60 protein-coding genes, 1 tRNA gene and 1 pseudogene (1 of these 62 running past the window's edge) are annotated in these 57,671 nt (G+C 41.2%); 28 read left to right on the top strand and 34 right to left on the bottom strand.

Features of this window, described 5'->3' with window-relative positions; all coding sequences use genetic code 11:
• Nucleotides 1–4, bottom strand: the beginning of a protein-coding gene (gene mutM / locus L1264_RS07630; protein ID WP_199527349.1) for a bifunctional DNA-formamidopyrimidine glycosylase/DNA-(apurinic or apyrimidinic site) lyase. 806 nt of this gene lie to the left of the window's left edge; only the first 4 of its 810 coding nucleotides appear in the window; it begins with the start codon at nt 2–4; its stop codon lies beyond the left edge, outside the window.
• Nucleotides 5–15: 11 nt separating this feature from the next.
• Nucleotides 16–507 (bottom strand): hypothetical protein, encoded by a 492-nt coding sequence (locus L1264_RS07625; protein WP_199527348.1) that lies wholly within the window; start codon nt 505–507, stop codon nt 16–18.
• Between the two features lie 151 nt (nt 508–658).
• On the opposite strand from L1264_RS07625, the gene L1264_RS07620 reads away from it, so the two are divergent.
• The 6 genes from L1264_RS07620 (at nt 659) to L1264_RS07595 (ending at nt 7,400) form a co-directional block, all read left to right on the top strand.
• A complete protein-coding gene (locus L1264_RS07620) occupies nt 659–1,585 on the top strand; it encodes a manganese-dependent inorganic pyrophosphatase (protein WP_138557034.1) in 927 nt (308 codons plus the stop codon).
• A gap of 162 nt (nt 1,586–1,747) precedes the next feature.
• Entirely contained in the window at nt 1,748–2,368 is a 621-nt protein-coding gene (gene gmk, locus L1264_RS07615) for a guanylate kinase (RefSeq protein ID WP_135926153.1), read from the top strand.
• Nucleotides 2,369–2,471: 103 nt separating this feature from the next.
• Nucleotides 2,472–2,747, top strand: a complete 276-nt coding sequence (rpoZ, locus tag L1264_RS07610; protein WP_036973056.1) for a DNA-directed RNA polymerase subunit omega — start codon at nt 2,472–2,474, stop codon at nt 2,745–2,747.
• A gap of 130 nt (nt 2,748–2,877) precedes the next feature.
• On the top strand, nt 2,878–4,983 hold the full coding sequence (spoT, locus tag L1264_RS07605; protein ID WP_135926154.1) for a bifunctional GTP diphosphokinase/guanosine-3',5'-bis pyrophosphate 3'-pyrophosphohydrolase: 2,106 nt from the start codon (nt 2,878–2,880) through the stop codon (nt 4,981–4,983).
• An 11-nt stretch (nt 4,984–4,994) separates the two neighbouring features.
• Nucleotides 4,995–5,387 (top strand): RidA family protein, encoded by a 393-nt coding sequence (locus L1264_RS07600; RefSeq protein ID WP_135926155.1) that lies wholly within the window; start codon nt 4,995–4,997, stop codon nt 5,385–5,387.
• Nucleotides 5,388–5,795: 408 nt separating this feature from the next.
• Nucleotides 5,796–7,400 carry a DUF342 domain-containing protein gene (locus L1264_RS07595; protein WP_138557035.1) on the top strand — a complete coding sequence of 535 codons (1,605 nt, stop codon included), beginning with the start codon at nt 5,796–5,798 and terminating at the stop codon, nt 7,398–7,400.
• Nucleotides 7,401–7,448: 48 nt separating this feature from the next.
• Here L1264_RS07595 and asnA read toward each other — a convergent pair whose 3' ends face one another.
• A complete protein-coding gene (asnA, locus tag L1264_RS07590) occupies nt 7,449–8,444 on the bottom strand; it encodes an aspartate--ammonia ligase (RefSeq protein ID WP_135926157.1) in 996 nt (331 codons plus the stop codon).
• Nucleotides 8,445–8,641: 197 nt separating this feature from the next.
• On the opposite strand from asnA, the gene asnC reads away from it, so the two are divergent.
• From asnC to recG, 3 genes are read left to right on the top strand one after another with little or no spacing between them, the layout of a single operon-like run.
• On the top strand, nt 8,642–9,100 hold the full coding sequence (asnC, locus tag L1264_RS07585; protein ID WP_062567385.1) for a transcriptional regulator AsnC: 459 nt from the start codon (nt 8,642–8,644) through the stop codon (nt 9,098–9,100).
• Between the two features lie 44 nt (nt 9,101–9,144).
• Nucleotides 9,145–9,861 carry a tRNA (guanosine(18)-2'-O)-methyltransferase TrmH gene (gene trmH, locus L1264_RS07580; RefSeq protein ID WP_199527347.1) on the top strand — a complete coding sequence of 239 codons (717 nt, stop codon included), beginning with the start codon at nt 9,145–9,147 and terminating at the stop codon, nt 9,859–9,861.
• A 40-nt stretch (nt 9,862–9,901) separates the two neighbouring features.
• The gene (gene recG, locus L1264_RS07575) at nt 9,902–11,983 is read left to right on the top strand and encodes an ATP-dependent DNA helicase RecG (RefSeq protein ID WP_199527346.1); all 2,082 of its coding nucleotides are present in this window, start codon (nt 9,902–9,904) and stop codon (nt 11,981–11,983) included.
• 149 nt (nt 11,984–12,132) lie between these two features.
• Here recG and L1264_RS07570 read toward each other — a convergent pair whose 3' ends face one another.
• A complete protein-coding gene (locus tag L1264_RS07570; RefSeq protein WP_135926160.1) occupies nt 12,133–13,065 on the bottom strand; it encodes a porin in 933 nt (310 codons plus the stop codon).
• A 196-nt stretch (nt 13,066–13,261) separates the two neighbouring features.
• Nucleotides 13,262–14,116, bottom strand: coding sequence for a LysR family transcriptional regulator (locus tag L1264_RS07565; protein WP_135926161.1), 855 nt, complete (start codon nt 14,114–14,116; stop codon nt 13,262–13,264).
• Nucleotides 14,117–14,206: 90 nt separating this feature from the next.
• On the opposite strand from L1264_RS07565, the gene L1264_RS07560 reads away from it, so the two are divergent.
• Together L1264_RS07560 and L1264_RS07555 are read left to right on the top strand one after the other, a co-directional pair.
• Entirely contained in the window at nt 14,207–14,581 is a 375-nt protein-coding gene (locus L1264_RS07560) for a DUF413 domain-containing protein (RefSeq protein ID WP_135926162.1), read from the top strand.
• A gap of 78 nt (nt 14,582–14,659) precedes the next feature.
• A complete protein-coding gene (locus L1264_RS07555) occupies nt 14,660–15,895 on the top strand; it encodes a diguanylate cyclase (protein ID WP_235403853.1) in 1,236 nt (411 codons plus the stop codon).
• Nucleotides 15,896–15,898: 3 nt separating this feature from the next.
• Here the strand turns inward: L1264_RS07555 and rarD are convergent, their stop codons facing one another.
• Nucleotides 15,899–16,822 carry an EamA family transporter RarD gene (gene rarD, locus L1264_RS07550; RefSeq protein WP_135926164.1) on the bottom strand — a complete coding sequence of 308 codons (924 nt, stop codon included), beginning with the start codon at nt 16,820–16,822 and terminating at the stop codon, nt 15,899–15,901.
• A gap of 224 nt (nt 16,823–17,046) precedes the next feature.
• Between rarD and recQ the strand changes: the two genes are divergently transcribed.
• The 4 genes from recQ (at nt 17,047) to L1264_RS07530 (ending at nt 21,578) form a co-directional block, all read left to right on the top strand.
• Nucleotides 17,047–18,870: a DNA helicase RecQ gene (gene recQ / locus L1264_RS07545; RefSeq protein WP_138557039.1), complete on the top strand. Its 1,824-nt coding sequence runs from the start codon at nt 17,047–17,049 to the stop codon at nt 18,868–18,870.
• Between the two features lie 7 nt (nt 18,871–18,877).
• On the top strand, nt 18,878–19,174 hold the full coding sequence (locus tag L1264_RS07540) for a DUF3630 family protein (RefSeq protein WP_135926166.1): 297 nt from the start codon (nt 18,878–18,880) through the stop codon (nt 19,172–19,174).
• Between the two features lie 67 nt (nt 19,175–19,241).
• On the top strand, nt 19,242–20,954 hold the full coding sequence (locus L1264_RS07535; protein ID WP_199527344.1) for a POTRA domain-containing protein: 1,713 nt from the start codon (nt 19,242–19,244) through the stop codon (nt 20,952–20,954).
• Nucleotides 20,955–21,017: 63 nt separating this feature from the next.
• Nucleotides 21,018–21,578: a mechanosensitive ion channel domain-containing protein gene (locus L1264_RS07530; RefSeq protein ID WP_135926168.1), complete on the top strand. Its 561-nt coding sequence runs from the start codon at nt 21,018–21,020 to the stop codon at nt 21,576–21,578.
• Nucleotides 21,579–21,618: 40 nt separating this feature from the next.
• Here L1264_RS07530 and L1264_RS07525 read toward each other — a convergent pair whose 3' ends face one another.
• The 3 genes from L1264_RS07525 to L1264_RS07515 are packed head-to-tail and all read right to left on the bottom strand — an operon-like array spanning nt 21,619 to nt 24,100.
• Nucleotides 21,619–22,677 carry a succinylglutamate desuccinylase/aspartoacylase family protein gene (locus tag L1264_RS07525; RefSeq protein WP_135926172.1) on the bottom strand — a complete coding sequence of 353 codons (1,059 nt, stop codon included), beginning with the start codon at nt 22,675–22,677 and terminating at the stop codon, nt 21,619–21,621.
• Nucleotides 22,678–22,715: 38 nt separating this feature from the next.
• The gene (rimK, locus tag L1264_RS07520; protein ID WP_135926173.1) at nt 22,716–23,621 is read right to left on the bottom strand and encodes a 30S ribosomal protein S6--L-glutamate ligase; all 906 of its coding nucleotides are present in this window, start codon (nt 23,619–23,621) and stop codon (nt 22,716–22,718) included.
• A gap of 56 nt (nt 23,622–23,677) precedes the next feature.
• Nucleotides 23,678–24,100, bottom strand: coding sequence for an ATP-dependent zinc protease family protein (locus L1264_RS07515; protein ID WP_135926174.1), 423 nt, complete (start codon nt 24,098–24,100; stop codon nt 23,678–23,680).
• A gap of 160 nt (nt 24,101–24,260) precedes the next feature.
• Between L1264_RS07515 and zntB the strand changes: the two genes are divergently transcribed.
• Entirely contained in the window at nt 24,261–25,232 is a 972-nt protein-coding gene (gene zntB / locus L1264_RS07510; RefSeq protein WP_135926175.1) for a zinc transporter ZntB, read from the top strand.
• On the opposite strand, the gene L1264_RS07505 is transcribed toward zntB, so the two are convergent.
• Nucleotides 25,227–25,448 (bottom strand): Rho-binding antiterminator, encoded by a 222-nt coding sequence (locus L1264_RS07505; protein WP_199527343.1) that lies wholly within the window; start codon nt 25,446–25,448, stop codon nt 25,227–25,229. The two genes, zntB and L1264_RS07505, sit on opposite strands and share 6 nt — an antisense overlap.
• 62 nt (nt 25,449–25,510) lie before the next feature.
• Nucleotides 25,511–25,585, bottom strand: a tRNA-Arg gene (locus L1264_RS07500).
• A gap of 220 nt (nt 25,586–25,805) precedes the next feature.
• Here L1264_RS07500 and L1264_RS07495 point away from each other — a divergent pair.
• A complete protein-coding gene (locus L1264_RS07495; protein WP_054563404.1) occupies nt 25,806–25,988 on the top strand; it encodes a helix-turn-helix domain-containing protein in 183 nt (60 codons plus the stop codon).
• Here L1264_RS07495 and L1264_RS07490 read toward each other — a convergent pair.
• From L1264_RS07490 to L1264_RS07480, 3 genes are read right to left on the bottom strand one after another with little or no spacing between them, the layout of a single operon-like run.
• Nucleotides 25,985–26,791: a phosphotransferase family protein gene (locus L1264_RS07490; RefSeq protein WP_235403852.1), complete on the bottom strand. Its 807-nt coding sequence runs from the start codon at nt 26,789–26,791 to the stop codon at nt 25,985–25,987. The two genes, L1264_RS07495 and L1264_RS07490, sit on opposite strands and share 4 nt — an antisense overlap.
• Nucleotides 26,792–27,415, bottom strand: coding sequence for a nicotinamide riboside transporter PnuC (gene pnuC / locus L1264_RS07485; RefSeq protein WP_135926178.1), 624 nt, complete (start codon nt 27,413–27,415; stop codon nt 26,792–26,794).
• A gap of 20 nt (nt 27,416–27,435) precedes the next feature.
• Entirely contained in the window at nt 27,436–27,693 is a 258-nt protein-coding gene (locus L1264_RS07480; RefSeq protein ID WP_054563401.1) for a YkoF family thiamine/hydroxymethylpyrimidine-binding protein, read from the bottom strand.
• A 114-nt stretch (nt 27,694–27,807) separates the two neighbouring features.
• Between L1264_RS07480 and L1264_RS07475 the strand changes: the two genes are divergently transcribed.
• A complete protein-coding gene (locus tag L1264_RS07475) occupies nt 27,808–28,047 on the top strand; it encodes a DUF2960 domain-containing protein (RefSeq protein ID WP_054554201.1) in 240 nt (79 codons plus the stop codon).
• Here the strand turns inward: L1264_RS07475 and alr are convergent, their stop codons facing one another.
• The 17 genes from alr to radC all read right to left on the bottom strand — a co-directional run bounded on the left by alr (nt 28,048) and on the right by radC (nt 39,810).
• Nucleotides 28,048–29,127 (bottom strand): alanine racemase, encoded by a 1,080-nt coding sequence (gene alr / locus L1264_RS07470; protein ID WP_138557043.1) that lies wholly within the window; start codon nt 29,125–29,127, stop codon nt 28,048–28,050.
• The gene (gene dnaB / locus L1264_RS07465; protein WP_135926180.1) at nt 29,127–30,506 is read right to left on the bottom strand and encodes a replicative DNA helicase; all 1,380 of its coding nucleotides are present in this window, start codon (nt 30,504–30,506) and stop codon (nt 29,127–29,129) included. Before dnaB ends, alr begins: the two co-directional genes overlap by 1 nt.
• Nucleotides 30,507–30,780: 274 nt before the next feature.
• A complete protein-coding gene (locus L1264_RS07460; RefSeq protein WP_138557044.1) occupies nt 30,781–31,722 on the bottom strand; it encodes a DUF4097 family beta strand repeat-containing protein in 942 nt (313 codons plus the stop codon).
• 11 nt (nt 31,723–31,733) lie between these two features.
• On the bottom strand, nt 31,734–32,219 hold the full coding sequence (locus L1264_RS07455) for a hypothetical protein (protein WP_138557045.1): 486 nt from the start codon (nt 32,217–32,219) through the stop codon (nt 31,734–31,736).
• Nucleotides 32,206–32,757, bottom strand: coding sequence for an RNA polymerase sigma factor (locus L1264_RS07450; protein ID WP_135926183.1), 552 nt, complete (start codon nt 32,755–32,757; stop codon nt 32,206–32,208). Before L1264_RS07450 ends, L1264_RS07455 begins: the two co-directional genes overlap by 14 nt.
• 143 nt (nt 32,758–32,900) lie before the next feature.
• Entirely contained in the window at nt 32,901–34,649 is a 1,749-nt protein-coding gene (locus L1264_RS07445) for a DUF7305 domain-containing protein (protein WP_235403851.1), read from the bottom strand.
• Nucleotides 34,642–35,166 carry a PilW family protein gene (locus L1264_RS07440; protein WP_199527341.1) on the bottom strand — a complete coding sequence of 175 codons (525 nt, stop codon included), beginning with the start codon at nt 35,164–35,166 and terminating at the stop codon, nt 34,642–34,644. The genes L1264_RS07445 and L1264_RS07440 overlap by 8 nt, the downstream gene beginning before the upstream one ends.
• On the bottom strand, nt 35,166–35,564 hold the full coding sequence (locus tag L1264_RS07435; RefSeq protein WP_199527340.1) for a type IV pilus modification PilV family protein: 399 nt from the start codon (nt 35,562–35,564) through the stop codon (nt 35,166–35,168). Before L1264_RS07435 ends, L1264_RS07440 begins: the two co-directional genes overlap by 1 nt.
• Nucleotides 35,561–36,013, bottom strand: coding sequence for a GspH/FimT family pseudopilin (locus L1264_RS07430; RefSeq protein ID WP_135926187.1), 453 nt, complete (start codon nt 36,011–36,013; stop codon nt 35,561–35,563). The genes L1264_RS07435 and L1264_RS07430 overlap by 4 nt, the downstream gene beginning before the upstream one ends.
• Nucleotides 36,014–36,018: 5 nt before the next feature.
• A complete protein-coding gene (locus L1264_RS07425) occupies nt 36,019–36,450 on the bottom strand; it encodes a type IV pilin protein (RefSeq protein WP_206769175.1) in 432 nt (143 codons plus the stop codon).
• A gap of 340 nt (nt 36,451–36,790) precedes the next feature.
• Nucleotides 36,791–37,243 (bottom strand): 50S ribosomal protein L9, encoded by a 453-nt coding sequence (gene rplI / locus L1264_RS07420; RefSeq protein ID WP_135926188.1) that lies wholly within the window; start codon nt 37,241–37,243, stop codon nt 36,791–36,793.
• Between the two features lie 35 nt (nt 37,244–37,278).
• Nucleotides 37,279–37,506 carry a 30S ribosomal protein S18 gene (gene rpsR, locus L1264_RS07415; protein WP_002962753.1) on the bottom strand — a complete coding sequence of 76 codons (228 nt, stop codon included), beginning with the start codon at nt 37,504–37,506 and terminating at the stop codon, nt 37,279–37,281.
• A gap of 12 nt (nt 37,507–37,518) precedes the next feature.
• Nucleotides 37,519–37,821 (bottom strand): primosomal replication protein N, encoded by a 303-nt coding sequence (gene priB, locus L1264_RS07410; RefSeq protein WP_135926322.1) that lies wholly within the window; start codon nt 37,819–37,821, stop codon nt 37,519–37,521.
• Between the two features lie 67 nt (nt 37,822–37,888).
• A complete protein-coding gene (gene rpsF, locus L1264_RS07405) occupies nt 37,889–38,230 on the bottom strand; it encodes a 30S ribosomal protein S6 (protein ID WP_135926189.1) in 342 nt (113 codons plus the stop codon).
• 228 nt (nt 38,231–38,458) lie between these two features.
• On the bottom strand, nt 38,459–38,614 hold the full coding sequence (gene rpmG, locus L1264_RS07400; protein WP_022946036.1) for a 50S ribosomal protein L33: 156 nt from the start codon (nt 38,612–38,614) through the stop codon (nt 38,459–38,461).
• Between the two features lie 11 nt (nt 38,615–38,625).
• Nucleotides 38,626–38,862: a 50S ribosomal protein L28 gene (gene rpmB, locus L1264_RS07395; protein ID WP_036973115.1), complete on the bottom strand. Its 237-nt coding sequence runs from the start codon at nt 38,860–38,862 to the stop codon at nt 38,626–38,628.
• Nucleotides 38,863–39,135: 273 nt separating this feature from the next.
• Nucleotides 39,136–39,810: a RadC family protein gene (gene radC, locus L1264_RS07390; RefSeq protein ID WP_135926190.1), complete on the bottom strand. Its 675-nt coding sequence runs from the start codon at nt 39,808–39,810 to the stop codon at nt 39,136–39,138.
• A gap of 152 nt (nt 39,811–39,962) precedes the next feature.
• Between radC and coaBC the strand changes: the two genes are divergently transcribed.
• The 5 genes from coaBC to L1264_RS07365 all read left to right on the top strand — a co-directional run bounded on the left by coaBC (nt 39,963) and on the right by L1264_RS07365 (nt 49,056).
• Nucleotides 39,963–41,156, top strand: a complete 1,194-nt coding sequence (gene coaBC / locus L1264_RS07385; protein WP_199527339.1) for a bifunctional phosphopantothenoylcysteine decarboxylase/phosphopantothenate--cysteine ligase CoaBC — start codon at nt 39,963–39,965, stop codon at nt 41,154–41,156.
• 112 nt (nt 41,157–41,268) lie between these two features.
• A complete protein-coding gene (gene slmA, locus L1264_RS07380; protein WP_063699831.1) occupies nt 41,269–41,856 on the top strand; it encodes a nucleoid occlusion factor SlmA in 588 nt (195 codons plus the stop codon).
• Nucleotides 41,857–42,061: 205 nt separating this feature from the next.
• On the top strand, nt 42,062–44,824 hold the full coding sequence (locus L1264_RS07375; RefSeq protein WP_199527338.1) for a S9 family peptidase: 2,763 nt from the start codon (nt 42,062–42,064) through the stop codon (nt 44,822–44,824).
• Nucleotides 44,825–45,013: 189 nt separating this feature from the next.
• Complete coding sequence (gene katG / locus L1264_RS07370) at nt 45,014–47,227, top strand: catalase/peroxidase HPI (protein WP_199527337.1); 2,214 nt, start codon at nt 45,014–45,016, stop codon at nt 47,225–47,227.
• A gap of 128 nt (nt 47,228–47,355) precedes the next feature.
• Complete coding sequence (locus L1264_RS07365) at nt 47,356–49,056, top strand: sensor domain-containing diguanylate cyclase (RefSeq protein WP_199527336.1); 1,701 nt, start codon at nt 47,356–47,358, stop codon at nt 49,054–49,056.
• A gap of 196 nt (nt 49,057–49,252) precedes the next feature.
• Here L1264_RS07365 and L1264_RS07360 read toward each other — a convergent pair whose 3' ends face one another.
• The 3 genes from L1264_RS07360 to L1264_RS21435 all read right to left on the bottom strand — a co-directional run bounded on the left by L1264_RS07360 (nt 49,253) and on the right by L1264_RS21435 (nt 52,456).
• Nucleotides 49,253–50,878: a methyl-accepting chemotaxis protein gene (locus L1264_RS07360; RefSeq protein ID WP_199527335.1), complete on the bottom strand. Its 1,626-nt coding sequence runs from the start codon at nt 50,876–50,878 to the stop codon at nt 49,253–49,255.
• A gap of 734 nt (nt 50,879–51,612) precedes the next feature.
• Entirely contained in the window at nt 51,613–51,975 is a 363-nt protein-coding gene (locus L1264_RS07355) for a hypothetical protein (protein WP_235403850.1), read from the bottom strand.
• 346 nt (nt 51,976–52,321) lie between these two features.
• Nucleotides 52,322–52,456, bottom strand: a complete 135-nt coding sequence (locus L1264_RS21435) for a hypothetical protein (protein ID WP_268833811.1) — start codon at nt 52,454–52,456, stop codon at nt 52,322–52,324.
• 185 nt (nt 52,457–52,641) lie between these two features.
• Here L1264_RS21435 and mads1 point away from each other — a divergent pair, with 185 nt between their 5' ends.
• The 5 genes and pseudogenes from mads1 to L1264_RS07330 form a co-directional block, all read left to right on the top strand.
• Entirely contained in the window at nt 52,642–52,812 is a 171-nt protein-coding gene (gene mads1 / locus L1264_RS07350; RefSeq protein WP_138582674.1) for a methylation-associated defense system helix-turn-helix domain-containing protein MAD1, read from the top strand.
• Between the two features lie 9 nt (nt 52,813–52,821).
• Nucleotides 52,822–53,745, top strand: a complete 924-nt coding sequence (locus tag L1264_RS07345) for a restriction endonuclease (RefSeq protein ID WP_199527333.1) — start codon at nt 52,822–52,824, stop codon at nt 53,743–53,745.
• 8 nt (nt 53,746–53,753) lie between these two features.
• Nucleotides 53,754–56,561 carry a type I restriction endonuclease subunit R gene (locus L1264_RS07340; RefSeq protein WP_199527332.1) on the top strand — a complete coding sequence of 936 codons (2,808 nt, stop codon included), beginning with the start codon at nt 53,754–53,756 and terminating at the stop codon, nt 56,559–56,561.
• Nucleotides 56,558–57,517 (top strand): restriction endonuclease subunit S, encoded by a 960-nt coding sequence (locus tag L1264_RS07335; protein WP_235403848.1) that lies wholly within the window; start codon nt 56,558–56,560, stop codon nt 57,515–57,517. The genes L1264_RS07340 and L1264_RS07335 overlap by 4 nt, the downstream gene beginning before the upstream one ends.
• Nucleotides 57,475–57,671 (top strand): annotated as a pseudogene (locus L1264_RS07330) (restriction endonuclease subunit S); the annotation flags it as partial. The gene L1264_RS07335 and the pseudogene L1264_RS07330, both read left to right, overlap by 43 nt.

The raw sequence follows: 57,671 nt of genomic DNA, 5'->3' as shown, positions 1-57,671 counted from the left end.
GCATCTGAGACTCTCTTAAAACGGGTATAACGGAAATAACTTAGCGGCATCAGCTTGCTCAAGCACAAACACCCGCTGTAACCGCTTATCTAATAAATAATATTTACTATCTATATGGTACAACTGATAAACAGCAGGCAATTGCTCCCCGGCTAACCACACAGAAGCAACATAATCTGCTGACGACTGAGAAATTTGACTAACAGGAAGACTGGCAATAGTGAGTTTTTGATGTTGCCAAAGCTCAACGAGTTGTTCGAGCTGTTGTTCATCGCCTTGCCAAGAGGCTTCTTGCAATGACTGGCTACGCCAAGAGGTGCCGATACGCTCAATTTTTAATTCTGGAAATGCCATCGCCAAAATGAAGCTTTGCTCTGGGAGTAACGCTTGCACTCCTTCTTCAACGGGCTGAGTATTGAGCTTTTTATGGAGGCCATTGAAGAAAAAAATCATCAGTAGCATCGAAATAATCACCACATTATTCCATGCTTTTCGGCTCAAACGCATCAGTATCTTCCTCAGTTTTCAATATCTTAAAGTGTAACCAAAAAGGACATTAATTGGCAGTTGTAATTGATCAACAAAATTTCATGTCTGTTATGTATCAATCTGTCGATACTTTGCTAAAATATCCGCCAAATTTAAAGGAGTTCCGTCAATGTCAATGTATGTAGTGGGTCATAAGATCCCTGATTCAGATTCAATTTGCGGTGCAATTGCGCTTGCTTACTTAAAAAACCAGATCAATGAACCTGCGATCCCAACGCGTTTAGGTGAAGTATCACCTGAAACACAATTTATCCTAGATAAATTCGGTTTCGAAGCACCTGAGCTAAAACTTAGCTACGCAGGCGAAGACGTTTATATCGTTGACCACACAGAAAAAACACAAGCACCTGATGACATCGATGAAGCACGTGTTGTGGGTGTTGTTGATCACCACAAACTAGGCGACTTAACATCGTCAACACCACTTGAATGTTGGATCCGCCCAGTTGGTTGTTCAAACACCATCATCAAAATGATGTATGACTTCTACAATGTAGAAATTCCAAAAGATATCGCAGGCATCATGTTATGCGCTATCCTAAGCGACACTGTGATCTTTAAATCACCAACTTGCACAACGGCTGATATCAAGTGTGTTGAAGCACTTGCTGAAATCGCTGGTATTGAAGATTTCAAAGAACTTGGCATGGAAATGTTCAAGGTTAAATCAGCAGTTGAAGGCACGCCAGCACGCGATTTAGTAATGCGTGATTTCAAAGACTTCAATATGAACGGTAAGCTAGTAGGTATTGGCCAGCTAGAAGTTATCGACCTTGCTGTATTTGATGAAATCAAAGCAGATCTTGAAGCAGACATCGCAAAGCTTAAAGAAGAAGGCGGCCGCCACTCAGTATTACTCCTGTTAACTGATATCATGAAAGAAGGCTCAGAAATGCTAATTGCGTCTGATGACGTAGCTGTAATCGAAGCTGCTTATGATGTTAAATCAGAAGACGGTCGCGTTTGGTTAGATGGTGTATTAAGCCGTAAGAAGCAAGTAGTACCACCACTACAAGACGCTTTCGCAAAAATCTAATTTGCAAAAGACTGTTTAGATTATCTATACAGCTTATTCCTTAATGTCAAAGGTTCGCTTGTGTGAACTTGAGCGCATTTAGCGAAATAAAGTACAATGGATAAATTAAAGGCTTGGGTTAGCAATAGTCCAAGCCTATTTATTTTTTATTAGAGACAGATCATGGCGCAAACTCGCGGAAATTTATTTATCTTATCGGCTCCTTCTGGTGCTGGAAAATCAAGCCTTATAAGTGCTTTACTCAAAAAACACAACGATATGAAAGTGTCAGTATCACACACGACTCGTTCACCTCGACCAGGTGAAGAAAACGGTGTTCATTATCATTTTGTTTCAGTTGAAGCGTTTAAAGCATTGATCGAGAAAAATGACTTTTTTGAATGGGCGCAAGTTTTTGATAATTACTACGGTACTTCTAAACAAGCAATCGAGAGTCAGTTAGACGCTGGAATCGACGTATTTTTAGATATTGACTGGCAAGGTGCTCAGCAAATTCGTAAATTAGTTGATGATGTTGAGACTATCTTTATTCTTCCGCCGTCAAAAGAAGAACTTGAATCACGTTTAAATAATCGTGGTCAAGATTCACAAGAAGTAATAGCCGGACGGATGGCAAAAGCACAATCTGAAACTTCCCACTACAATGAATATGATTACGTTGTTGTAAACGATGACTTTGAAACTGCACTTTCAGAAATCGAAACGATCGTGATGGCTAAACGTTTATCGTTAAAAAGCCAAACTGTGCGCCATCAGGCGCTATTAGAGAACTTACTTAAATAATACTTTTTTAAGAATAAGATAAAAATTAACCACAAGCTATTGGCGAATTTAACTTGGTACAGTAAACTACGCCTTTGCTTAAGAATTTATTTGGAGTGCTAAGATGGCTCGCGTAACTGTTGAAGATGCAGTAGATGCAATTGGTAATCGTTTTGACTTAATTTTAGTTGCGGCTCGTCGTGCCCGCCAAATCGCGGTTGGTGGTAAAGATCCACTCGTTGATGCTGAAAATGATAAACCTACTGTAATTGCTCTACGTGAAATTGAGAAAGGGTTAGTAAATAGCTCGTCTATGGACCTGATCGACCGTGAAGAGCAACAACATCAAGAAGCAGCAGAAATGGCTGCTGTTGCTGCTATCGTTGGTGGCAACCAATAATCAAGCGCCCTGCTTTGATTTAGCTTAACGGCTAGTATTTCAACACTAGCCGTTGGCAAGCCCTTCTTTTCATCGTATATTCTATTCATACCGTTACCGATTTACTTCATTTGCGCATTGGAGTGTGACTTTGTATCTATTCGAAGGCCTAAAAAAGAAAATAACCGAATATTTGCCACCTGCTGAAATAGAGCTGGTTCAAAAAGCATACGTGGTCGCCCGTGAAGCTCACGAAGGCCAAACTCGCTCAAGCGGCGAGCCTTACATCACTCATCCAGTTGAAGTTACACAAATACTTGCCGGCATGCACTTAGACCATGAAACACTCATGGCAGCTTTGATGCATGATGTGATTGAAGATACCGATTTTAGCCAGCAAGACTTAGCAGAAATTTTTGGCGAGACCGTTGCTGAGCTTGTTGAAGGAGTGAGTAAGCTAGATAAACTCAGCTTTAAAGATAAAAAAGAATTTCAGGCTGAAAATTATCGAAAAATGATCATGGCGATGACCCAAGATATTCGCGTGATCTTAATTAAACTTGCTGACCGAACTCACAACATGCGCACCTTAGGCGCACTTCGCCCAGACAAACGCCGTCGTATTGCCCGTGAAACTCTCGAAATTTATGCCCCGATAGCCAATCGCTTAGGTATCCATGATATTAAAAACGAATTGGAAGATTTAGGTTTTCAAGCGTTATACCCAATGCGTCATCGCGCTTTGAAATCAGAGGTTATCAAAGCCCGTGGAAACCGAAAAGAAGTCATTAGCAATATTAAAACAGAAATAGAAGCACGCTTAGAAGAATCAGGTATCGACGCCACCATTTCTGGCCGAGAAAAGCATCTATATAGCATTTACAAGAAGATGCTAAATAAAGAGCTGTCATTTAACGAAGTGATGGATATTTACGCGTTTCGGATCAATGTCGATAACATGGATACCTGTTACCGCGTACTAGGTGTGGCACATAACCTTTATAAGCCAATTGAAACCCGCTTTAAAGATTATATAGCGGTTCCTAAAACCAACGGTTACCAATCTTTACATACCTCTTTGGTTGGCCCGCATGGTATTCCTGTTGAGATTCAAATTCGCACTCACGATATGGATCATATGGCAGACAAAGGGGTAGCTGCACATTGGATGTATAAAAAAGCCGGTGATAACGCAGGACATACTGCGCAACAACGCGCTCGCCAATGGATGCAAAGCTTACTTGAACTGCAACAAAGTGCTGGTTCATCATTTGAATTTGTAGAAAACGTTAAAACTGAACTCTTCCCAGAGGAAATTTATGTTTTCACGCCAGATGGCCGTATCGTTGAGCTCCCAATGGGAGCAACCGCTGTTGACTTTGCATATGCAGTACATACAGACGTAGGTAATACCTGTGTGGGTGCAAGAGTAAACCGTAAGCCTCACCCTTTGAGCAAACCTCTCGATACAGGGCAAACTGTTGAGGTAATCACCAGCTCTGGCGCGCACCCAAATGCGACGTGGCTAAACTTTGTTGTAACAGGTAAAGCACGTTTAGGTATACGTAACTATCTGAAAAGCCAACAACATGAAGAAGCGATGTTGCTTGGTCGCCGTTTATTAGATTCTGCACTTGGTGAGTCAAAATTAGATGACATCCCAGATGAAAATATCCGTCGAGTATTACAAGAACATAATCTAAATACTTTACTTGAATTACTCGTAGAGATTGGTTCAGGTAATCTTATGAGCGTATTAATTGCTAAACGCTTGATGCAAGACGATGTTGAAGATATAAATGACATCGCCAAAAAAGCCAAAGCAACAATCATAGGCACAGAAGGCATGTTAGTTAACTATTCTAAGTGCTGCCGCCCTGTACCAGGTGATGCCATCACAGCTCATATCAGCCAAGGTAAGGGTCTGACTGTCCACCGCCAAGAATGTAAGAACATTCGAGGCTGGGAAAAAGAACGCTCAAAATACTTAGTTGTAAAATGGGACGATAACCCAGAAAAAGAATATATAGCCGCTCTGCGTATTGAGATCATCAATCATCAGGGTGCGCTGGCTAAATTAACCAATGTTGTAGCCTCAACCCAAGCTAACATAGTTGAGATAGCCACCGATGAAAAAGAAAGCAATTTATACATGATAGACCTAGGTATCACGGTTAAAAACCGTGTTCACGTTGCCAACATTATGCGCCGCATTCGCGTGATGCCTGATGTACAAAGAGTCTATCGTAAAAAGTAACAAGGATAATTATGAACAAATCATTTATTTCTACTGATAATGCGCCTGCAGCAATCGGTACTTACAGCCAAGCAGTTAAAGTAGGCACGGCTGTTTATTTATCAGGTCAAATTCCATTAGTGCCAGAAACAATGGAAGTGATCTCAGAAGACTTTACTGAACAAACGCACCAAGTATTCAAAAATTTATCTGCTGTTTGCCAAGCTGCTGGCGGTCAAATTCAAGATATGGTGAAAGTAAATATCTTCTTAACTGACTTATCAAACTTTGCGATTGTTAACGAAGTTATGAGTCAATACTTCAAGCAGCCTTACCCTGCACGCGCTGCAATTGGTATTAGCGCTTTACCAAAAGGTGTGCAAATTGAGATTGACGGTATCATGGAGCTGCCTTCAACAAACTAATCAGCTATGCCAGCAGCTATTTGTTGCTGGCACTTTTATTGACAAATTTCTATTTTACCTCATCCGAAATTCTTGACTCACCAACGATTCTCTAGCAATCTGTATAGTAAAGGTATTCAGATCACCTCAAAATGTCATAGTTTGCATTTTAAATAGGCTTAATATCAACGTATTACTTTGCCTTTGTTGGCAATTTATTTGAAGAAGTACCACCGATAAACATTAGGCTCAAAGAAATGTTCAAACGATTGGTTTAAAAAGCGATTTATATTGCGTTATTGATTTTTACCATTATGTGAATCAAAACCTTATTTGAAGCGCTTGAATACCAATTAGAAGCTAATTTTTTGAGATGGTTTGGGTTTACTAAGTAACCCTTTCACTATTGTTGTATAAAAGGATCTCCACGTGTTTAAGCTCGCTCACAATGGCAACGTTTTATTAGATGTTCATGAACATTCGCCACCAAGTGCTGCATTTATCATCGAAGCACTTGAGAAATCACCTTATAGTGAGTGCCGAGTTGATCACGACTCTATTAATAACTTTTTTAAAAGTGAATCGAATGAGCGTACGCTCGTTGTTGCCTCTAAACATGATGCAACCCTAGAAGTAAAAATAAGTGATGACAAAATGCAGGCGATAGGCGAATTAACAGTCGCTGAAGGCGGCAAAGTTATGAGCTTAGAAGACGCCAAAAAAGAGCTAATAAAAGCAGGTGTAGCACGAGGTTACAAACAGGCATTTTTAGAAAAGTTATTACAACAGCAATTTGAATTACCAGCAGGCACCAAAACAGAAGGTGTTTTAGCAAAAGGCCGTCTTCCAATTGATGGTCAGCCATCCAAGTTTGTGCCACAAGTCGAAACACTAAAAGATCGCCTAAAAAAACCAAAACTTCGCGAAGATGGCACTGTTGACATGCGTGATTTTGGTAAATTAGCTAGCGTTGAGCCCGGCGTGCTGTTGATTAAGCAAATTCCAGCGACTCCAGGAAAAGAAGGCTTTACAGTGACAGGCGATGTACTTCCCGCCAAACCGGGAGAGAGCCTTACTTTGGTCGCAGGTGAAGGCACCGAAATCTCTAAAAACAACCCACTAGAACTTATTTCTGTCATTGCAGGTGTGCCGGTTGAGATCGCCAACGGAATGCGCGTAGATGATATTTTTACTATCGCCGATGTAAACGTAAAAAGTGGTCACGTAGACTTTGAAGGTAGCGTCATTGTTACTCACAACGTTGAACCGGGCATGCGTATTAACGCCAAAGGCGACATTACCGTAATGGGCACCGTTGAGTCAGGTAACTTATCCGCCGCTGGCAACATCACAATAAAGCAAGGCGTCATTGGTCATCAGCTAGAAGATAAAAGTCTTTCCTGTAATATTATTTGCCAAGGTGATATTCACTTATCTCATGGCCAATACTGCTACTTAGAAGCGAATAATATCCTTATTGAACGTCAATCTAGCCACTGTGTCATGAAGGCCACTAAGCTGTTACAAGTTGGTCAAGAGGATAACCCACAGGGCAAACTGTTTGGCGGTGAGATTTTAGATGCACAAATGGTTATTGCTGGTGAAATTGGCAATGAATCTGGCGCAAAAATGTTAATAAACTTAGCAGCATCAGGTGCCGACGTCACCGCACAAACAGATCAATGCCTAAAGGATCTTGCGCAGACAGACTCACAACTCGACACTCTTCAAGAAGCAATAGAAAAAGCGGATCAAGTAAAAGATGTTGAGAAGAAAAAACTATTACTCGCTAAAATAGGTGCGACACAAATGCATTACTGTGAGCAAGCTGAAATGTTAGAAAAAAAACTATCAACGCTTGAGAACCACCTACATGACTTACTTGAAGACGCAAAGCTCATTGTTAATAAAACACTGCACTCTGGTGTAGAAATTCATATTTTCGATAAAGTATTGCGTACTAACCGCCAATACCCACCGTGTAAAGTCAAGCTTGAAGAAAACAAGGTTGAGGTAGAGTTCAAAACCAGTTAATAAAAAAGAGGCTTAAAGCCTCTTTTTACCAGGGTCATTAATCTTAATTTAAAGAATTCCTTCCACTTGCTGTTTTAGTTGTTCAGGCCAAACACCTACTTGTACTTGTCCAATGTGCTGCTTTTGTAACAGCAACATAGCCAGTCGAGATTGACCAATACCACCACCTATTGTTTGCGGAAACTTTTTCGCAAGTAGCTGTTTATGCCAATCAAACTCTAAGCGAGCCTGATCGCCAGTAATCGCTAACTGAGTAGCTAAAGCATCAGGGCTTACGCGAATGCCCATTGAAGATATTTCAAAAGCATCTTCAAGCACAGGATTCCAAACTAAAATATCACCATTTAAGCCTGCAAATTTGCTGCATGTTTGCGTTGACCAATCGTCATAATCCGGTGCTCGTACGTCATGAATTTTACCATCGGCGAGTGTGCCGCCAATACCAATTAAGAATACCGCACCGTATTCTTGCGCCACTGCTTTTTCACGTTGTTTTGCAGTAAAGTCAGGATACATCTGGCGCAACTGCTCACTATGTATAAAGGTGATTTGCTCAGGCAAAAACGGCGTTAAATCAAATTCACTCGCTACAAAGCGCTCGGTTGCTTTAATCGCCTGATAAAGTGATGTCACAGTTTCTTTAAGCTTATCAAGAGTACGCTCCGTGCTCTCGCAAATTACTTTTTCCCAATCCCATTGATCAACATACACTGAATGAATTGGGCTAAGTGACTCTTCATCAGGGCGAAGTGCTTTCATATGCGTATAGAGCCCCTCACCTACTGAAAAACCGTAATCAGCCAAGGTTTTGCGCTTCCACTTAGCTAAAGAATGAACCACTTCAAATTGACTACCAGGAATTGTTTTTACTGCGACCGAGACAGCATTTTCAGTACCACTTAGATTATCTTGAATACCATCGCCCACCTTTGCCAAGATTGGTGCTTGTACTTCAACTAACCCTAATTGTTGTTCTAATTGGCTTGAAAAGAACTGTTTTACTTTACTAATTTGCTGCTGTTGCTGCAGATAGTGTGAACTCATAATAATTGGCCTCATTCCCAGTTATTGTTACTTGCTTTATGAGAAAAGCCCGCTGCCTGGCTTTCTCCGATAAAGCAATCTTCAACTAAACCAAGTTTTTTTTCAATAACCATCAACAAAAAGAACTTAACATTGAAATTTTCATAAAAATAATGCTATAAAAATTACTGATTCAACAATTAGCAACAAGAAATACTATGGAAAATTATCAAATCGATAATCTCGATAAAAACATCCTTAACGCATTAATGGAAAATGCCCGAACAGCGTATGCAGAACTTGCTAAACGCTTTGCTGTGAGCGCGGGTACTATTCATGTACGAGTCGAAAAAATGAAACAAGCAGGTATTATTACAGGCACCCAAGTAAGTATTAATGCTAAACAACTTGGTTATGATGTCTGTTGCTTTATTGGTATTAACCTCAATAACGCCCGTGATTATCCGCAAACCTTGCTGCACCTAAAAGAGCTAGAAGAAGTGGTTGAAGCCTATTACACCACGGGAAATTACAGTATTTTTATCAAAGTAATGGCTCGCTCAATTGATCACTTACAAGATGTACTGATCAATAAAATCCAAGCGATTGAAGCCATTCAATCAACAGAAACGCTGATCTCACTTCAAAACCCAATTAGCCGTGCTGTTGTTCCCTAGGGTATAATCAGCGCCAATTAGAATCTGTCAACGAGCACACAACTATGGATACAACTCGCTTTGAGCGTGTAAAGCGCGTGTTAGATCGCCGCCAAACGGACCTAACGGTTTGTTTAGAAGAAGTACATAAACATCATAATTTATCAGCCATTGCCCGCACAGCAGATGCCACGGGGTGTCATCATGTACATGCAGTGTGGCCCGATAACCAAAAGTGGTTAACTAACAATACCTCAGGCGGTAGTAAGAATTGGCTTGAAACTCATTTACACCGCAATATTGATGAGGCTGTAGCCACAATGCGTGCCCATAATCCTGAGGTACAAATTTTAGCAACTAATCTCAGTGATGATGCCGTTGATTTTCGTGACATTGATTACACCAAACCGACAGCTGTTATTGTTGGCCAAGAGCGAGATGGAATTTCACCTCGGGCACTTGAACATGCCGATAAGCACATCATTATTCCAATGCAAGGCATGGTGCAGTCTCTTAATGTGTCTGTTGCTGCTGCACTTATTCTATTTGAAGCACAGCGCCAAAGAGAAGTAGCCGGGCTCTACGACCGCAATATGCTTGATGCTAAAGTTAAGCATCGTATTTTATTTGAAGGCTGCCACCCTATTATTGCTGAGCAATGCCGAGAAAAGGAACTGCCTTATCCTGAGCTTGATGAAAACGGCGACATTATTGCTGATGAAGCGTTTTGGCATACCTTAAAACATACGCAATCGCTTGATGCCTCTAACGAGTGCAAGTAAACTGAAAAAATAGTCTACTAATTAACAATTTGAGTCACCTTTGAGTCACCCTAGCTTAGCGTTATACCCAATCACAGAATTAAAAGGCGTCGGCCCAAAAATGGCCGAGCGCCTCGCTAAGCTAAATATTCATACGGTGCAAGACATGCTGTTTCATTTGCCTCACCGCTATGAAGACCGCACCCGCATTCACCCAATTTGCGAACTACAACCGCATAGCCATGTTAGTGTTGAAGCCACCATTGAAACCAGCCAAATCACCTTTGGTAAAAGACGCATGCTGGTTTGCCAAATTAACGATGGCACGGGCCGTTTAACGCTGCGATTTTTTAACTTTAGCGCAGCTCAAAAAAATGCTTTAAGTGCAGGTAAGATCATTCGCTGCTTTGGTGAAATACGCCGTGGTCGTGTTGGTTTTGAAATGACACACCCTGAATACAGCCTATCGGATACCCCTTCAGAGCAACCTACAAATACCACGCTCACGCCGGTTTATCCTGTTACTGAAGGACTAAAACAATTATCTATTCGCGCGCTTAGCGATCAAGCGCTTGCGCTATTGTCTAAATACCCGGTAGAAGAATTACTGCCAGAACAGTTTCAACCAACCGGAATGAGCTTAGCCGATGCGTTAATGACCTTACATCGCCCACAAAACGATGTTGATTTAACCGCCCTTGAACAAGGTATGCACCCTGCCCAGCAACGGTTAGTGTTTGAAGAGTTACTTGCGCAAAATTTAAGCCTTTTAAAGTTACGCCAAAAAGGGCAAGCCGTAAAAGCCGTCCCTTTAAAGCCCCATAACCAACTTGAGCAACAGTTTTTAGCAAATTTAGCCTTCAGCCCAACCAACGCGCAAAGTCGTGTCGTGGCAGAAATCAAAGGTGACTTACAACACCCGTTTCCGATGATGCGCTTAGTACAGGGCGATGTAGGTTCAGGTAAAACCTTAGTTGCAGCACTTAGTGCACTCACCGCTATAAGCGAAGGCTACCAAGTAGCTTTAATGGCACCTACTGAGATTTTATCCGAGCAGCATGGCATCAACTTTAGCCAATGGTTTAATCAATTAGGCATTGAAGTCGCTTGGTTAGGTGGTAAAAGCAAAGGTAAAGAGCGCGCAACCACTCTTGAAAAAATAGCCTCAGGGGAAGCACAAATGATTGTTGGCACCCATGCGTTATTCCAAGAGCAGGTCGAGTTTAATAATCTGGTGCTAATCATCATCGATGAACAACACCGCTTTGGTGTTCATCAGCGCTTATCACTGCGTGAAAAAGGCCGTTTTGGTGACTGTTACCCACACCAATTAGTGATGACTGCAACGCCTATTCCGCGTACTTTAGCCATGACAGCCTACGCAGACTTAGAAACCTCAGTAATTGATGAATTACCACCGGGTAGAACGCCCATTACAACGGTGGCTATTCCTGATGCCCGTCGAGACGAAATCATTCAACGCGTTAAAACCGCATGTACAGATCAAGGCCGGCAAGTGTATTGGGTTTGCACCCTGATTGATGAATCTGAAGTGCTACAATGCCAAGCCGCAGAAGATAGCGCAGAGCAATTAAAAGCAGCACTACCCGAACTAAACGTCGGCTTAGTACATGGCCGAATGAAAGCCACTGAAAAACAAGCCATTATGAGCGAGTTTAAAGCAGGTAATATTCATGTACTCGTTGCCACAACGGTGATTGAAGTGGGTGTTGATGTGCCTAATGCTAGCCTTATTATTATTGAAAACCCTGAACGGCTGGGGCTTGCACAACTCCACCAGCTGCGTGGTCGTGTTGGTCGCGGGGCAACTGCATCACACTGTGTTTTACTTTATCATGCACCATTGTCAGCCACAGCGCAAAAACGCTTAGGGGTACTTCGTGAAAGTAATGATGGTTTTGTGATTGCTGAACGAGATCTTGAAATTCGTGGCCCAGGCGAAGTACTTGGAACCAAACAAACAGGCCTAGCTGAATTTAAAATTGCTGACCTAAACCGCGATAAACAAACACTCGACCATGTAAGACCCATTGCCTTCAAAATTTTGAAAGACTATCCAGAACTTACCGATAAATTGATTCAACGCTGGCTTGCTGGCAAATCCGACTACGCACAAGCTTAATCGCAAGTCTAATACCAATCCGCAATAATACTTAATCATTTTGAGGGATTAAACCTGTCGCTAACTGCGTTAAAAATTTCCTACTAAACAATAAAAAAGCCCAGCTAATAAGCTGGGCTGACAAGTTAGGGAGTTAGCCAAGGGTTGGATTAGAACTTGTATTCAATACCAACACCTAAGTAATCTTGGTCAACTTGATTATCTGTATCAAACGTTGAGTAGAAACCAAATACTTTCGTGTTTTTGCTAAGCTTGTGATCAACACCTGCAGAAATAGCTGTTTTCTTGTCGCCTTCATCAAAGTCAATTACTTGGTATTGTACTTTGAAAGTGTTGCTATTCATTTGGTAAGCAGCATTTACTAAGTAACCATCAGCTTCTGCACTACCATCCACTTTCTCTTGTGTTTGGTACATAGCACCTAGTTTGAAGTCACCAACTTTACCTTGCACTGTTGCACGAACAATGTCGTAACCTTTTACTTCGCTGTCAGCTGCAATTGATGCATAAAGTTTGCTTTCTTTAAGTTTTGCATCGCCGTAAGTTAGCGCTACTGAGTAACCGTTATCAGCATCTACATCATCTTCTGCCACATACGTTGCTAATACTTTGAAGCCACTGAAATCTTTAGAAGCATAAGAAATTGTGTCACCTAAACGGTTTTCGCCTTTGAAACCATTTTTGATATCTGCTTCAAGGTCATTGAATAAATCAATTTTACCTTGAGATTGCTTCATAGCTGTATCGTTACGACCGATAACAACCTGACCAAAGCTGCCTTTAAGACCTACATATTGGTTACGTGCAGTGATGTTGTCATCATTGTCGCCTTTTGAATCAGCGTCAGATACGTCAACACCAAACTCAAATTTATAAACCGCTTCTAAGCCTTCAGAGATTTTCTCTGAGCCTTTTAAGCCAAAACGTGAGTTATTGCTTTTAATTTCTGTGAAAGACCCTTCGCCATCATCTGATGATTGAACAGTCACGTTTGCTTTACCATATACATCTACATCAGCTAATGCAGAAAAAGATAAGCCACCAAATAAAGCTAGGAATAAGCTAGACTTTGCAAATTTCATGTCGTTTCCTCAATAATCGCAACAAAAAACACATGTTGTGTTTCAATGCGCGCAGTGTGACAGCGAAAAATGACAGAAAGATGACAATTGAAATAAAATCGTCAATTTAGCTTCACGAAATATAATTATTTCTGAAATAAAAACGTAACTTACTGTTTCACGGTTAAGTTTTTATAAAAGCTAATTTAAATAAATTTTAAGTTTTTATTTGCAGCTCAGTTAGTAAGGTTACCAACTTTTCTAAAAGAGGTGTTTGTTCATTATCTCTGTGGTAAGCAACAAACACATCTCGCGAGGTATGAGCAACATCTTCAACATGGTATAAATCACCCGCTTTTAACTGCTCTTCTACTAATAACTTAGGAATAAACGCACTACCACCGCACTTCAAAATTAAATCAAGAGCAATACGCCCTGTGCTGGTTCTAAAGTAAGGAGGCGCGTGGCCGTTAAACTCACGAGCATGCCACAAAGAAAAGGTAGTACCCCAATCAACATAAACATATTGATTGTCGAAAAAGTTTTCGCTGTTAGCTGTTTCAAAAGCACTCACAGGAATGATTGGCAGCTCACAAATTCGTTCAACAACTAGCTCATCCACTTTAGGAGGATCAAACAGTACCGCTAAATCTAATGTACGCTCTAATAGTAAGCGAGTGCTTTCTTGTTGTGCTTTTACTTCAGCGACTAACGATACACCCGGCATGGCAGAAACAATATTTGTGATCCCAAACTGTAAAAAAGCATCCCAAATATTAGGTGTACCTGCTAAACTAATTTGCTTATGCATATTATCAGCAAGCGCCACATCAACTTTTGCACGTTGCATGCCGGTAATGATCATTTGCGCATGTGGCAGTAATCGCTCACCCGGTGCTGTTAACTGAATATTGTTACGTTGACGAATAAATAAGTTAACGCCTAAACCTTGCTCTAACTGCCTGATCCGAAAACTCACTGCAGACTGCGTAATATATAAATTTTCAGCTGCTTTGCCGAAATGGCGAGTACGAACCACTTCGACAAAAGTCTTCAATAAATCGATATCCATTTTTTACCCTTACGATAAAAATAACTTGTTTAATAAAATCGACAACTTGATCCATACTCCTGCAAGAAATTAGGGCATGAGGATAAAGCCATGAGCAATGACATTTCATCACTTCGTCAGGCATTTGCAAGCCAACGTCAATTTTATGATGATCAAAACTTCCCACGCGGTTTTGGTCGTAGTGGTCACTTCACTTTGCTAGAAGCCGACATTCTCGAACAGCATGGTGTTGTATTAAAGGGTTTATACAACAAAACCCTAGAACCACAAAATGAATTTCAAACTCAATTTGTGCAAGTTGTTACCGGTAACCTTGAAGCAACAAACCCAGTTGAACGCGCTTGGATGAAATACCTAAAACAAACAACCTGTAAAACGAAGTTTCACACTTTGTTTGGTCGTTCACGTATTGCCAGTCCTACACCGCAAAGTGTTGAGTATTATTCTGAGTCAGATAGCTTATAACGATTTGCTTTTTTACCCTTTTAGGGTTAAAACTTGTAATAACTTTTGTTTCGCCAATAAGTTATTACAAGGCAAGCTGTGACTCGAAGAATACTAATAGTTGAAGATACGCCAACCATTGCGCGAGTGCAAAAACATATCGCGCAAAAAGTTGGCTATGAAGCTGACATTGCAGGTAATCTAGCCGAAGCAAAAAAGCTTATAAGTAAGCACAATTATTTTTGTGCTGTGGTTGATTTTATTCTCCCAGACGCACCTTTAGGTGAAGCCGTCCCCTGCACCATCGCTGCCGATATACCGACTATTGTTATGACCGGTAACCTTGATGAAACCACGCGTAATATCGTCGAAAAGCACCCAATCATTGATTACATTACCAAAGAAAATAAACAAGCTTATCAATACCTAGAAAAACAACTGGCGCGTTTACCTCGCAATGAGCAAATACTGGTGTTAGTGGTCGATGATTCAAAAGCAACTCGTCAGCTAATTTGTCATTTATTAGCTCGCCACAAATACCAGACAATTGAAGCCGTTGATGGCGTCGATGCTCTCAGAGTATTAGCTGAAAACCCAACAATTTCAGTGATAATAACTGATAACGAAATGCCGAACATGAGCGGTGCTGAGCTCTGTGTTGAAATACGCCGTTTATATTCCAACGATGAAAAAGCAATTATCGGTATTTCTGCTTATGATACTTTGCATCTATCAACGCATTTTTTAAAATCAGGCGCAGACGATTACCTACGAAAGCCATTTAATAATGAAGAATTCTACTGTCGACTAAGCCAAAACGTCGACATGCTTGAAAACATCAAAACGATTCGTTTACAAGCAAATACCGATTACCTAACTAAACTACCAAACCGACGTTACTTTTTCGGTGAAGCAAATAGACATTTAAAAGCCGCTAAACAAGCTGGCTCGGCGGTATCCCTTGGCATGATCGACATTGATCATTTTAAATCTATTAATGATAATTATGGCCATGATGCAGGTGATGAAGTGCTCAAAGCGTTATCACATCACATGACCCAATATTTTGCAGATAATTTAGTAGGCCGCTTTGGTGGTGAAGAGTTTGCCGTGTATTTTGCAGATCAAGATCCAGAAGAAGCATTACAACGCCTAGAAAAATTTCGCGCTTTTATTGAAAAGCACAGCCCAGAGTTTAGTAAAGAACAAATTCATTTCACTTTATCCATAGGCTTTCATCATCAGCCTATTTACAGTCTAGATGAACTGATTAAACAGGCTGATTTAAAGCTTTATCAAGCAAAAGAGTCTGGACGCAATAAGTTAGTTGGCTAAAGCCTAAACAGGCTTTGTCACCGCTTCTAATTGCGCCTTTCGTTGTTTACGGCTTTGTCGATACGAGTCCCAACTAAATAGTGCCAGCGCACTCCAAATGCACGCAAAGGTCACTACACGCTCAGCATCAAATACTTCACCGTAAAAAGCCACTGCAAGTATAAACATTAAACTTGGACCTATGTATTGGAAAAAGCCCAGCGTGCTGTACTGCAGGCGCTTTGCGGCACCTGTAAAACATAACAGCGGCAAGGTTGTTACCACTCCGGCACTGATGAGTAACAGGTTAATGTGCCAATCATTCGCTGTTAAATCAGAGCTTGCTGAAGGCGCCATCAACCACCAGTAAATAAGCGCCACAGGCAATAAAATAAGCGCTTCTAGCAATAAACCTGGTAATGATTCAATTGGCAGCTTTTTGCGTAATAATCCATAAATGGCAAACGAACCGGCTAGTGAGAAAGCAACCACGGGGAATGAACCAAAGCTCACAAGTTGAAGTAACACACCACAAAGTGCTAAACCTACCGCAACGCCTTGCCATTTACGCAGTCGCTCACCTAAAAACAACATACCAAGTAACACATTGAGCAATGGATTGATGTAATATCCTAAACTTGCATCAAGCATATGATTATTGTTCACAGCCCAAATAAATAAGCCCCAGTTAAAGCCCAGTAAACTGGCTGTTATCACCAACATCAGTAGTAATTTAGGTTGCCCAAGCACAATACGAATACGCTGCCATTGATGACGAGCTGCGATAATAAGAAGTAAAAATAACACCGACCAAATAACGCGGTGCATCAAGATTTCAAATGCAGATATTTGCTGCAAAAACTTAAAGTAAATGGGTGCAAGACCCCACATAAAAAAAGCTAAACATGCGAAAATAACCCCTTTTCGCTGTTCAATATTGGTAGGCATAAGCTTGGCTTTGTAGGTTAAAAACATTATTTTACGCCCCCTCTGCAGTGACGCAACCAAAACGCGTTAAATAAACCCATGTATTTACCTCTAAAAAGGGACTGCCATTGTTGCAAAGTAACGCCTTGATATTAAGCACCTGTGAAACGCTGAATTCTGCATCTTGAGGTCATTTGGTATATTGCTAAAGACATCGCCTTAAAAAACCACTAAAATGCTCGGCGATGAATACCAATACCGCAATGTCCAACACACCCGTTCGATCACCACACGCCGTACTCAAACAAGTGTTTGGTTACAAAGATTTTCGTGATGGCCAAGAAGCGATTATAGCCGCAGCGCTAGACGGACAAGACTCGCTTGTACTTCTGCCAACAGGTGGAGGCAAATCCTTATGCTATCAAGTCCCGGCATTAATCCTCGATGGTGTGACTGTGGTCATCTCGCCGCTTATTTCTCTGATGCAAGACCAAGTTGCCCAACTAAGAGCGCTTGGCGTACAGGCTGCATACATTAATAACAGCCTTCCCTTTGAAGAGCAGCAAGCGGTGTATCAGCAATTGCACTACGGGCAAATTAAGCTGTTGTATGTGGCGCCAGAAAAAGTGTTGCAACATGAATTTTTAGAACGTTTAAGTCATCTGAATTTAGCACTTTTTGCCATCGATGAAGCACACTGTGTGTCTCATTGGGGTCATGACTTTAGGCCACATTATTGTCGACTCAACGAGTTAAAACATCGCTTTATGCATGTACCTATGATGGCACTTACAGCGACAGCAGATAAGGCAACTCGTTACGATATAATCGAACAGCTCCAGCTTAACCAGCCGTATGTGCACACAGGCAGCTTTGATAGACCTAATATTCGATACACCATTGAAGAAAAATTCAAACCTATGGTGCAACTGCTTCGCTATTTAAAAGAGCAGCAGAATCAAAGCGGCATTATTTACTGCACCAGCCGTAAACGGGTTGACGATGTTGCTGAAAAACTTGCTGATGCAGGTTTTAATGCCGCAGCCTATCATGCAGGCATGAGTAACGAGCAACGCCAATTTGTGCAATCAGGCTTTGCCCGAGACGATATTCAAATTGTGGTTGCAACGGTTGCATTTGGTATGGGTATCAACAAACCAAACGTGCGCTTTGTGGTGCATTACGATATTCCAAAAAGCATTGAGGCCTATTACCAAGAAACAGGCCGAGCTGGTCGTGATGGCCTTGCAGCAGAAGCGATTATGTATTTTGATCCAGCTGACATAGGCCGCGTGCGGCGCTTTTTTGAAGATATTGAAGACGAGCAACGACGCCGCGTTGAAGAACAGCGCTTTAATGCGATGGCCAGCTTTGCCGAAGCACAAACATGCCGCAGACAAATCTTACTCAATTATTTTAGTGAATATAAGCGCGAAACCTGTGGCAACTGTGATATTTGCTTAAACCCACCAACCAGCTTTGATGGCACACTCGTTGCGCAGCAAGCGCTATCTTGTGTGTATCGTGCCGAGCAACGATTTGGTATTGGCTATATTGTTGAACTACTACGTGGTGCAAATACTAGCCGCATTCGTGATAATAATCACCACCAGCTAAGTACTTATGGTATTGGTAAAGATCACAGCGTGGAATTTTGGCTAAGTATTTTAAGGCAACTTATTCACCAAGGGTTATTAAGCCAAGACATCACGCAAGGCTCATCGTTACGTTTAACCGAAGCCGCCCGTGCAGTGCTTAAAAGTGAATATGCATTACAACTTGCCGAGCCTCGCTTACAAGCCAAGCACGTATACCAAGATAAACTCGCCCAGTTTAATTACGACAAAAAACTGTTTGCTAAATTACGTGCCTTACGTAAAGAACTGGCTGATGCGGATGATGTGCCACCTTATGTAGTATTCAACGATAAAACGCTTGCTGAGATGGCGCAACTTATGCCAACTAATGATAGCGAGTTCTTAAAAGTGTCGGGTGTTGGTTTTACTAAACTAAATAAATACGGCGCACCATTTTTAAATACTATCCGCGACTACTTAGCCGCAAACTAGGACTACCATGACTGAACTTACTTTTGATGCAGAACATGCAGTCATCATTGTGCAAGCAAGCGAGCCTCCTCATGACGAAGATTTTGAATTATGGGCTACCTTGTTTTTACATACACCCGCAATAAAAATTGCCGACTTTGATGCTGGAGCCGATCGACATCAGTTAAGATTTCACTTTACAGATCATAGTTTTAATCTAAACTTTGAACATTACAGTGAAAGTATTTGGATAAATGCTGAGGGCGTAGAAGCTACAGAGATATTAGGCGAGCTTTATCAGCATTTAGTCACACAGTTACAATAATAAGCTAGACTTTTTTCCACGCTTAGTATGTAGTGACTGTATAGGAAACAATCAACTAAGGGTGTAAATGGGTTTTAAGCAGTCGCACTTCGTTGCTCTACTAATTTTGTTGCCAGTGAGCTTGGTAACGAACGTGTATGCAGAACAGCAAGACATAGACGATAGCAACTATTGTCAAAATCAGCGCACACTAAAATCCCAAGATAACAATTTGCGCCGCCAACTTGATACCGATAACCCACTTCCGCAGGCTGCTGAAGGCAGCAAAATAACTTCTATAAAACTTGAGCAGCTCAATGTATTTAATACCGAGCTTGAAGAAGAAAATAACTTTTTATTTCGCTTTGCTAATCGTGCTCACATGACCACTGAGCCGGATGTAATACATAGCGTTTTACTGTTCAAAGAAGGTGATGTTTACAATCCACGTAAATTACTAGAGTCTGAGCGACTGCTGCGTAAACAAGGTTATTTGTATGACGCCCGTATTAACGCCAAACTTGACTGTGACGGAAATGTACACGTTAATGTTGTCACCCGTGATTTATGGACCTTACTGCCAGAAATAAGTTTCAGCCGCAGCGGTGGCGAAAATGAGTCAAGCCTTGGATTTCGCGAGTCAAACTTTTTAGGTTGGGGTAAACGCGTGTCGTTCTCGCGTACGCATGATGCTGACCGCACCGGTTACCTATTTGTTTATGATGATCCTAATATCTTTTCAAGCCGCTATCGTGGGCGGCTAGAATATTCCGATAACGACGATGGTAAGCGTCATTACATCGATGTAAGTTACCCGTTTTTTTCTATCGATACACCTTATAGTTATGGCGCAACAAGCTACTCTGATGAGCGCCGCGAATCACTTTATTATCGGGGAGATGTGGTCAGTGAGTTTGAACAAAAAACTGTATTAAGCCGCGCTTACTTTGGTCACTCATCACAACTTGCCAATAATTGGACCCAGCGCATAAAACTCGGCATTGAAAACCGCGAAGAGACCTTTAAAGCCATTTCACAAACGCGCTACCCTATTGCAGATGATCGTAGCCTTAGTTACCCCTATGTGAGTGCGCAATGGTTTGAAGATCATTACATCAAAGTAAGAAACTTCGACAGCATTTATCGTACCGAAGACCTCAATCTTGGATGGAATATCCAAGCTCTTCTTGGTTATTCAAGCAAAGACTTTAGCGATGATTCAAGTCGTGCCATTTACTCACTATCATTATCAAAAGCGCACTACAGCGGAGATAATCAACTTTGGCGCTTTAAAGCCGACATAGACGGCTATTGGAACGAAGCCCTTGATGATGTTGAAAATCTTTTTACAAGCACGCAAGTTCAGTATTACCTTAATACGACTCTTAGGCAAAGCTGGTATGCTAAAGCACGCCTGCAGTACGCAAAAAACCTGACCGCCGACAAACAACTTACTCTAGGTGGAGAAAACGGCCTCAGAGGCTACCCGCTCGATTACCAAGTAGGCGATCGTAGCTTTTTAGTGACTTTAGAAAAACGCTATTATTGGGAATACGATTTATTGCAGTTATTTAAAGTCGGTGGCGCGGCATTTTATGATATTGGCAGAGCTTGGTATAACGACAAAAACAATGGTGAAAATGGCAATGTACTACAAAATGTCGGTGTGGGTCTTCGTTTAGCCCCTAGTCGTGCCAATGCAGGAACAGTAATCCACCTAGATGTTGCCGCACCGATAAATAATCACGATGATGAGATAGATTCAGTACAATGGCTTGTGACTGTTAAAAATACCTTTTAAGCTAGTGTTATTCAGCAACTAACGCGCTAAAATCGGACGTAAATTATTAGCTTGGGAACCCCTTTGGACTTCGTCGAATTTTTTAATGAGCAATATCATTTAATCGTGACAATCATCGCGGTTTTGCTCTATCCGCTACTACGTAAAACCACCAAAAAACTGCTTTTAAAAGCCATTAAAGGTAAAGCTGATCCGCACCGAGAGTACCGTGCAGAGCTACTCCTTAACATTATTTTGGCGATCGTAATGCTATGCTTAGTATTAGTTTTTTGGGGTATAGAACTGCGCGGCTTGTTAGTACTAGGCTCATCCATTTTTGCCATGTTGGGTGTAGCCCTTTTTGCTGCTTGGTCGTTACTAAGCAACCTAACAGCCTTCTTGCTGATGTTTATTCAAAACGATTGTCGGGTTGGTTTTTGGGTGAGAGTAATTGACGGTGCAAACTTCTTAGAAGGGCGTATTATCGAAATGGGGTTAATGAACGTGGTGCTTGAGCATGTTGATGGCCACAAAGTCATTTACCCAAACAACATCTTTGTTACCCGCCCTGTAATGGTGTTAAAGACCCCACCTACAGCGACTAAAGCGCCAACCATAAAGCGCATTTTAGGGCCAAAAAAATAAAAGCCGCAATTGCGGCTTTTTTTATAAAATACTTTAACGGCTAATTATTCAAATCTGCCGTTTTCAACTCGTCTTCAATATCGCTTATTTCATCAATAAAGTTTTCAAGTTGTTGCTCTACAATACTATTTGCATGAGCAAAGTAAGCAAGATGGAATACAGCATCCCCTTCGTTCACAAGCGGCATGGTTTGTTGACCAATCACAATACCACTGCGCGGAGCGAGTAGCTCAAGCTCAGCATCACCAAGTGGGCTGCTGATATAAGCTAACACTTGCCCTTTCATTACTCGCTCACCAAGTGATACTTGTGCACGCACAATACCGTCAACTTCGGCGCGCACCCAGCTTGTTGAGCTTGCAATAACCGGCTCTGGTAGCTTCTTAGCTCGCTTACCTCGTACCATTTTTAAATGGCGCATTACATAATCAACACCTTGCACACCTGCAGCAATGGCAATAGGGTCAAAGCGAAGCGCTTCACCCGCTTCATAAGTAATTACTGGAATACCTAAATTTGCCGCCTCACTACGTAATGAACCATTACGAAGTGACGCATCAATCACCGCTGGAGTACCAAAGGCTTTCGCCATAGCTGCTGTTGCAGGATCACTTAAATTAGCACGAATTTGCGGCAAGTTTGTCCGGTGTATCGCGCCCGTATGTAAGTCAATAATATGCGTACAATGCATAGCTACTTGCGAGAAAAATGCATTAGCCATGCGCCCAGCTAATGAACCGCGGGTTGAGCCCGGAAAGCTACGGTTCATATCTCGGCGATCAGGTAAATAGCGTGATTTGTGAATGAATCCAAATACATTCACAATCGGTACTGCAATAATTGTCCCTCGCAGTTGCTCAGGCTCAATCTTAGCCAGTAATTGCCTAACAACCTCAACACCATTGAGCTCGTCACCATGAATGGCCGCACATACCATTAATACCGGTCCTTGCTGCACACCATTGACGACTTCAATCGGAATATTTAACGGCGAATGGGTATAAAGCTTAGCAGCTTCAATAGAAAATGTTTTACGTTCGCCAACCCCCACCGTATCACCTAAAATTGAAAACGGTGTATTTTTCTTAACCTTAGCCACGCACTGTTCCTTTTAATAGAGCGCTTATACCAAAAGGCCTAGCCTTTACCACGAGTTGCAGTTCTTTTTGTAGCGGCTGTTTTCTCAATAAAATTGATGATCATGCCAGCAATGTCCTTGCCTGTTGCTACTTCAATGCCTTCAAGGCCTGGTGATGAATTTACTTCCATCACTAATGGACCACGTGCAGAACGAAGTAAATCGACACCTGCTACGTTCAAGCCCATCGCTTTAGCAGCTGCAACCGCAGTTCTTCTTTCTTCAGGCGTAATACGCACAAGTGTCGCACTACCACCACGGTGTAAGTTCGAGCGGAACTCACCTTCTTGAGCTTGACGCTTCATAGCTGCAATAACTTTATCACCTAGTACGAAACAGCGAATATCAGCACCGCCAGCTTCTTTGATGTACTCTTGCACCATGATATTGGCTTTCAAGCCCATGAATGCTTCAATTACACTTTCTGCTGCTTTGCGTGTTTCAGCTAATACCACACCGATACCTTGCGTACCTTCAAGTAGTTTAATTACTACAGGTGTGCCACCTACCATGCTTAATAAGTCTTTTACGTCATCAGGTTTGCTCGCAAAGCCTGTTACTGGCATACCCACACCTTTTCGCGAGAGTAGCTGTAGTGAACGTAATTTGTCACGTGAACGGGTAATAGCAACAGACTCGTTCACAGGAAATACGCCCATCATTTCAAACTGACGTAATACCGCACAACCATAGAAAGTTACTGATGAACCAATACGTGGCACGATAGCATCAAAATCTTTTAAATTTTCGCCACGATAATGAATTTCTGGTTGCTCTGAATTAATGTTCATGTAACAACGTAGTGCATCAATCACTTTTACTTCATGACCACGCTGTTCTGCTGCCTCTATCAAGCGACGTGTTGAATATAAATTTTGGTTGCGAGATAAAATACCAAGTTTCATAGTTAAAACCTTAACTGTTTAACTCATACACATTAAAAATGTGTCATAAGTCCTTTTTATAATAAGTGTGATAAAGCCGGATCAACGACTATACGATTTTCCATTGCTGTGCGCCCTAGCAACATTCTAAACTTCATCGTTGCACGGTTACTTAAGGTTACTCTTACAGGCCAGCTTTGGTCTCCTGCAACGAGTTTTGTTTCAATAAAGTAACGAAGTTCACGCTGACCACTCGAACTGGTCACGTACTTACGCTCAACGATTTTTGCACGACACAACACTGTTGTTTCTACATCTTCTTGCAGAGGATGGGTACTAAATTTCACCCAGTTTTCGCCATTTTCTGAAAATTCCTCAATATCAAACGCATGAATACAAGATGTACGCGCACCTGTATCCACTTTCGCTTTGATCTTCTCAATGCCCAGTTCTGGCAAGCTCAGCCACTCACGCCAGCCAACTATCATTTTTGCGGTCATTCATGTGCCCTCTTTAAAAAAGTGTCTTATACGCTACAGCGCTAGAAACACCAACGAAATATATTTATCCCCTCGATAAATCGATTTCATTAATATAGTCTTGACTATACTAATGTATATACTCGACTATATCGCACTATTTGTAAAATGAGAGCTCAATATGATCAATGGGTTACTTCATGTCTTAATCTTAGACGAACAAGGCGGCGCACGTGCTATTGACAATAGTACTGAGCTGCAAAATTGGCAACCTGCACACGGAAAACTTTGGGTTCACATGGACTACAGTCAGGCCGATGCAGTGCAATGGCTTGAACAAAGTAACTTATTAACAGATTACGAACTTGAGTCCCTTATTGCTGATGAAACACGCCCTCGCCTAACTAAAGTTACCAACGGTAACATGCTGTTTTTACGTGGTGTAAATTTAAACCCTGCGCAAAGTCCAGAAGATATGGTGTCGTTACGTTTATTCATCAACGAGAATGTTATTGTTACAACGCGTAAACGCCGTTTATTATCGGTGCAAGACGTTGTTGAATCGTTCGATGGTAGTAATGGCCCTTGCTCAATCTCTGAATTAGTGTGTCAATTAGCGCAAAACCTAACGTCTCGTATGCAAGCGGTGATCGATAGCCTTGATGACACACTTGATGGCTTTGAAGATGAAATAGATGAACCAAACAAAGGCTTTGATCATCAATCGCTAGCGCAAATTCGTCGTCAGACAATCGCGTTAAAACGTTATTTAAGACCACAAAAAGAAGCACTTATTACTTTGTTAAACAACAAATATAAGTGGCTAGATGAAGACGATAAAGCACGCTTAAACGAAACAACCAATATGTTGATCCGTTATTTAGAGGAGCTAGACAGCTCGATTGAACGTGCGCAAATTATTCAACAAGCGATTACCAGCCAAGTGTCGGAGCAACTAAACCAACGCATGTATGTGATGTCGGTAGTTGCTGCACTGTTTTTACCACTTGGCTTCTTAACAGGCTTACTCGGTGTAAACGTGGGTGGAATTCCGGGCACTGAAAGCCCTTATGCATTTAGCTTGTTTATTATTTTCTTGCTGGTGCTAACCGTTGGAATTGGCATTTACTTTAAAAATAAGAAGTGGCTATAACGCGATAACCTTTTTAATTAAATCAAGGCGGACGGCATGTTCGCCTTTTTTTGTCACCAAAATCAGGTGCTCGCCATCGGAGTTAACTATTTTGAGTGTCTCAGCCCTTCCCTCTACCTGTTCACCAGATACTAAGGTAATACTCAATAATGATTTATGCATGCACCATAATTCGTACTTATCGTAGTCGCCACAGTCTATGGGTTGATAGGTCATTTTACTTTTGAGTTTTATTAAAGAGTAAATCGAGCTTAGAAGATATTAAAGTGAAGAGCAAATGGCGCTCTCGGCAGGGATCGAACCTGCAACTTAGCCTCCGGAGGGCCACGTGATATCCATTTCACCACGAGAGCACATTTGTCGTCGCCAGTACTGACTCGCGATATCAGCATGACAACCCGGCAATGATAATGGCATCTGTCATTAAATGCTAGCGCCGAGCTCTCTATATGCACATAAATTCAGCAATTTGCATTAAAACACTTCACTTTCGGGCAGAACCAAGGTATTAACGTATACTTAGTAAAATTAATAACAAGGTGGCATTCATTGCCGCATAAGGGGAATTTGATCATGAGTTTAATGTCTACAGAGCAAGTGGCGGAATTTTTAGGTGTCAAAGTTGAACGTGTAAAACGCCTTGCTCGCGAACATTTACTGATCTCTAAATCACAAGATGACAAAGGTGAGCCTTTGTTTGATCCAGAAGACGTAAAAAAATATAAAGAGCTTGCCGAGCGAATTGGCGGTCTTTAGTTTTTAACTTTTAATATGAAGTGGTTAAGCTGTGTAAGCAGTGGCGCCACTTTGTCCATCGCACCACGTTGTTCATACCAGCAAATACATAAAAGTAAAAACAGTGCCTGAAACGCAGCGAGCTTTTCAACTGATAAGTTAAACTCGTAATGGTCGCACACAAGCGCATGGTAACTTTTAAGTAATGCTAGTTGCTGCTCGTCATTCAGTGCAAAACTCACCACCAGCGCCGCTAAGTCAAAATAAACATCGTTACTTTTGGCATATTCAAAGTCGATCAAAAACATACCTGATTCATTCACAATGATATTTTCTTTTACTAAATCATTATGGCAAAAGCCCATATCTTTTGGTGCTGAAGCAATATAAGCCAGTGATTGCTTAATTAGATCTGCGTGTTGCTGGTAACGGGGTGTTTGCTGATAATAGTTAATTTCGTAGGCAATATCCATAGGCTCGGTTAGCACAGGATAACGATGTAAATTCACTAAATCAGGCAATAAGCTACTACAGAACTCACCGCTTGCAATGCTACCTGCCACGTATTCAAAAATAGCCGTATCGGTTGCTTGCTCTAACCAAAGCGGTGCAGGACAGCAGCTATGCTTTGCAAAGTGCGTTTGCGCAGCAAGGCCTATTGCAGGCCAGTGGTCGCGATAATGCTTAACCAAGAAATCTTTATTTGAGGTTTTTACTAAGTAGTTGTCATTGCTTAATCCCTCAACCAGCGGGCTGATTGAGGTAATAATTAAATGGGGGTCAAAACGCGCAAACAACGCGTGAATTTGTTGCTCAGTTTTCATCTATAGCTGTGCAAGCGGCTTAGCCTGATGCTGCTCGTATTCTTCGTACCAAGTTTTAAAGCCCCACGCTGCCATAATGGTGTAAAACACAAAAAGCACTAAGGTTGGGTAATAACCTTTTTCAAAGTACAAATACATCGAAGCTGCATCAATCACAATCCAGTATAACCAGTTTTCCAGTACCTTCTTAGCAACAAGGTAGGTTGTCACCACAGCAAAACAGGTGGTAAAACTGTCTAAATAAGCAAAATCAGCATGGGTGTAATTGGTCATCACAAAACCAATAACAACTGAAGCTAATGAAGTAGCAAGCAAAATCACTGCATGGCGCTTCAACGACCAAGAAATTATTGGCAGATGATCTTTATTGTTCATGCCCCGGCGCCAAACTACCCAACCATATACCGCCATATACATATAGTAAAAATTAAGTAGCGACTCCATCAACAGTGCGCCATTCCAGTACATCACGGTATAAATAAAGGTGCTCAAAAACGCGGCTGGCCAACACCATAGGCTTTCTTTAATCGCTAACAGTAAATACGCCATCGACAATGCAACGGCAATGTATTCCCAATGCGACATGGCAGTAAAGCCTGAGAAGGTTTCGCTCAAAAATTCCATAACACGCGCTACTTTAGAGATTAGTCTTCGCTAGGCGACAAGTCACCATGTAAGAATTTACAAACAAAAATAGCTTTACCAAACTCTTCATATGAACGTTTGATTTCAGTATTAAGTACAGACATCACTAAATCATAATCACCGAAAATCTGTGTCGATAAGGTATTGGTGATCACTTTTAGACCTTCATAACTATTTACACGGTCAATAAAACCTTTAATAAACGGAATATAATCTTGGTGAAGTGGATACTTGCTGATCTCTACTGAAAGTTTCATATGCGTTACCGAGTATTTTCAAAGTATTGCATTGTAACTCGCTTATACTAACAAGTCATGGCTCTGGCTATTTTTTAGTGTAAAATCAGCCCCGATAAACATTGAGGACTCATTATGGCACGCCGCATCACTTATAAATTTAAAAACCAACCGCGCGAAATCAATTTTGCTAAAGATAAATACCGCGATATGTATCATGCGATAGCTGCGGCTGAAGGCATTGATTTAACGAATTATTTAAAGATGGAACAGCAAGTCGAAATGACTTCAAAAGGTTCTGCAGCAGTGCGTAATTTTCGTGATCAAGAATTCGCACGAATGGGCTTTAGCGACGTGTATTTTATTAAAGAATAGTTATTCTTGATACTCGTAGCTTACTCGCGGGGTTATATTACACAGTAACTCGTACGGAATGGTTGTTGCACACTGGGCAATCTCTTCAACGGGAAGCTCAGGCCCCCACATGATCACCTCATCTCCTACTTTGATATTGTCGTGGTTATCACCAATATCGACCGTGATCATATCCATCGCCACACTGCCGACAATACCATAGCGCTGCGACTTAATAATAACCGGTGTGCCCTGCTCGGCATGACGCGGATAACCATCACCGTAGCCCATCGCAACTACGGCAAGCTTAGTGGCTTTATCACTACACCAACGGCCACCATAGCCAACACACTGATTAGCCTCAACATCACGAATCGCAATAACGCGAGTCGTTAAACGCATAACAGGTTTAAGCCCGTGCTGTTGACCAACACCATTAAGCATTGGTGATACGCCATAGAGCATCAACCCCGGGCGTACCCACTCGCCATGACCTTTTGGCCAAGCAATAATGCCAGCTGAGTTTGCAAGGCAATGCTGCTCGCTTTTGCCATCAGCTAATGAGTCAAACAAAGCAATTTGCTGAGCGGTCTTTTCATCATTGATGTCATCGGCACACGAGAAATGCGTCATTAATTTAATGTCATCACGGGCATTAGGACTTGCTTTTAAGCGACTGTAAAAAGACTCAAATTGCGATGGTGCAATCCCTAAGCGATGCATACCGGTGTTAATTTTTAACCAACATGCAATCGGTGCGTCAAGCATTGCATTTTCAAGGCTGGTGAGCTGATTCTCATCATGAATGATGGTTTGAAAGTTATTCGCCAGCAAAATTGGCAGATCGTCTTGATGAAAAAAACCTTCAAGCAATACAATCGGTTTTGTCAGTCCACCGGCACGTAGCGCTAACGCTTCGTCAATGCGTGCTACCGCAAAAGCGTCGGCATCATTTAAGTATTGGGCAATTTTTACTAAGCCATGACCATAGGCGTTGGCTTTTAGCACCGCCATTACTTTGCAACCAGGCGCAAAGCGCTTCACTTGCGCTAAATTATGGGCAAGTGCTTGAAGGTTGATTTCGGCAATGGCTAAGCGCATTAGTATTCGTCATCCATAGCTGGACCCGCGTAGTTATCAAAACGCGAGAATTGACCTTGGAACGTTAAACGTACTTTACCGATTGGGCCGTTACGCTGCTTACCAATGATGATTTCGGCCACGCCTTTTTCAGCACTGTCTTCGTTATACACTTCATCACGGTAAATAAACATGATTAAGTCGGCATCCTGCTCGATCGAGCCTGATTCACGTAAGTCTGAGTTGATTGGGCGTTTATCGGCACGTTGCTCTAGAGTACGGTTTAGCTGTGATAATGCAATAACCGGACATTGCAGTTCTTTTGCCAGTGCTTTTAATGAACGAGATATTTCAGCAATCTCTAGAGTACGGTTATCAGATAAGCTTGGTACACGCATTAACTGTAAATAGTCGACCATGATCATACTAATACCGCCATGGTCGCGGGCAATACGACGCGCACGCGAGCGCACATCTGTGGGTGTTAGGCCCGATGCATCATCAACATACATCTTACCTTTTTCCATCAACAAGCCCATGGTTGACGACAGGCGCGCCCAGTCATCATCATCAAGCTGACCAGTACGCACCTTAGTTTGGTTAATGCGACCTAGCGATGCCAGCATCCTCATCATGATTTGCTCTGAAGGCATCTCTAGTGAGTAAATAAGCACAGGCTTATCTTGTGTCATAGCTGCGTGTTCGGCTAAGTTCATCGCGAAGGTGGTTTTACCCATCGATGGACGTGCCGCCACGATGATAAGGTCAGAAGGCTGCATACCTGCCGTCATTTTATCAAGGTCGGTATAACCTGTACTTACACCGGTTACACCATCTTGCGGCGACTGATAAAGTTCTTCAATCTTATCGACGGTTTTTTCTAAGATGCTATGTAAGCTTTGCGGCCCTTCAGTACTTTTTGTGCGTTGCTCTGCAATTTTAAATACTTTACTTTCGGCAAAGTCGAGCAAATCATGGCTGGTACGCCCTTCAGGGCTAAAACCAGCTTCGGCAATTTCGTTCGCAACACCAATCATTTCACGGATAACAGCACGTTCACGAACAATATTCGCGTAAGCATCAATGTTCGCTGCACTTGGCGTGTTTTTGGCAATTTCGGCAAGGTAGGCAAAACCACCGACACTACTTAACTGATTATTTTTTTCTAAGCTTTCAGAAATAGTGATCAAATCGATAGGGTCGCCACTTTCAGCAAGGCTCACCATTGCTTCAAAAATTAGCTTGTGGGTGCGGGTATAAAAATCCTGTGCAACCACTAACTCAGCAACACGGTCAAACGCTTGATTATCAAGCATTAAACCACCTAAAACAGATTGCTCAGCTTCAATTGAATGGGGAGGAACTTTTAATGTGTCGACTTGCTTATCTGGTTTGGCCATAACTTCACAAAACTTAAATTGAATGGCTCTATTCTATCGACTTGCTAAGGCTGTGCAAATAGTTAATACCAATCGACTTAAATATTTGGTCATTCTAGCGTGCTAAATAAAGCGCTAACTGCGTTAGAAATGTCTAAAGTAGAGTAACTACATGTCAAAATTTCTGCCTTGTTATCACTTCATTTATCTGTCGCTATTTAAGACCAACAACTTAACACGATTGGTATAAGCGGGAAGTCCTCCCGCTTTATTGTAATTGAGTGAACTGTAATCGTTATTTCTGTTTACGAAGTTCAATGCGTCCGCTAATCGTATCCATTTCGATATCAGCATCGCCACCGTTAATACTAAATTCTAAGTCGCTAGATGGGCCGTATTTAGCCTTCGTTGCTCTGTCATCACTCAGCTCATTAACGATTTTACCGTTTGCATGAGCTTCAATTTCAAACTTTGCCGATACATCTGCAGGGAAGTAAAACTCGGCGTCACCACTGACTGATTCAAAACGAATATTGGCATCTGCTAGCAGCTTATTGATGTGAACTTCCGCTTCACCGTTTACTGTGTTTATGCGTAGCTTTTTAATTGCATCAAAGGCAAAGTCAATATCACCATTTACGTTCTCAAGGCGAACATCTTGCGCTTTGGTTTTTGATTTTATATCACCATTAACTGCAGTAAAGCGTAAGGCACCCTGCGAGTTTTTATCGTTGATTTCACCATTGACTGTTTCAAAGCGAATATCACCGTTAAGATCATGGGCATTTACATCACCATTGACTGTTTCAAAGCTCATATTGCCGCTAATTTTTTGCACTGTAATGTCGCCGTTGACGGTATCGATTTCAGCGCCTGCTTCAAGCTCTTTAGCACTGACGGTTACATTCACACCGGCAAACTCAAGCTCACTGCTTTTTGGCATGTAAATGGTTAAACGTGAACCATCACCGTTATTCCAACCACGTAAGTTACGCGGCATTTTGACGATAAATTCAACACGGCTGCCTTCCACATCTAAACGATAACCTTCGGCTTTATCATCAAGCTCACCTTCGATTTTAAGTTGAGGCTTATCCCAGCCTTCAATGCGTACATCACCCCGTTGATTTTCAATAAAAATACGTTTATTTACAGGCACATCAATTTGTTCGTTAATGGTTTGTCCTGCCATTGCCATCAGTGGCAATAATCCTAATGTTAAAGCTAGTAATTTCATAATTGTCACTCCTAAATCGTTTGCCACTTCGGTGCATGCACCTTGTTAATTAAGTCCAGTTGCTGCTGATAAACCTGCGAGAGCATTTGTAATAAAGCTGGATTTTCAGGTTCATTCTCAAGTGCTTGCTTGATGGCGCTTTCTGCTTCTTCTAACTCTTTAAGCTGTTGCTGCCAATTATCGGTTAATGCAGGTTGATTTTGATACTGCACCAATAAACCTTGCTTTTGCTTGGTAAAATAGTCGCTCATTGCCATCATGCTATTTGATTCACCTTGACCGACAAAAAGCTGTACGGTCAACAGTGCAGCAATACAACAAGCAGCCACAGCCGCGAGCTTATTCCAGCCATGAGTTGGTTTCTCAATTTGCTGCGTTTGCGGCTCTGCAATTGCTCGCTCAATACCCGGCCAGAGATCTTTATCTGGGCTAATATCTTGCTTCTGGTTAAGCGAGTCATTTAAAAATTGTTCAAATTCTTGCTTACTCATTTTCATACCACTCTTTTAATAACTGCCTTGCACGGTGAAATTGCGACTTACTTGAACCAACTGCCATGTTTAGCATGTTCGCTATCTCTTCATGGCGATAGCCTTCAATGGCGTGCAGCACAAAGACCATACGTGCTCGTTCAGGTAATCTCAGCACCAACTTATCGAGGCCGTTAAAGCCGTCGCAATCTGCAGCGCTTTGCTCATCCATACCACTTTGTTCAAAACTCACGACTTTTTGCAGCCAACTCTTATGTTTGCGAATGTAGCTAATCGCAATATTGCTGGTAACACTATGTAACCAAGTCGAAAACTGTGAGCGTCCATCGAAGTTAGCAATTTTATGCCAAAGCTGTACAAACACTTCTTGCGTGGCATCTTCTGCGTGCTCTTTATCTGCAAGCAATCGTAAACAAAGGCTATATACTCGCTTCACATGCAACTCATAAAGTGTTGCATAGGCAGCTTGATCACCGCTTTTAACCCGCTCGATCAAGGCATGCTCACTTTGCTGGACGAACGCTTGTTCTGCATCTATCAACATCCTGGATGTTGTCCTTTATGATTATTATTGTGAATTTAGTGTATTAGACGTAAGGGGGGATTCAAAAGGTTTAAATGAAATTAAATTTTTTTGTGTAAGCTACAAATAATTGAGCTTACACAATTTTATTTGGGGGATTTGCGTTATTCTGCAGGTGATGCGTCGCTTTCGTCTTCGCTTGTTTCTGCGGTTTTGTAGCGCCAACCTAAAAACACAATACGAGCTGGAGATGACGGTGTCGTGCCATTTTTAACCTGCAACAAACTTGCATCGTAATGGGCACCACTGCCCCCTGTTGCTGTGATACTTGAGCCACGAACGCTACCAAATAGCTCACCACTACCAGATAATTTTACCGTTGTGAGGGGCGCATATATCGCAGCATATAAATTAGCAGCTCCACTAAATTGCACTCCATTGATGCCATTAAATGTTGAATAAAATGACAATGAAGGATGACCACTGCTGGTTAACCCTTCTTGTTCAGTGATCACTTTTGCTCCCGCACCAATGCTCACTTTGCCGGTGATCAACACGGTTAAACTGCTGTCTTTCTTTATTGTAAGAGTCGTGTCGCCTTCCATTGAGAAGTCACCATCAACCAATAAAATAACATCACCACCAGAGACCTCCATTTTGCCGTCACTGGTCATTTTTAATCGGTCTAGTGCAAATATAGATTCCTTACTATTACTACCGCTTGTTTTTGTTTGTGGATTTGAATCAAACAAGAAAATATCCGCAAACGTCGGAAAGATAATTTGTCGACCATTTTGACTAAAAAAACCTTTTTGAGTGTTCAGCTTGAATTGCTGTGTTGGCCCAATCGAAACAGTATCATAGTCAGTAACCTCATCGAGAATATCGACCATTTTCTCTGGGAGTATAAGTGGATCACAGTTGGTGTCTGGGTTGCTCGGATCGTAATCTGGTGCACTAGGATCTGCAACGGTAACAGGTGCAACATTTGGGTTTACATTAAACTTACTATCACTGTAATGAACACCATTTTGCTGATTATTATAGGTATCTTTAAAGTCACCAGTTCCACCATACATAATATCCAGCGCTTCACCTTGGTTATTTGTAATAAACGTTGACCACTGCATTTTGGCATCGCCATTGGCTCTAACAACACCTGACACAGTGCCACCACGATGGGTATAATACCCACCCGTGTAGACGTTACCGTCAACACGTAAACCACTACCTGGTGAAATATACACCCCGGTATTTGAATGAATATTACCTATAATCGGTGATGAACCATTTAAGTAGATAACCCCTGTAGCCTTAACATCACCTCTTATAGGTGAATGACCAGACAACACAACATCAGAATCACCAGCGATGGTCGATACATCGCCATCATTCGATTTTGTTTCTTCATAGCTGCCTTTGCTAGAGTCGTAGCTATCAATACTGCCACTCCCCGATAAGTTAACTCCTTTACAACCCACCATCGCATTAGTAAATACAGAGCTTCCTTTAGCTCCTTGCAGTGCAAAGCGTGCAACTAGATTACTTTGTGCATCTCCCTCAAAACGCTGACCTAAACTGGCAATTTCTAGTTCACCATCGGCATTTTTACTTACACTGGCATTAAACGTAGCATCAGCAGCGATAACGCCCACTCCTGAGGCATCACTTGTTTTATTGATCAACTCATCAACCGCGAGAATACCTTCTCGATTAATAGTTTGCTGCAATAACTTAGCTTGTTCAAAAACGCCTTTTTCGGCTAGTAAACGACTGTTTAGTTTTTTCTGAAAATTACCACTTAAGCGCTCTTGTACAATTGTTTCACGTAATGAACTCAGCACCACAATACTCGCCATGCTGGTTAAAATAAGAACCGTAAAAAGCGTAAAACCAGCTTGTTTATTAAACACGACTATTCCCATATGCTTTGAGTAAAATTGCGTTCGTTAAGGCAATATCGATGTTGATACCTTGACCAAATTGAGTTGGTAAATCCCGTGGTTTGACACTTATCGTGACCAAGTCACCGGATAAACTAAACGATAATGCTTCGATACCAGTTAGTAAGCGTTCGGCAACCGCTCCATTTAACGAGCATAATAAGTCGTTGCCATTTAAACGATAGATTTCTGTCACTTGAGACGTGGTAATAGAGCCGTCACAGGCAATAACGCCACTTGGCTGCGTAATTGTGATCGTGCTGTTATCTGCACTAACGATTGGCGTTAATTGCGTTTGTTTTATACTTCGGGTGAACACTTTACTTGTAAAGCGAATCACTTCTTGGGCGTTTTCAAGTTCTTTACTTACCGCAATCGTACTTTTAATAGCCGAATAAGATAAACTCACGCCTGCAAGTAAAAATCCCCCTGCTGCAAGTGCAACCATCAGCTCAACTAAACTAAAACCCTTACCACGCTTCATCATTAGCAAGCCGCCGATAAATCGGGAAAACTGGCGTTTAAACTAATTTGGTTTTCAGCGTTATCAGTCATACGTTTATCAACCCAGCCAACATTTATTTGCATATCGTTACTGTAAGAAGCCGGAATCGTCAGTTGGTAGTCGTTTACTTGTGGCTTAAGGCTTTCTCTAAAAGTGGCATTCTGAAACAAAGCGGGATCGGTTTTTTGAATTTCACACACATGCGGCCATAAACGCTCAATTGTGTTTTGGCCTTGAATAAGTGACACCGTATAATGAAAACTATTGGTCGCATACTGTAAAGACTTCAACTGCGCTGCAGCTAAACCCAATAACGCTATCCCAGCAATAACAACAGAAATCATGACCTCTAGTAATGAAAAACCTGCTTGTTTCTTCATGCACACCCTCGCTGTGAACTTTCAACTAACCAATTTTGCCCACTTTTAAGTACACACATCACATAGTCTGTAGTGTTAACATGCTCATCTTGAATACGAATACTTGCTTGTCTATCAACCTCACCACTGGCACTCACCGTTAATGAGACCAAATTGACGCTAACGCCAGCTTTTGTCACAGAAAATGCTTTTAAAATAGTATCAACACCGGCTTCATTTAAAGTCACTTCCCAACGGTTATCACTCACAACTAATCGAATCGACTTATCGCGTTTTACAGCTTCACTGCGCGCATATTTGTAAACGTTGTTGAGTTGATTTGCGGTAGTAATGACGCGATCTTGCAAAATCTGCTGGCTAAAAGATGGCAATGCAAGACTTGCCAAAATCCCAATAACACCGAGCACCACTAATAATTCAACTAGGGTAAAACCAACTAAACGACGCAATTTAGTTACTCCCAACAATCATTGGCTGTCGCGCTGTAACTACCATCATGGTTAACGACAAGCTCACCACAGCGATCGCCCGCTTGTGCAGAGCCCGTATTAGGCGTTGCTTTTAAACTGTAGCCACGGTTTTTAAAATCACTCACTGCACCAGCAGCTTTATCGGTGGCAGTATAAGTAAAAGAGTAATAGCTAGTATCTTGCGTTGTGAATGTATTGGGATATCCACCATTTCGCGAATAGATACGCTCAAGACTTGCACTATATTGAAGTAATTCTTGTTGAATATCAGCGCGTCGGCTGCGCTGCATATGCTCAGTATAAGCGGGTAATGCCACACTGTAGAGAATACCTATAATTGCTACAACAATAAGTAATTCAACTAATGTAAAACCACGTTGCTTACCTTGTCCACTTAACACGAGCGCATTTAACAATCTTAATACCTCTAATACTTTTTTGTTAAAACAATATAAATGACAGCGTTGTCAGTGTCAATTTTAACCAATTTACCTTTATTCATCCGATTATACTAATAAGAAGAATAAAATTAAGAAAAAAGAATGTTTGTTTGTAAAATAGGTAAGATTATAGGATTATCTATTAGGTGTTTAAAATATGAAAACTAATACTATTTACCGTAAACCTATGAGTTGATAGCGGTACAAAACGCTACAATTAAGCGTGTTTAAGGCTAATTCAGAAAGTGGCTATTACTCAAATTTCAGGCACAAAAAAGCCGCACCTAAGCGCGGCCTTTTTTACTTAATATTGCTATTAAGCTTCAGCGATAACGATTACTTTGATAGTAGCCGTTACGTCTGAGTGTACTGCGATTGCTACGTCAAATTCGCCAGTCTCACGGATAGTACCTAGAGGTAAACGAACTTCTGATTTAGCAACTTCAACGCCAACAGCTGAAATAGCTTCAGCGATGTCGCGAGTACCGATAGAACCGAATAACTTGCCTTCGTCACCAGCTTTAGAAACTAGTGTAACTTCAGCTAATGCTTCTAACTTGTCAGCGCGAGCTTGAGCAGCAGCTAGATCTTCAGCGATCTTAGCTTCTAAATCAGCACGACGTGCTTCGAAAGTTTCGATGTTAGCTTTAGTTGCAGGAACTGCCTTACCTTTTGGGAAAAGGAAGTTACGTGCGAAGCCAGATTTAACTACAACCTGGTCACCTAGGCCACCTAGGTTTGCGATCTTGTCTAGTAGAATAACTTGCATGTCTCTACACCTTTTAAAAACTGTTAATCCGCTGCTTACTTATGTAAGTCAGTGTATGGAAGAAGGGCTAAGTAGCGAGCACGCTTGATAGCAGTTGCTAGCTGACGCTGATATTTAGCGCTAGTACCTGTGATACGGCTAGGTACGATTTTGCCACTTTCTGTAACATAGTTTCTAAGAGTAGCTAGATCTTTATAATCGATTTGTTGTACGCCTTCCGCTTTAAAGCGGCAGAACTTACGACGTCTGAAATAACGTGCCATGAGTATAATTCCTCAAAAAATTCTTTCTATATGTTGAGCATGCAAGACCAATTGGCTTAAGCCGTTTCGACCTTCGTGACGGTTTAAAAACCCCGTCACCTGCACTTGGTGCCCAACGTGCAATTGTTGAGTCTGTTGTTGCAATGGCGTGCCGCTGGCAACAACTTGAAGCCTGACATAACTATTACGGTTAAGGTCTGCTTCAACTTGCATCGATTTATGTTCAAGAACAAAAATACAATGCGGTATACCAGCAGGGCTTTGACTATATTTTGGGGTTTTACATACAACCCCAGATAGTGTCAGCTGATTCATATAAGGATTAAGCGGTTGGCTCATCTTTTTGTCTCAACTGCAAGCGCCATGCTTGAACTCAAAACGATTAAGCAGCTGGTGCTTCTTTCTTCTCTTCTTTCGCAAGAGGAGATGCTTCAGTTACAGCGTCTTTAGTACGCATAACTAAGTTACGAAGCACTGCATCGTTGTAGCGGAAAGTAGTTTCTAGCTCGCTGATTACTTCAGTAGGTGCTTCAACGTTCATAAGAACATAATGAGCTTTGTGAAGCTTGTCGATTGGGTAAGCCAATTGACGACGGCCCCAGTCTTCAAGACGGTGGATAGTACCACCAGCTTCAGTGATAGAACCAGTATAACGTTCGATCATACCAGCTACTTGCTCACTCTGATCAGGGTGAACCATGAATACGATTTCGTAATGACGCATGGATATTCCTTACGGTTAATAGAGCCTTCTACCGTTTCGGCCAGTCGGTTTAAGGCAAGGAATTAAATTTAATAAGCCGAAATGAGCGCGCATTTTACGCTTAGATTGATAATTAAGCAAGATAAAACAGCAAGCCAAGCTAGATTATTGTGCTCTAATAAGATTTTCTAAACGCTAAAAACAAAAAACCCAGCCGAGGCTGGGTTTTTGAGATTCTGAAAACTAAAATTACTTGATTTTAGCTTCTTTGAAAATCACGTGTTTACGAGCTTTAGGATCGTATTTTTTGATTTCCATTTTTTCAGGCATGTTACGCTTGTTCTTGTCGGTAGTGTAGAAAAAACCAGTACCAGCAGTTGAAACTAAACGGATCTTATCGCGCATGATTCAGTTCCTTAAACTTTTTCGCCACGAGCACGGATTTCTGTAAGAACCGCGTCGATGCCTTTTTTATCGATAATACGCATACCTTTAGTAGTAGTGCGTAGTGTTACAAAACGTTTTTCACTTTCAACCCAAAAACGGTGAGTTTGTAGGTTAGGTAGGAAACGACGTTTAGTCGCGTTTCTCGCGTGTGAACGGTGGTTACCAACCGCTGGACGCTTACCTGTAACTTGACATACTTTAGACATGTCTATATATCTCCAATAACTTCGCTCGAGCTTAATTTTCCCTTAGGCCAGTATTTGTGCCCCGGGATAAATCGAAGGGCGCTCTTTATACAGCTTATACAGGCAAAGATCAAGTAACAGATCTTATCCAATCAGCTCATGTGTAAATTTGATAGCGGCTAATTATAAAGATCGAATGCCCTTAGGGAAAGTAAAAACTGCATTTAAATTAAACTAATTTCTAAAATCGCCCTAAACTGCTCATTTTTAACACACTCTATAGCCTAACAAGCTTTATATAAGCCCTCTTTCGGCAAACGACACACAATTTTCACCTCCCACTATGATGTGATCCAGCACATTTATATCAACTAAGGCTAACGCTTGCTGCAATTTCGTGGTGATCAATTTATCAGCCTGACTTGGCTCAGCTACTCCACTTGGGTGGTTATGGGCAAGAATCAGTGCCGCGGCATTATTACGTAATGCCGCTTTGACGACTTCGCGTGGGTACACAGAAGCTGCATTAATAGTGCCGTAAAAAAGCACTTCGTCTTTAATTAATTGATTTTGATTATCTAAATACAGCACCATAAATACTTCTTGCTGCAAACCACGCAACTGAATAGTTAAGTAGTCGTACACAGCTTGTGGCGAATTAAATAGTGCCTCGCGTTTACATTGCTCAAGCATATAGCGCCGGCTTAATTCAAGTACCGCTTGCAACTGAACATACTTAGCCGCCCCTAAGCCCTTTTGTGCGCAGAATTCTTGTTCGCTCGCGTTAAACAAGTTTTGCAATGTACTATTTATACTGAGTAAATGCTCTGCAAGCTCAATAGCATTCATGCCCGGCACGCCTGTGCGTAAAAATATTGCTAATAGCTCTGCATCTGAAAGTGCTTTAGCACCTTTAGCAAGTAGCTTCTCGCGAGGCCTTGCTGATAGAGGTAAATCGGTTAATGGCATTGCTTCATCCTTAAAACAACTATATCAATGCCTAAACTGTACTATAAAACCTAGAAAATCCAGTTTTTTCCTGTCATGAAAAAGAAAACTTCATGCTATCGGTAAAGATTTGCTATCGTTAGCCCATATCGACAAAAGTTAAATTTCACGTAATGACTAAATCAGTAAATAAAAAAATCCTGCTAGGTATGAGTGGTGGTATTGCAGCCTATAAATGTGCAGAGCTTGTCCGCCGTTTAAAAGATCAAGGCTGCGAAGTTAAAGTCGTCATGACCGACTCAGCAAAACACTTTATTACTCCTTTAACAATGCAAGCGGTAAGCGGTGAAATTGTTTCTGATTCATTACTCGACCCAGCAGCAGAAGCAGCAATGGGCCATATTGAGTTTGCTAAATGGGCCGACCTTATTTTAGTTGCCCCTGCAACCAGTAATATTTTAGCGAAAATGGCAATGGGTATTGCCGATGATTTACTGACAACACTTCTATTAGCCACCCCTGCAAAAGTGGCTGTAGCACCTGCCATGAACCAGCAAATGTATGCCCATCCTGCTACACAAGCAAATATTGCCACACTTCGCGAACGCGGCGTGGCTATTTGGGGCCCAGGTAAAGGCGAGCAGGCTTGTGGTGATGTAGGCGCAGGCCGTATGTTAGAGCCTCATGAGTTAGTCACGCTTTGTACACAACCTGAAGTAGAGCCATTACTTGCCGGCAAAACTATTACAATTACAGCAGGACCAACCCGAGAAGCCCTCGACCCAGTTCGTTATATCTCTAATCACAGCTCTGGCAAAATGGGTTATGCCCTTGCCGAGGCTGCACTTGCTTTAGGTGCAAAGGTCAACTTAATTTCTGGCCCTGTAACAATTAAAGCACCTGCTAATGCCCTGCTTACTACTATAGAAAGTGCAGAGCAATTACTCACCGCCTCAATGCAACTAGCCGTACAATCAGATGCCTTTATAGGCTGTGCAGCAGTAGCCGATTACCGTGCAGCAGCAATTCATGAGCAAAAAATGAAAAAACAAAGTGATGAACTAACCCTCACCTTAGTTAAAAACCCAGATGTTATCGCAAACGTTGCAGCGCTTAGCAAAAACCGTCCTTATACTGTGGGCTTTGCCGCCGAAACCCAAGATGTTGCAAGCTATGCACAAGGTAAATTAAAGAACAAAAATCTCGATATGATCTGCGCAAATGACGTATCAAAAGAAGGCCTTGGCTTTAATTCTGATCATAATGCTTTAACACTTTTCTGGCACAATGAGCAGCTAGATTTAGCGATGGGAAGTAAAAAAGATTTGGCCATGAGCGTGATGACTGAGCTTGCCAAGCGTTTGTAAAAATGCTGGAAAGAAACTGAATAAAACATTAACATAAGCCTCTCATTTGCACAAAAAATGGCTTGTCTGACTCCTAAGAGCGCAAGTAATAAATTATAAGAAAGGAATGGTCATGCCTGCGACAAAAAGAAGTAATCGCAAAGAGCAGATTCTGCAAGCACTCGCACAAATGTTAGAAACCAGCCCAGGTCAACGTATCACAACTGCAAAACTAGCGGCTGAGGTAGGTGTGTCTGAAGCTGCGTTGTATCGTCATTTTCCGAGTAAAGCACGGATGTTTGAGGGCCTAATCGAGTTTATTGAAGATACCCTGTTATCACGCATTAACCTCATTTTAGAAAATGAGAAAGAAAGCCAAACACGTGTGTACAATATTTTACTGCTATTATTAGCCTTTGCTGAGAAAAACCCGGGTATTACCCGCATTTTGACCGGTGATGCCTTGCAAGGTGAACAAGAGCGTTTACGTGAGCGTGTACAAGGCCTATTTGAAAAGCTAGAAACTCAGTTCAAGCAAGTGCTACGCGAGCGCAAACTGCGCGAAGGCAAAGCATTTCAATCAGACGAAACCACCCTAGCCAACTTCTTACTCGCCTACGTAGAAGGTAAGATGAATCAATTCGTGCGCAGCGACTTTAAAGCAAAACCAAGTGCACAATTTGAAAAACAATGGCCAGAGTTACAAAAGATTTGGTTGTAGTGAGTTGTTAGGGGAAAGAGTAAAGTCAACGAGTTGCTTTCTAACTTTCCCCTTGTAACTTTCCCCTTGTAACTTTCCCCTTGTAACTTTTCCCTTGAAACTTTCCCGTCCAACTCCCCAAACACGCCACTTATCGTATCTACTCGAATTGTTAATTTAAAACGCTACACTGGGTGCATCATTTTAAAAACAACGAGAAAGATGAATGAAAGCGCAATTATCACTTTTGAGCTTAGCCTTGGTGACAAGCCTTGGTAGTGCACAAGTTAGTGCGAAAGAAGCTCTGCAATTTAAAGACGTGTTTGATTTTAAATACGCAAAAGGCACCCAACTTTCTGAAGATGGCCAAGTTCTTAGCTTTAGTGCTGACCCGTATCGCGGTAATGCACAAGGTCAGGTTTATACATTAAACAATAACACCCTGCTTGCCAGCGTTGAGCGTGGTACTCGCCCTACTATTAATAAAGCAGCAAACTGGGTGGCTTTTACTCAGGTACCTACCCTGCTTGAAAAAGAAACCACCAAGAAAAAAGATGAGCTAAAAAATAACCTAGTTTTAGTGAATACTAAAAATGGTGAGCAACAAACGTTTAACCTTGTAAAAGACTACGCGTTATCGGATGATGGTGTATGGCTTGCTTACCGACTCGATAAGAAAGCAGAAAAAGCAGATAAAAAAGACGACCAAGAAAAAGACGAAAACAGCAGCGAAATCAAGCCAGACAAAAAAGACAAAAGCTTTGATTTAGTGCTTGTTAACCTACAAGACAAAACCACTCACACTGTAAATAATGTATTTAGCTATGCGATGAGCAGCACTGGCGAGCAATTACTAGCAAGCCAAAGCTACAGTGATGGGGCCGACAACCAAGTAGTGTTAGTTGACCTTAATAATGGCTTTGCAACTAGCGTGTTGATTGATGAGCCAGGTGTGGTTGCAAATAAAATTGCATGGCAACCAAACAGTAATACCGCAGCGCTGTTAGTTGGTAATTACGTTAATGATGATACAAGGCGTCGCGACCATAGCTTACAGCTTTTACAAAACGGCGCACTTTCAACCATTAACTCTACAGATAGCAGCTGGACTATCGGCAAAACAGCATCATTAACATGGTCTGAAGATGGCGCTCGTTTATACTTTGAAAACCACCCTAAACTCGCCGCAAAAGTTGCCTTAAAAGAATACAAAGATGAAGCCTCTTTATATGATTTCGATACCATTCGCGACCAAAAAGGCCTAAACGTTTGGCACAACAAAGACGCTGAAATAAAACCACGCGAAGAGCAGCAATGGAACAAAGCCAATAAGCTGCGCCACTATCAAGCGGTATATCATGTAAATGGTCAGCAAGTTGTGCAGTTAAGCACACCAAACATGCCAGAGGTTTCGCTTAATACTCATCGCGAAGCTCTATTAGGTTACTCAGACCTACCTTACCTAGAACGTGTTATGTATGGCGGTTTTTACGCAGATTACTTCAGCGTGGATGTTAAAACTGGTAAACAAACCGCTATCATCAGCGACTATCCGTTTAGACCAAGCCTTGCGCCAAATGGCCAATTTGCAGCATTTTTCCAAGACAGCCAAGTTCAGCTAAAAGATTTAGGTAACAACAAGGTTTCAACGTTATCTAAAGCAATTAATGCTATTTTTGCCGATGATAAGCATGACTATCCATCACCTCAACCGGGTTATGGTTTTGCAGGCTGGTTAAACGACAGCAGCCAAGTACTGGTTTACAGCAAATTTGATATTTGGGCTTTTGATGTCGCAACACAAAAGGCAACGCGCCTAACCCAAGGTAAAGAAACCAATACCCAATATCGTGTTATTAAACTTGATAAAGACCAAGTGGGCTTTGCCAAAGACGAAACATTATTGCTAAGCGCAACCAACCTGCAAGATAAGCAAACTGAAATTGCCAAGCTTGACTTAGCAAGCAATAAAGTAAGCAAAGTACTATCGGGTAAAAAGCGCTATGATGTGGTGAAAAAGGCAAAAAATGCCGACAAATACCTATTTACTGCGCAAACATATCAGCAATTCCCTGATTACTACCAAACTGACTTTAGCTTTAAAAAGCCACAGCGTGTTACCAACCTAAACCCACAAATTAGCAACTTTGCATGGGGTGAAAAACCTGAGCTCATTAGTTACAAAGGGTTTGATGGTGAAGATTTACAAGGCGTATTAATCAAGCCTGCGGGCTACAAAAAAGGCGATAAGGTTCCGGTGGTTGTGTACTTCTACCGCTATATGAGCCAACGCATGTATGATTTCCCTAAAATGGAGTTAAATCATCGCCCTAACTTCCCGATGTTTACCTCAAATGGCTATGCGATTTTCTTACCTGATATCCGTTTTGAAATTGGCCATCCGGGCAAATCGTCAACCCAAACGATGATCAACGCCACTCAAAAGTTAATTGATTTAGGCATTGCTGATCCAGATAAAATTGGTTTACAAGGCCACTCATGGGCAGGCTATCAAAGTGCCTTTATGATCACGCAAACAGATATGTTTAAGGCGGTTGTATCGGGTGCGCCAGTATCTAACATGACCAGTGCGTATAGCGGTATTCGCTTAAAATCAGGCCTTGCGCGTCAATTCCAATACGAAACAGGGCAAAGCCGCATTGGTAAAACCTTATTCGAAGCGCCAGAGCTGTACATCGAAAACTCACCCGTATTCTTTGCCGACAAAGTGAATACCCCAATCCTGATTATGTTTGGTGACAAAGATGACGCTGTGCCTTGGCACGAAGGGGTTCAGTACTATCTAGCGCTTCGTCGCGCGGGTAAAGATGCCACCTTCTTACAATACGAAGGCGAACCACATCACTTGAAGAAATTCCCTAATCAAGTGGATTTCTCGGTGCGCATGATGGAATACTTTGATCATTACTTAAAAGGCAAGCCAGCTGCTGATTGGATCAAAAACGGCATCCCTTTTATTGAAGAATAAGCAACAAGCTGATTTTCAGCTTAAAGCACACCTCCCCCAGAGCCAGCATTTTTGCTGGCTTTGTTCTATAAAATCAATCAAACAATCTGTTTTTTCGATTTTATCAATCGATTTAAACCCCAGTTTGTAAGTGGAAAGTTAATCAGAACAACTCTATATTTCATCCAACTTCTAACTGGAGACTACACAATGTTTAAAAAATCAACGTCAGCGTTGTCTAAAGTCGCTGTTGCAGTATCTTTACTCGTAGCAACAGGCGTACAAGCGACTAACGACATCAAATCAAACCAATTCTGGTGGCCAGAACAATTAGATCTTAGCCAACTTCGTGCCCATGGCGCAGAATCAAACCCAATGGGTCCTTACTTTGATTACAAAAAAGAATTTTTAAAGTTAGACCTAAACGCAGTGAAAGCCGATATTGAGAAAGTATTGACTGATTCTCAAGATTGGTGGCCTGCTGACTACGGTCACTATGGTCCATTCTTCATCCGTATGGCGTGGCACGCATCAGGTACGTACCGTACTTTTGATGGTCGTGGTGGCGCAGGCGGTGGTCAACAACGTTTCGACCCACTAAACAGCTGGCCTGATAACGCGAACCTTGATAAAGCGCGTCGCTTACTTTGGCCTGTAAAACAAAAATACGGTCGCAGCATTTCTTGGGCTGACTTAATGGCGTTAACAGGTAACGTTGCGCTTGAATCAATGGGCTTCAAAACCTTCGGTTATGCCGGTGGTCGTGAAGACGATTGGGAGCCAGATTACGTATACTGGGGCCCTGAAGGCAAAATGCTAACTGACGAACGTCGTGACAAAAAAGGCAAACTTAAAGGCCCATTAGCGGCAGTTGAGATGGGCTTAATTTATGTAAACCCAGAAGGCCCTCACGGTAACCCTGATCCACTGCTAGCAGCAGAAGACATTCGTTTATCATTCGGCCGCATGGCAATGAACGATGAAGAAATCGTTGCACTTATCGCCGGTGGTCACAGCTTTGGTAAAGCACACGGTGCGAAAAAAGCGACCTGCTTAGACAAAGAGCCAGCAGCTGCGGCTATCGAAGAGCAAGGTTTAGGTTGGAAAAACAAATGTGGTAAAGGTCACTCAGAAGATACTGTTACTTCAGGTCTTGAAGGCGCATGGACAGTGACACCAACACGTTGGTCAATCAACTACCTACAAAACTTGTTCAGCTTTGAGTGGGTTAAAACGAAGAGCCCAGCAGGCGCAACTCAGTGGATCCCTGAAAATGGTCAAGCATCTAACCTAGTGCCAGATGCACACATTAAAGGTAAGCGTCATGCGCCTATCATGTTCACAACTGATATCGCGTTAAAAGCAGACCCTGAGTTCCGTAAGATTTCAGAGCGTTTCTTAAACGACCCGAAAGAGTTCGAACTGGCATTTGCTAAAGCATGGTTCAAACTAAACCACCGTGACATGGGCCCACGTGCTCGTTACCTAGGTGACTTAGTGCCAGAAGAAGTATTAATTTGGCAAGATTACATCCCTGCGGTTGATCACAAACTTGTTGATAGCAAAGATATCGCGTCACTTAAAGCAAGCATCTTAGATTCTGGTTTATCTGTATCTGAACTCGTGCGTGTTGCTTGGGCATCAGCAGCAAGCTACCGCGACACAGATATGCGTGGTGGTGCAAACGGTGCACGTATTCGTTTTGCTCCGCAAAAAGATTGGCCGGTAAACAACCCGAAAGAAGTAGCTAAAGTACTGAGCAAACTTGAGAAAATCCAAACTAAGTTCAACAAAAAAGCATCTGACGGTAAAGAAATTTCACTAGCAGATATGATTGTTCTTGGTGGTGCGGCTGCAATCGAAAAAGCAGCAAGCGACGCTGGTTTCTCTATCACAGTACCATTCAAGCCAGGTCGTATGGACGCGTCATTAGAAATGACTGACGTTGAATCATTCGAAGTACTTGAGCCAACAGCAGATGCATTCCGTAACTACTACAGCTCAGCATGGAAATCACCTGCTGAAATGTTAGTTGAGCGCGCTGACTTACTGAGCTTATCAGTACCAGAAATGACTGCACTACTAGGTGGTATGCGCGCCCTTAACGCGAATACTGACCAAACTAAACACGGTGTATTCACGAAAAAACCAGGCACATTAAGCAATGATTTCTTCGTTAACCTACTAGATATGTCAACGAAGTGGTCTAAGTCTTCTGAAGAAGGTGTTTACGAAGGCCGTGACCGTAAGTCAGGCAAACTTAAGTGGACAGCAACACCAGTAGATTTAATCTTCGGTTCAAATTCAGAGCTACGTTCAATTGCTGAAGTGTACGCATCTGACGATGCTAAACAGAAGTTTGTTGATGACTTCGTAGCAGCATGGACTAAAGTGATGACGCTAGATCGTTTCGACTTACGTTAATATTTTCGCAACCAACAAAGCCGCTAAGTATAGCGGCTTTTTTATTTTGGATAAAATTCGCTCGACAATCCTGTGTTTTAAGTTAAAAATAACACTTTATTATTAATATCAAGATGTAGGCATTAAGGATGATTGCACGCTTATCACAGCTCATTGTTATCTATTTACTATGCTTAATTGTGACAGAAAACAGCTATGCGGATCAGGCTAACTCTGTAATCTCTATTAACGAGCGCAGCGTTAATCTTACGCAATTCAACATGAGCTATTTCATCGATAAGCAAGGCAATACTCCATTCACTAAGATACAAAGTGAAAATTTTATTAACAGTAAAAATGAGCTCACTTTAGGTACTAACGCAAAAACGACCTGGTCAAAAATAATCATCAAAAATAACTATAGCGATAGCTTACGTTTATTTGTTCACAACCCCGATGCTTACCATCTAGAAGAGGTGGGATTTTACGAAACCCACAATGGGCAACTCATTAATCAAACAGATGTTTATTTAGATAAATCTGGGGTAAAAGCCAATATGTTTGGCGGGAGTGCCGTTTTTTCGTTTGCTTTAGCACCAGCTCAGCAAAAAATCCTTTATGTGAAATCTGTAACTTACTCACACCAGTGGTTTACTCTTAATATATATGACGAAGAGCACTCTAAACGTGCATTAGTCGGTAACGGTAATTACATTGCGCTACTCGTTGGAATGATGCTTGCGCTAATGATATATAACTTTTTCTTGTATTTATCGGCCCGAAAAATCGAGAACATCGTATATGCCCTATACTTGATTTCAGGCACCGTATGGGTGGCGTTATCTTACGGTGTAGCGGCAAATTTTTTTGGTGTATTTAGTGCAGAGCTTTTCCAACTAAACTCAAACTTACTCAGTATGCCAAGCTTTTTGGTGATCTTTGTAATGCTCATTTTCGAGACCAAGAAACATTACCCTAAAGAGCATATTGCCCTTTCAATTATATTATTGTTGCTTGTTGGCGACTTTATCTACAGCTTATTCGATATCGTTGGCGCATTAAAGCCAGCTAGTAGCTTAGCCGCACTTATGATGACGGTGACATTCGGGGTATCTATTTCGCTATGGCGCAAAGGAAACCCACTAGCAAAATACTTTTTACTTGGTCACTCTATGTTTGTCATTTTCAATATGTTGGCAGTGCTTTATTACAAAGGGATCAGTGATGCTAACGTGATCAATAGTCATGGCGTGGGAATAGGCATTTTACTCGAAGCTTTAATGATGGCGTTTATTCTCTCATACCGAATTAAAACACTTGAAAAAGTAAAAGCGCAGCAAAAAGAGCTCACTCGCTTAGTCGACACAGATCCAATGACAGGCCTGTTTAATCGTCGCTACTTCGATAGAAAAAGTGAAGAGTTAATTGCAGCAACAGCCACAAATAATCAGCCATTATCTTTACTGATTGCCGATCTCGATCATTTCAAAAATATAAACGATACCTATGGGCACGATATTGGTGACAAAGTTATTATTGAGTTTGCCAATATACTTACAGCAAAGCAGCGCAAAGGGGATATAGCCTGTCGCTACGGCGGTGAAGAGTTTGTATTACTGCTTAATTGTAACCTTGAAGATGCCAAGCAGGTTGCCGAACGAATTCGCAAACAAGCACAAGAAACCATTATTAATGTTGATGATACACAAACAGTTAAATTTACAGTAAGCATTGGTGTTCACAGCGTAGCCCACGCCGCAACTACTATAAAAGAAACACTCACCATTGCCGACAAAGCACTGTACAAAGCGAAGAGTAATGGCCGTAATTGTGTTGAAGTAGCGGCTTAATTAACACCCATAGAATCCAAAAATAGTTAATAGCACGTAGTATTTTTTACTTTTGCCTATTAATGAGTGCATAGTTACTCGATGTTTATAAACTCGCTGACTTTAATTCCCCCCAACAAACTACTTTGCAGGGGGGACGTAGAAGAATTTTATCGGGATATATAAAGTTAAAAATACTGCAATACCAACAGCTTTTTTATAGTTTAAACTTTTCGAGTTGCTCTTTTAAACTATATGCTAATTGGCTGATTTCACCGCATGCGATAGCTGTTTGTGATGCACCTTCAGACATTTCAGTAGATTCAGCGTTTATTTGCTCAATACTACGATTTAAATCTTCTGTAACCGCATTTTGCTCACTACATGCTGTAGCAATTTGTATACTCATATTTGCAATTTGTTCAACAGAATGTTCTATTTCTACAATTTGCGAACCTGCATGTTGAGCCTGTTTTACACACTCGGAGATCTCATCACTACAAAGGTCACTTGACTCCCCCATCAACTTAGACTTTTTCTGTAATTGCTCAACAATATCTACAATTTGTTGGGTCGATGCTTGAGTTCTCCTTGCTAGTGAGCGAACCTCATCAGCCACAACCGCAAAGCCTCGCCCCTGCTCTCCAGCTCTCGCCGCTTCGATAGCCGCATTCAGCGCAAGTAAGTTAGTTTGCTCAGCAATCCCTCCAATAACATCTACCACCATATTAATATCTTTAGAGCTTATCTCAAGTTCACTGGCAAGTTGCTTTGATTCATCAATAGAGTTAGATACTTTAGAAATAACTGCAATCATTTTTTCTATCGACAAATTACCTTGCTTTGCCATATTACTTGATTCACTTGCTGATGAGGCTGCAACCTCTGTATTTTGGGCTACCTCAGCAACAGCTGCTTGCATTTCTGTCATTGCAGAAGCTACTGAACTGAGTTCAGCTTGCTGATTTTGCATACCCGAAGCAGTTTGTGTAGAAATAGCACTCATCTCTTCCACAGAGGAAGATAGCTGTATAATAGCGCTATTTACCTCTGTCACTAAGCTATTAAGATTATTTTGCATTTTACTAATTTGAAGTAATAAATTCCCTAACTCGTCTTGGCTAAGCGATTCTTCATCGAGTATGTTGTTTAAGTGACCACTAGCAATTGACGAAGCAAGCTCTAATGCATGCTGAACAGGTTGACGTACTGAATGAGTTAACCACATCGATGCTAAAACAATTACTGTAATGACTAATATAGCGCTGACAATAACAACCCATCTCGTTATTGATAATCGTTCATTAATTGTTTCATCAACAGTAATCGTTCTGTCACTATTGGCATTAACAGCCTTATTTAAACTTTCAATTGCTCGTGTATATGCTTCTAAACTACTAAGAACAATACTATTTGCTTTTTTAATGTCACCACTCGAAAGGTATTGGTTGTATGGTTCTGTTTCTTGCTTATATTGCTTCCAAGCCTTTTTAAAGTGCGCAAACGTTTGTAGCTCTTCTGGAGATAATTGCAAAGCTTCATACTTTAATATTACTGTCTCTACATTAAGACGCTTTTGTTCAAGTTCATTCAACCAATCAATTAGTTTAGGATTTTCGGAATTTGAAATAAGTGAGAACTCATCTTTGCGAATATCAGTCAAAACGACTTGGATCGATTTGAGTAAATTTATAGAAGGTAAAGTACTTTTAGTTATTGTTTTAACATCATGATTCAATTTAGATAAGCTATGATTTATCATCAAACTAGTAATAACAAAAATAGTAAAAACGAGCAAAAAGCTCCCCCATATTTTCTTACCAACAACCAAATCCTTTAACATAATTCATTACCTACGTAAGCTTTAGTGAGAACACCTAATTTGCAATATAAACCTATTATATTACCTTTAATAAGGACAGACCACCAAAATACTTTATAATTATGAAATGCTTACAGGATAGTTATTTATTACTAGACTCCATACAACCGTACTAAGAGAACCTAAATGCTACACTTCTGGTATCTTGCGGATTGAGATTACAAGTTCACAAATGCCGCAAGCGCTAGAGCACGACCTACAAACACTTGCTAAGCTAATTCCTAGCTCCTAAAAACTAGCAGCTAGCAACTTCAATCAATGATTTCTCATAAATAGAACGAAGACAAAGTAAGCCTAAAACCCTTGCTACAACAACCCCTTTTTAACATGAAAAATTAAATTGCAACGAAGACAAACTATTACCTTTATTTTTCATTAACTTAAAAGTACCGCTATCTGGGTAGATGTTGTAACGGTAGCCAAAATTAGAAAAACAAAAAGCCAGCGGTCAGTGACTGACGGCTGGCTTTTCTACCCACCCTATCCCGTAATCACACGTTATGATTCGGCTGATCAGCAGTGCCTTTGGCCTAGCTTCTTTCAAAGCAATAACAATGTGCTCCTAAATTGTTTGAATAGCGCTATGGTAGCGAACTGGCTAGTCATAGGGCTTACCCAATTGGGGCTTCAAACGATTGTGGTTACCCACATGTTTTGGCGTTTAGGTGCCAAGTTCCTTTTTTGGATTCTCAAATTTACCAAACAGCAGGGTATTCAACAACCCCATCAATTGCAAAGCCATGATTTAGCAATGCTTGACGCAAAATAAAAGGTAACGTGTTTGCGTCACTAGGGTATTCCGCTAACGTTTTTTCAGCATATTTATCAATGATAAGAAGTAGCTCTGCAAGCTCATATTGCTCAGAAACAAACGCGTCCCAAATGGCATCTTCTACTGTTGATTCAAGCTCAGCATTGCTATGTTTAAACTTTAAACGATTTTGATAAACAACTCTGAATTTATTGTTACCTTGATGATGAATGGTTAGTTTATGTTGTGGAACTTTTTTTTCTAGCTTGTATTTAACTCTTCTCGCATCATAAAAGGCTTGGTTCAAAATAACTTTGCCTTCCACCTTATGGAAGTTTTTTGAGTTTGTTTCAGGATCAATATTCCAATAGAGACGAAATGAATTTCTTCTTAATTTATGACCATAAATCTCAAGCAAAGGTTTTAATTGCTGTTCAGTGCCTTGTTTAGAGCCACTCTTCCATCCACTAACAATGGATTGTTGGACCCTACAGGCTTCTTTAATTTCATTTTGAGTCTAGCCATCATTAAGTGCCAGTCTGACTAGCTGTTTCGTCTGTTTAAATTTACGTTTATTCTTTTTTGAGCCTGTTGTGTCTTCCATAATCATCCTTAAAGGCAGCAGGCATTGTTAGCCTGCTACATAATATCCCTTATTTTTTCTGATTGGGATTCATCTGCTTACCTCGATTACCTTGTACCTTAGCATATGCTTGGTTAGTACCAGAAGTACCTTTATTAGCGTTATCTTGGTTTGCTTTGTGGTTGTTTTGTTGATTAGACATCATGTTCTCCTGTTTGTGTGATTGCCTAAATCAATCTTATGTAACCGTGGGAAAATAAAAATTGATAGTTTGATGATAAAACGTGATATCTCATGATAATTAAAAAATTAAAAAAACTAATAAGCCAATTTCTTGTTATTTCCTCAATTTTCTCATATTGTAACTAAGTTCATTATTGAGATAGTCCGATGACAGACGAAATACTTACTATTCAAGAGGTTGCTACATACCTCAAGTTGAATGAAAAAACGGCTTATCGCCTTGCAAGCGAAGGTAAACTGCCCGGCTTCAAAGTGGGTGGCTCATGGCGCTTTAAGCGTGTTGATTTAGAAAAGTGGATTGAAGAACAAAAACAATAAGGATATTGCGTGATACCCAATTATCAACAATTTATGCGTCCATTCTTGCAAATTGCTAACGATGCGAATGGCAATGAAGTAAAGCTACGTGACGTTATCAATCAACTAGCAGATCAATTTAACTTAACGGATGAGGAAAGATCTGAAACCTTGCCGAGTGGTCGCCAAAGTATTCTAGATAACCGAGTTGGCTGGGCACGCACTTATTTAACAAAAGCGGGATTGTTAGAAGCTACTCGCAGAGCACACTTTGTTATTACCCCTCGTGGTAAAGAAGCTTTATCTGAAAATGTGGATATTAATAACGAATACCTGAAAAAATTTGATGAATTCATCGCTTTCAAACAAAAAAGCAATGATGAAGCTGGCAGCGAAGTTGAATCAGGTATCACTGAGCAAGAAGAAGTTTCAACACCCGATGAAATCTTGAGATCCGCATATAAAAAAGTTAATGAAGCACTCGCTCAAGAAATCCTAGAGCGTACCCGCAAAGTAACCCCCGATTTTTTTGAAGATTTACTCATCGAACTACTAATCGCTATGGGGTATGGAGGTGCTGGTGAAGGTGCAGCTCATGCGCTAGGTAAATCAGGAGACAATGGTGTTGATGGCGTTATTGACCAAGATCCTTTAGGTGTCGATCAAATATATATTCAAGCTAAGCGTTATGCAGAAGGTAATAACGTTGGTGCTGGTGATATCAGAGACTTTTTTGGAGCACTAAACCTTAAACGTGCGCAAAAAGGTATTTTTATCACAACATCAGATTTCACATCATCAGCACAAGAAACAGCAAACAATCTAGGCACTCGCATCGTCTTAATTAATGGTAAAGAGCTAGCCAAACTCATGCTGCGCTACAACATCGGCAGTCGAGATGAAGATGTATTGCATATCAAAAAGATAGATGAAGATTTCTTTGACGAAGTTTAGGAAAGGTTATGGATATTGAAGGATTAAAGCCTGAAACCCAAGCTCGATTAGGCATTGACGAGCAATTAAAGCTCGCTGGCTGGAAAATACAAACTTGGCCTAAAGTAAACCTTGGCGAAAGCTTGGGAGTTGTTGTTAGAGAATACCCAACCGATACTGGTCCCGCAGACTATTTGTTGTTTGTAAATCGTAAAGCAGTAGGTGTTATTGAAGCAAAAAAAGACGAAACCATTCTATCCCAAATAGAAGACCAAACACTTCGATATGCCACGAGCAAAATAAAATTCCGACAAGATGAAGAGCCTCTTTCTTTCCTATTCGAAGCTACAAGCCAAGTTATTCATTTTACTGATTTAAGAGATCCTGCTCCAAGAGCAAGAGAGATTTTCCATTTCTTCAAACCAGAAACACTGCAAGACTGGCAAAAGCAAACTAGCTCTTTGCGTTCTCGATTAAAAAATGAAATGCCAGCATTGCCGAAAGCCAAACTACGCGACTGCCAAATAAACGCGATCACAGGATTGGAAACATCTCTTGCCGATAACAGACCTCGCTCATTAATTCATATGGCAACTGGTGCTGGCAAAACGTTTACAGCAATTAACTCAGTGTACCGATTACTAAATAATGGTGGCGCTAAAAGAATCTTGTTTTTGGTTGATACCAGAAACCTTGGTAAGCAGGCACAACAAGAGTTTCATGCTTTTAAACCACATGGTAAAGAAACATTTTTTCATGAAAATCACATAGTACAGCGACTCAATAGCAGCACCATAGATGATGCTGCTGAAGTTTGTATTTGTACTATACAAAGGATGTATTCGATTCTAAGTGGTAAACCAATAGACGAAAGCGCAGAAGATTTATCACTACATGAAGTTAAGCAAAATCAACAACAGGCAAAGTTGGTGAAGTATAACCCAGCAGTTCCAATTGAAACTTTTGACTTTATTATCGTTGATGAATGTCACCGCTCTATTTATAACCTTTGGAAACAAGTGCTCGATTATTTCGATGCATTTATTATTGGTCTTACTGCCACACCTGATAAACGTACATTAGGCTTTTTCAACGAAAACATCGTTGCGGAATATAGTTATGAAGACTCTGTGCTTGATGGCGTAAATGTTGGTTACGATGTCTATGAGATTGAAACCGAAATCGGTAACAAAGGTGCTGAACTGAAAGCCAAAGAATGGTTAGATCATCGAGATAAATTAACTCGCAAAAAACGCTGGGCACAAGCAGAAGAAGATAACACATACACTAGCAAAGAGCTTGACCGCTCAGTGGTCAATACCAGCCAAATCCGCCAAGTTATTAGAGCAATGAAAAAGGCGGTAGAAACTGAAATATTTCCTAACCGCAAAGAAGTGCCAAAAACACTTATATTCGCCAAAACAGACAGCCACGCTGATGACATTATTCAAATTGTTCGTGAAGAGTACGGGCAAGGAAATGAGTTTTGTAAAAAGGTTACATACAGCACTAAAGACCCTGATGGCATATTGAATGACTTTCGTAATGACTTTAATCCACGTATCACAGTAACTGTTGACATGATCGCAACAGGAACAGACGTAAAGCCATTAGAAGTCCTACTGTTTATGCGTGATGTTCGCAGCAAAGGCTATTACGAACAAATGAAAGGCCGTGGAGTAAGAAGTTTAGGTTTTGAAGATCTTCGCAATGTAAGTAAAAGTGCGACTAGTGCTAAAGATAGATTTGTACTCATTGATGCCGTAGGTGTTGAAAAGTCGCAAAAAACAGAAAGCCGCCCGTTAGAACGTAACCCTAACCTTTCAATGAAAGACTTACTTCAAGGCGTGGCTATGGGGCATCGTGATGATGACATAATACAAAGCTTAGCAAATCGCTTAACCCGTTTAGGTAAACAAATAGATACTCGCGGTCATAAGAAAATAGAGAAACTTACAGGTAAACCAGTTGCTCAATTAGCAAGAGAACTATTAACCGCGCTAGACCCTGACGCTATTAATCAAAAAGCATTAGAAAATACCAAGGCACAAGGTATTACACGAAGTGAAGAAACACTTACCGATAATGAACGCGAAACCGCAAAACAACAACTAATTGATAAAGCTTGTGAAAGTTTTGATAACCCTGATGCCAGAGAGGTGATCGAGTCTGCCAGAAGAGAACGCGAACAAGTTATCGACCACATCAATTTAGATACGGTGACTTACTCCGGCTACAGTGCTCAAGCAGAAGAAAAAGCCGAAAAGGTTATACAAAGCTTTAAAGAGTTTATTGAGCAGCATAAAGATGATATTCAAGCGCTCAGCTTTTTCTACCAGCAGCCATATCAACGAAGACCATTAACTTTTTCCATGTTAGAAGAATTGCACCAAGCGTTAAATAATCCTCCGTTGTTATTAACAACGGAAAAGCTATGGACTGCTTATGAGCGCATAAATTCAGCAAACGGCAATAGTAAAGGTAAAAAGGCCAACACCCAAAGGCAGCTCACCGATATAATCTCGTTAGTAAAATATGCTATCGGTTTAGAGGCTGAGCTTAAACCATTTGCTGAGCAAGTGGACGCGAAATTTAAAAAATGGATCTTCCGCCATAATGCCCAAAGAAAAACAGCTTTTACCGAAGAACAAACTACGTGGCTGAGATTAATAAAAGACCATATTGCAGCTAGCTGTTCAATTGAACGCGATGACTTTGACTATAGCCCTTTTTCAGATCGCGGTGGCTTACAAAAAGCATGGGGCTTGTTTAACAGCGAAGCTAAGAACGAATTAGATAGCCTTATGGCTGAAATGAATCAGGAATTAATTGCGTGAGTGAAATAGAAAAACTGCCCAGAGGCTGGGCTATGACAACAATACCTTCGCTAATCTCTGGAGGGGTGTTCACTGATGGTGATTGGGTGGAAAGTAAAGATCAAGATCCGGATGGTTCAGTTCGTTTGCTGCAATTAGCTGATATAGGTGACGGTTTTTTCATTAATAAATCCAATAGGTTTCTAAATGAAGAAACTGCTAACTATTTAAACTGTACATATCTAAAACCCAACGATGTGCTTGTTGCACGGATGCCAGATCCCCTAGGCAGGGCATGTTTAATGCCGAAGTTGAAACAAGCTTCGGTCACAGTTGTTGACGTTTGTGTTATTCGCCCTGCTAAGAATGAGCATTTTAACTCTTCATGGATAATGCACTTCATTAATTCTCCTGACTTTAGGGGTAAAATAGCAGCATTACAAAGTGGCTCTACTCGTAAGCGCATATCCAGAGGAAATTTATCTAAAATTGAATTCCCACTCCCACCAAGAAATGAGCAAGATCGTATAGTTGAAAAACTCGATGAACTATTTTCAGAGTTAGATGCTGGTGTAAATGAACTAAAAGCAGCTCAAGTTAAACTTAATAACTATCGTCAGTCCTTACTCAAAAGTGCAGTTGAAGGTGTGCTTACCCAAAAATGGCGAAATGATAATAAAGGTAAGATTGAAGAAACTGGGCAAGAACTTTTAAATCGTATTCTTAGCAACGCTGGGAACAGAATAAACTCGAAGAGTTTAAAGAAAAAGGCAAAAATCCACCTAAAAACTGGCAAGACAAATATCCAGAGCCAGTCCAACCGGACACAACTGATTTACCTGAACTTCCTGAAGGGTGGGTTTGGGCAAGTATTTCGCAAATTGGTTGGCTTGATCGAGGCCGATCAAAGCATAGACCTAGAAACGCTGCACACTTGTATGGCGGTAAATATCCTTTTGTTCAAACTGGCGAAATAAGAGCGGCTGAGCAATATATTCGAGAAACAGATAAGACATACAGTGAAGATGGATTAGCCCAAAGCAAACTTTGGCCAAAAGGAACGATGTGTATAACTATTGCTGCAAACATTGGCGAAACAGCAATATTAGATATAGAAGCATGCTTTCCAGA

Source organism: Pseudoalteromonas sp. APAL1 (assembly GCF_021532475.1).
GTDB classification, from domain to species: domain Bacteria; phylum Pseudomonadota; class Gammaproteobacteria; order Enterobacterales; family Alteromonadaceae; genus Pseudoalteromonas; species Pseudoalteromonas lipolytica_C.
The sequence above is the reverse complement of the archived record's forward strand: the minus strand, read 5'-3'. Positions and strand labels throughout refer to the sequence as shown.

What these genes read in the sequence shown, in the direction of transcription:
- L1264_RS07625 (WP_199527348.1), bottom strand. Translation starts at nt 507, where the DNA reads ATGCGTTTGAGCCGAAAAGCATGGAATAATGTGGTGATTATTTCGATG.
- L1264_RS07620 (WP_138557034.1), top strand. Translation starts at nt 659, where the DNA reads ATGTCAATGTATGTAGTGGGTCATAAGATCCCTGATTCAGATTCAATT.
- gmk (WP_135926153.1), top strand. Translation starts at nt 1,748, where the DNA reads ATGGCGCAAACTCGCGGAAATTTATTTATCTTATCGGCTCCTTCTGGT.
- rpoZ (WP_036973056.1), top strand. Translation starts at nt 2,472, where the DNA reads ATGGCTCGCGTAACTGTTGAAGATGCAGTAGATGCAATTGGTAATCGT.
- L1264_RS07600 (WP_135926155.1), top strand. Translation starts at nt 4,995, where the DNA reads ATGAACAAATCATTTATTTCTACTGATAATGCGCCTGCAGCAATCGGT.
- asnA (WP_135926157.1), bottom strand. Translation starts at nt 8,444, where the DNA reads ATGAGTTCACACTATCTGCAGCAACAGCAGCAAATTAGTAAAGTAAAA.
- asnC (WP_062567385.1), top strand. Translation starts at nt 8,642, where the DNA reads ATGGAAAATTATCAAATCGATAATCTCGATAAAAACATCCTTAACGCA.
- trmH (WP_199527347.1), top strand. Translation starts at nt 9,145, where the DNA reads ATGGATACAACTCGCTTTGAGCGTGTAAAGCGCGTGTTAGATCGCCGC.
- L1264_RS07570 (WP_135926160.1), bottom strand. Translation starts at nt 13,065, where the DNA reads ATGAAATTTGCAAAGTCTAGCTTATTCCTAGCTTTATTTGGTGGCTTA.
- L1264_RS07565 (WP_135926161.1), bottom strand. Translation starts at nt 14,116, where the DNA reads ATGGATATCGATTTATTGAAGACTTTTGTCGAAGTGGTTCGTACTCGC.
- L1264_RS07560 (WP_135926162.1), top strand. Translation starts at nt 14,207, where the DNA reads ATGAGCAATGACATTTCATCACTTCGTCAGGCATTTGCAAGCCAACGT.
- rarD (WP_135926164.1), bottom strand. Translation starts at nt 16,822, where the DNA reads ATGCCTACCAATATTGAACAGCGAAAAGGGGTTATTTTCGCATGTTTA.
- recQ (WP_138557039.1), top strand. Translation starts at nt 17,047, where the DNA reads ATGAATACCAATACCGCAATGTCCAACACACCCGTTCGATCACCACAC.
- L1264_RS07540 (WP_135926166.1), top strand. Translation starts at nt 18,878, where the DNA reads ATGACTGAACTTACTTTTGATGCAGAACATGCAGTCATCATTGTGCAA.
- L1264_RS07535 (WP_199527344.1), top strand. Translation starts at nt 19,242, where the DNA reads ATGGGTTTTAAGCAGTCGCACTTCGTTGCTCTACTAATTTTGTTGCCA.
- rimK (WP_135926173.1), bottom strand. Translation starts at nt 23,621, where the DNA reads ATGAAACTTGGTATTTTATCTCGCAACCAAAATTTATATTCAACACGT.
- L1264_RS07515 (WP_135926174.1), bottom strand. Translation starts at nt 24,100, where the DNA reads ATGACCGCAAAAATGATAGTTGGCTGGCGTGAGTGGCTGAGCTTGCCA.
- zntB (WP_135926175.1), top strand. Translation starts at nt 24,261, where the DNA reads ATGATCAATGGGTTACTTCATGTCTTAATCTTAGACGAACAAGGCGGC.
- L1264_RS07505 (WP_199527343.1), bottom strand. Translation starts at nt 25,448, where the DNA reads ATGACCTATCAACCCATAGACTGTGGCGACTACGATAAGTACGAATTA.
- L1264_RS07495 (WP_054563404.1), top strand. Translation starts at nt 25,806, where the DNA reads ATGAGTTTAATGTCTACAGAGCAAGTGGCGGAATTTTTAGGTGTCAAA.
- L1264_RS07490 (WP_235403852.1), bottom strand. Translation starts at nt 26,791, where the DNA reads ATGAAAACTGAGCAACAAATTCACGCGTTGTTTGCGCGTTTTGACCCC.
- pnuC (WP_135926178.1), bottom strand. Translation starts at nt 27,415, where the DNA reads ATGGAATTTTTGAGCGAAACCTTCTCAGGCTTTACTGCCATGTCGCAT.
- L1264_RS07480 (WP_054563401.1), bottom strand. Translation starts at nt 27,693, where the DNA reads ATGAAACTTTCAGTAGAGATCAGCAAGTATCCACTTCACCAAGATTAT.
- L1264_RS07475 (WP_054554201.1), top strand. Translation starts at nt 27,808, where the DNA reads ATGGCACGCCGCATCACTTATAAATTTAAAAACCAACCGCGCGAAATC.
- alr (WP_138557043.1), bottom strand. Translation starts at nt 29,127, where the DNA reads ATGCGCTTAGCCATTGCCGAAATCAACCTTCAAGCACTTGCCCATAAT.
- dnaB (WP_135926180.1), bottom strand. Translation starts at nt 30,506, where the DNA reads ATGGCCAAACCAGATAAGCAAGTCGACACATTAAAAGTTCCTCCCCAT.
- L1264_RS07460 (WP_138557044.1), bottom strand. Translation starts at nt 31,722, where the DNA reads ATGAAATTACTAGCTTTAACATTAGGATTATTGCCACTGATGGCAATG.
- L1264_RS07455 (WP_138557045.1), bottom strand. Translation starts at nt 32,219, where the DNA reads ATGAAAATGAGTAAGCAAGAATTTGAACAATTTTTAAATGACTCGCTT.
- L1264_RS07450 (WP_135926183.1), bottom strand. Translation starts at nt 32,757, where the DNA reads ATGTTGATAGATGCAGAACAAGCGTTCGTCCAGCAAAGTGAGCATGCC.
- L1264_RS07440 (WP_199527341.1), bottom strand. Translation starts at nt 35,166, where the DNA reads ATGATGAAGCGTGGTAAGGGTTTTAGTTTAGTTGAGCTGATGGTTGCA.
- L1264_RS07435 (WP_199527340.1), bottom strand. Translation starts at nt 35,564, where the DNA reads ATGAAGAAACAAGCAGGTTTTTCATTACTAGAGGTCATGATTTCTGTT.
- rplI (WP_135926188.1), bottom strand. Translation starts at nt 37,243, where the DNA reads ATGCAAGTTATTCTACTAGACAAGATCGCAAACCTAGGTGGCCTAGGT.
- rpsR (WP_002962753.1), bottom strand. Translation starts at nt 37,506, where the DNA reads ATGGCACGTTATTTCAGACGTCGTAAGTTCTGCCGCTTTAAAGCGGAA.
- priB (WP_135926322.1), bottom strand. Translation starts at nt 37,821, where the DNA reads ATGAATCAGCTGACACTATCTGGGGTTGTATGTAAAACCCCAAAATAT.
- rpsF (WP_135926189.1), bottom strand. Translation starts at nt 38,230, where the DNA reads ATGCGTCATTACGAAATCGTATTCATGGTTCACCCTGATCAGAGTGAG.
- rpmG (WP_022946036.1), bottom strand. Translation starts at nt 38,614, where the DNA reads ATGCGCGATAAGATCCGTTTAGTTTCAACTGCTGGTACTGGTTTTTTC.
- rpmB (WP_036973115.1), bottom strand. Translation starts at nt 38,862, where the DNA reads ATGTCTAAAGTATGTCAAGTTACAGGTAAGCGTCCAGCGGTTGGTAAC.
- radC (WP_135926190.1), bottom strand. Translation starts at nt 39,810, where the DNA reads ATGCCATTAACCGATTTACCTCTATCAGCAAGGCCTCGCGAGAAGCTA.
- coaBC (WP_199527339.1), top strand. Translation starts at nt 39,963, where the DNA reads ATGACTAAATCAGTAAATAAAAAAATCCTGCTAGGTATGAGTGGTGGT.
- slmA (WP_063699831.1), top strand. Translation starts at nt 41,269, where the DNA reads ATGCCTGCGACAAAAAGAAGTAATCGCAAAGAGCAGATTCTGCAAGCA.
- L1264_RS07375 (WP_199527338.1), top strand. Translation starts at nt 42,062, where the DNA reads ATGAAAGCGCAATTATCACTTTTGAGCTTAGCCTTGGTGACAAGCCTT.
- katG (WP_199527337.1), top strand. Translation starts at nt 45,014, where the DNA reads ATGTTTAAAAAATCAACGTCAGCGTTGTCTAAAGTCGCTGTTGCAGTA.
- L1264_RS07365 (WP_199527336.1), top strand. Translation starts at nt 47,356, where the DNA reads ATGATTGCACGCTTATCACAGCTCATTGTTATCTATTTACTATGCTTA.
- L1264_RS07360 (WP_199527335.1), bottom strand. Translation starts at nt 50,878, where the DNA reads ATGTTAAAGGATTTGGTTGTTGGTAAGAAAATATGGGGGAGCTTTTTG.
- L1264_RS21435 (WP_268833811.1), bottom strand. Translation starts at nt 52,456, where the DNA reads ATGATGTCTAATCAACAAAACAACCACAAAGCAAACCAAGATAACGCT.
- mads1 (WP_138582674.1), top strand. Translation starts at nt 52,642, where the DNA reads ATGACAGACGAAATACTTACTATTCAAGAGGTTGCTACATACCTCAAG.
- L1264_RS07340 (WP_199527332.1), top strand. Translation starts at nt 53,754, where the DNA reads ATGGATATTGAAGGATTAAAGCCTGAAACCCAAGCTCGATTAGGCATT.